General features: G+C 68.1%; 50 protein-coding genes and 2 pseudogenes (2 of these 52 only partly in view). 16 read left to right on the top strand and 36 right to left on the bottom strand.

Translation table 11 applies throughout. From position 1 onward, the window contains the following. The 4 genes from F1D05_RS02335 to F1D05_RS02350 form a co-directional block, all read right to left on the bottom strand. Window positions 1-1,719, bottom strand: the 5' portion of a protein-coding gene (locus F1D05_RS02335) for a UvrD-helicase domain-containing protein (RefSeq protein ID WP_185445785.1). It extends 1,578 nt beyond the left edge of the window; only the first 1,719 of its 3,297 coding nucleotides appear in the window; its start codon is at window positions 1,717-1,719; the stop codon falls past the left edge of the window. Then, window positions 1,719-5,033 carry an exodeoxyribonuclease V subunit gamma gene (recC, locus tag F1D05_RS02340; RefSeq protein ID WP_185445786.1) on the bottom strand — a complete coding sequence of 1,105 codons (3,315 nt, stop codon included), beginning with the start codon at window positions 5,031-5,033 and terminating at the stop codon, window positions 1,719-1,721. The genes F1D05_RS02335 and recC overlap by 1 nt, the downstream gene beginning before the upstream one ends. 63 nt (window positions 5,034-5,096) lie before the next feature. Then, entirely contained in the window at window positions 5,097-6,176 is a 1,080-nt protein-coding gene (locus tag F1D05_RS02345; RefSeq protein WP_195826156.1) for an RNA polymerase sigma factor, read from the bottom strand. 55 nt (window positions 6,177-6,231) lie between these two features. Further along, on the bottom strand, window positions 6,232-6,627 hold the full coding sequence (locus tag F1D05_RS02350; protein ID WP_185445787.1) for a winged helix-turn-helix transcriptional regulator: 396 nt from the start codon (window positions 6,625-6,627) through the stop codon (window positions 6,232-6,234). Between the two features lie 57 nt (window positions 6,628-6,684). Between F1D05_RS02350 and F1D05_RS02355 the strand changes: the two genes are divergently transcribed. Next, window positions 6,685-7,449, top strand: coding sequence for an alpha/beta fold hydrolase (locus F1D05_RS02355; RefSeq protein ID WP_185445788.1), 765 nt, complete (start codon window positions 6,685-6,687; stop codon window positions 7,447-7,449). A gap of 177 nt (window positions 7,450-7,626) precedes the next feature. On the opposite strand, the gene F1D05_RS02360 is transcribed toward F1D05_RS02355, so the two are convergent. Together F1D05_RS02360 and F1D05_RS02365 are read right to left on the bottom strand one after the other, a co-directional pair. Next, window positions 7,627-8,466 carry a hypothetical protein gene (locus tag F1D05_RS02360; protein ID WP_185445789.1) on the bottom strand — a complete coding sequence of 280 codons (840 nt, stop codon included), beginning with the start codon at window positions 8,464-8,466 and terminating at the stop codon, window positions 7,627-7,629. After that, a complete protein-coding gene (locus F1D05_RS02365) occupies window positions 8,463-8,957 on the bottom strand; it encodes a SigE family RNA polymerase sigma factor (protein ID WP_185445790.1) in 495 nt (164 codons plus the stop codon). The genes F1D05_RS02360 and F1D05_RS02365 overlap by 4 nt, the downstream gene beginning before the upstream one ends. A gap of 160 nt (window positions 8,958-9,117) precedes the next feature. Between F1D05_RS02365 and F1D05_RS02370 the strand changes: the two genes are divergently transcribed. Further along, window positions 9,118-9,996, top strand: a complete 879-nt coding sequence (locus F1D05_RS02370) for a universal stress protein (protein WP_185445791.1) — start codon at window positions 9,118-9,120, stop codon at window positions 9,994-9,996. Between the two features lie 161 nt (window positions 9,997-10,157). Beyond that, entirely contained in the window at window positions 10,158-11,207 is a 1,050-nt protein-coding gene (locus F1D05_RS02375; RefSeq protein ID WP_185445792.1) for a zinc-dependent alcohol dehydrogenase family protein, read from the top strand. 142 nt (window positions 11,208-11,349) lie between these two features. Here the strand turns inward: F1D05_RS02375 and F1D05_RS02380 are convergent, their stop codons facing one another. Beyond that, on the bottom strand, window positions 11,350-13,734 hold the full coding sequence (locus tag F1D05_RS02380; RefSeq protein WP_185445793.1) for a phosphoketolase family protein: 2,385 nt from the start codon (window positions 13,732-13,734) through the stop codon (window positions 11,350-11,352). A gap of 223 nt (window positions 13,735-13,957) precedes the next feature. On the opposite strand from F1D05_RS02380, the gene F1D05_RS02385 reads away from it, so the two are divergent. The 3 genes from F1D05_RS02385 (at window position 13,958) to F1D05_RS02395 (ending at window position 18,212) form a co-directional block, all read left to right on the top strand. Then, complete coding sequence (locus tag F1D05_RS02385) at window positions 13,958-14,521, top strand: hypothetical protein (RefSeq protein WP_185445794.1); 564 nt, start codon at window positions 13,958-13,960, stop codon at window positions 14,519-14,521. 66 nt (window positions 14,522-14,587) lie between these two features. Further along, window positions 14,588-15,487, top strand: coding sequence for a universal stress protein (locus F1D05_RS02390; RefSeq protein ID WP_185445795.1), 900 nt, complete (start codon window positions 14,588-14,590; stop codon window positions 15,485-15,487). Window positions 15,488-15,494: 7 nt separating this feature from the next. Next, window positions 15,495-18,212, top strand: a complete 2,718-nt coding sequence (locus F1D05_RS02395; RefSeq protein ID WP_185445796.1) for a bifunctional GNAT family N-acetyltransferase/acetate--CoA ligase family protein — start codon at window positions 15,495-15,497, stop codon at window positions 18,210-18,212. A 39-nt stretch (window positions 18,213-18,251) separates the two neighbouring features. On the opposite strand, the gene F1D05_RS02400 is transcribed toward F1D05_RS02395, so the two are convergent. The 3 genes from F1D05_RS02400 to F1D05_RS02410 form a co-directional block, all read right to left on the bottom strand. Beyond that, the gene (locus F1D05_RS02400; protein WP_185445797.1) at window positions 18,252-19,085 is read right to left on the bottom strand and encodes a universal stress protein; all 834 of its coding nucleotides are present in this window, start codon (window positions 19,083-19,085) and stop codon (window positions 18,252-18,254) included. Between the two features lie 24 nt (window positions 19,086-19,109). After that, complete coding sequence (locus F1D05_RS02405) at window positions 19,110-19,463, bottom strand: nitroreductase family protein (RefSeq protein ID WP_185445798.1); 354 nt, start codon at window positions 19,461-19,463, stop codon at window positions 19,110-19,112. A 105-nt stretch (window positions 19,464-19,568) separates the two neighbouring features. Then, complete coding sequence (locus F1D05_RS02410; protein ID WP_185445799.1) at window positions 19,569-21,317, bottom strand: sensor histidine kinase; 1,749 nt, start codon at window positions 21,315-21,317, stop codon at window positions 19,569-19,571. A 167-nt stretch (window positions 21,318-21,484) separates the two neighbouring features. Here F1D05_RS02410 and gap point away from each other — a divergent pair, with 167 nt between their 5' ends. From gap to F1D05_RS02425, 3 genes are all read left to right on the top strand, one after another. Further along, window positions 21,485-22,516: a type I glyceraldehyde-3-phosphate dehydrogenase gene (gene gap / locus F1D05_RS02415; RefSeq protein WP_185445800.1), complete on the top strand. Its 1,032-nt coding sequence runs from the start codon at window positions 21,485-21,487 to the stop codon at window positions 22,514-22,516. Next, window positions 22,516-23,037, top strand: a complete 522-nt coding sequence (locus F1D05_RS02420) for a PEP/pyruvate-binding domain-containing protein (RefSeq protein WP_185445801.1) — start codon at window positions 22,516-22,518, stop codon at window positions 23,035-23,037. The genes gap and F1D05_RS02420 overlap by 1 nt, the downstream gene beginning before the upstream one ends. Window positions 23,038-23,210: 173 nt before the next feature. After that, on the top strand, window positions 23,211-23,732 hold the full coding sequence (locus tag F1D05_RS02425) for a hypothetical protein (protein ID WP_185445802.1): 522 nt from the start codon (window positions 23,211-23,213) through the stop codon (window positions 23,730-23,732). 50 nt (window positions 23,733-23,782) lie between these two features. Here F1D05_RS02425 and cydC read toward each other — a convergent pair whose 3' ends face one another. The 11 genes and pseudogenes from cydC to F1D05_RS02475 form a co-directional block, all read right to left on the bottom strand. Beyond that, window positions 23,783-25,453, bottom strand: a complete 1,671-nt coding sequence (gene cydC, locus F1D05_RS02430; protein WP_185445803.1) for a thiol reductant ABC exporter subunit CydC — start codon at window positions 25,451-25,453, stop codon at window positions 23,783-23,785. Continuing rightward, window positions 25,450-27,075, bottom strand: coding sequence for a thiol reductant ABC exporter subunit CydD (gene cydD, locus F1D05_RS02435; RefSeq protein ID WP_185445804.1), 1,626 nt, complete (start codon window positions 27,073-27,075; stop codon window positions 25,450-25,452). Before cydD ends, cydC begins: the two co-directional genes overlap by 4 nt. Further along, window positions 27,075-28,091, bottom strand: coding sequence for a cytochrome d ubiquinol oxidase subunit II (cydB, locus tag F1D05_RS02440; RefSeq protein WP_185445805.1), 1,017 nt, complete (start codon window positions 28,089-28,091; stop codon window positions 27,075-27,077). Before cydB ends, cydD begins: the two co-directional genes overlap by 1 nt. An 11-nt stretch (window positions 28,092-28,102) precedes the next feature. Then, window positions 28,103-29,491: a cytochrome ubiquinol oxidase subunit I gene (locus F1D05_RS02445; protein WP_185445806.1), complete on the bottom strand. Its 1,389-nt coding sequence runs from the start codon at window positions 29,489-29,491 to the stop codon at window positions 28,103-28,105. 55 nt (window positions 29,492-29,546) lie between these two features. Beyond that, entirely contained in the window at window positions 29,547-30,023 is a 477-nt protein-coding gene (locus F1D05_RS02450) for a GyrI-like domain-containing protein (RefSeq protein WP_185445807.1), read from the bottom strand. A 25-nt stretch (window positions 30,024-30,048) separates the two neighbouring features. Further along, a complete protein-coding gene (locus F1D05_RS02455) occupies window positions 30,049-30,924 on the bottom strand; it encodes a universal stress protein (RefSeq protein ID WP_185445808.1) in 876 nt (291 codons plus the stop codon). 78 nt (window positions 30,925-31,002) lie between these two features. Then, window positions 31,003-32,013, bottom strand: coding sequence for an Acg family FMN-binding oxidoreductase (locus F1D05_RS02460; RefSeq protein WP_185445809.1), 1,011 nt, complete (start codon window positions 32,011-32,013; stop codon window positions 31,003-31,005). Next, complete coding sequence (locus F1D05_RS02465) at window positions 32,010-32,501, bottom strand: hypothetical protein (RefSeq protein ID WP_185445810.1); 492 nt, start codon at window positions 32,499-32,501, stop codon at window positions 32,010-32,012. The genes F1D05_RS02460 and F1D05_RS02465 overlap by 4 nt, the downstream gene beginning before the upstream one ends. Beyond that, window positions 32,501-33,481 carry an Acg family FMN-binding oxidoreductase gene (locus F1D05_RS38585; RefSeq protein ID WP_206686049.1) on the bottom strand — a complete coding sequence of 327 codons (981 nt, stop codon included), beginning with the start codon at window positions 33,479-33,481 and terminating at the stop codon, window positions 32,501-32,503. Before F1D05_RS38585 ends, F1D05_RS02465 begins: the two co-directional genes overlap by 1 nt. A gap of 193 nt (window positions 33,482-33,674) precedes the next feature. Continuing rightward, window positions 33,675-34,019, bottom strand: a pseudogene (locus tag F1D05_RS42745) (DUF1003 domain-containing protein); the annotation flags it as partial. Next, window positions 34,016-34,477 (bottom strand): pyridoxamine 5'-phosphate oxidase family protein, encoded by a 462-nt coding sequence (locus F1D05_RS02475; protein WP_206686050.1) that lies wholly within the window; start codon window positions 34,475-34,477, stop codon window positions 34,016-34,018. The pseudogene F1D05_RS42745 and the gene F1D05_RS02475, both read right to left, overlap by 4 nt. A gap of 74 nt (window positions 34,478-34,551) precedes the next feature. Between F1D05_RS02475 and F1D05_RS02480 the strand changes: the two genes are divergently transcribed. Then, entirely contained in the window at window positions 34,552-35,202 is a 651-nt protein-coding gene (locus F1D05_RS02480; protein ID WP_185445812.1) for a response regulator, read from the top strand. Window positions 35,203-35,473: 271 nt separating this feature from the next. Here the strand turns inward: F1D05_RS02480 and narI are convergent, their stop codons facing one another. From narI to F1D05_RS02515, 7 genes and pseudogenes are all read right to left on the bottom strand, one after another. Next, window positions 35,474-36,202: a respiratory nitrate reductase subunit gamma gene (gene narI / locus F1D05_RS02485; RefSeq protein ID WP_185445813.1), complete on the bottom strand. Its 729-nt coding sequence runs from the start codon at window positions 36,200-36,202 to the stop codon at window positions 35,474-35,476. After that, window positions 36,199-36,897 (bottom strand): nitrate reductase molybdenum cofactor assembly chaperone, encoded by a 699-nt coding sequence (gene narJ, locus F1D05_RS02490; RefSeq protein ID WP_185445814.1) that lies wholly within the window; start codon window positions 36,895-36,897, stop codon window positions 36,199-36,201. The genes narI and narJ overlap by 4 nt, the downstream gene beginning before the upstream one ends. Continuing rightward, a pseudogene (narH, locus tag F1D05_RS02495) lies at window positions 36,894-38,544 on the bottom strand (nitrate reductase subunit beta). Before narH ends, narJ begins: the two are co-directional and overlap by 4 nt. Beyond that, window positions 38,544-42,260 (bottom strand): nitrate reductase subunit alpha, encoded by a 3,717-nt coding sequence (locus F1D05_RS02500; protein WP_185448956.1) that lies wholly within the window; start codon window positions 42,258-42,260, stop codon window positions 38,544-38,546. The pseudogene narH and the gene F1D05_RS02500 overlap by 1 nt, the downstream one beginning before the upstream one ends. Window positions 42,261-42,295: 35 nt before the next feature. Continuing rightward, window positions 42,296-43,462 (bottom strand): MFS transporter, encoded by a 1,167-nt coding sequence (locus tag F1D05_RS02505; RefSeq protein WP_246486376.1) that lies wholly within the window; start codon window positions 43,460-43,462, stop codon window positions 42,296-42,298. A gap of 161 nt (window positions 43,463-43,623) precedes the next feature. Next, window positions 43,624-44,166, bottom strand: coding sequence for a flavodoxin domain-containing protein (locus F1D05_RS02510; RefSeq protein ID WP_185445816.1), 543 nt, complete (start codon window positions 44,164-44,166; stop codon window positions 43,624-43,626). A 124-nt stretch (window positions 44,167-44,290) separates the two neighbouring features. Next, on the bottom strand, window positions 44,291-44,515 hold the full coding sequence (locus F1D05_RS02515; RefSeq protein WP_185445817.1) for a hypothetical protein: 225 nt from the start codon (window positions 44,513-44,515) through the stop codon (window positions 44,291-44,293). Window positions 44,516-44,619: 104 nt separating this feature from the next. Between F1D05_RS02515 and F1D05_RS02520 the strand changes: the two genes are divergently transcribed. From F1D05_RS02520 to F1D05_RS02535, 4 genes are all read left to right on the top strand, one after another. Then, the gene (locus F1D05_RS02520) at window positions 44,620-46,290 is read left to right on the top strand and encodes a SulP family inorganic anion transporter (protein WP_185445818.1); all 1,671 of its coding nucleotides are present in this window, start codon (window positions 44,620-44,622) and stop codon (window positions 46,288-46,290) included. Window positions 46,291-46,396: 106 nt separating this feature from the next. Beyond that, window positions 46,397-48,484 carry a phosphate acetyltransferase gene (pta, locus tag F1D05_RS02525; protein WP_185445819.1) on the top strand — a complete coding sequence of 696 codons (2,088 nt, stop codon included), beginning with the start codon at window positions 46,397-46,399 and terminating at the stop codon, window positions 48,482-48,484. Continuing rightward, the gene (locus F1D05_RS02530; protein ID WP_185445820.1) at window positions 48,484-49,686 is read left to right on the top strand and encodes an acetate/propionate family kinase; all 1,203 of its coding nucleotides are present in this window, start codon (window positions 48,484-48,486) and stop codon (window positions 49,684-49,686) included. The genes pta and F1D05_RS02530 overlap by 1 nt, the downstream gene beginning before the upstream one ends. A gap of 142 nt (window positions 49,687-49,828) precedes the next feature. Then, window positions 49,829-50,140 carry an SHOCT domain-containing protein gene (locus tag F1D05_RS02535; RefSeq protein ID WP_185445821.1) on the top strand — a complete coding sequence of 104 codons (312 nt, stop codon included), beginning with the start codon at window positions 49,829-49,831 and terminating at the stop codon, window positions 50,138-50,140. On the opposite strand, the gene F1D05_RS02540 is transcribed toward F1D05_RS02535, so the two are convergent. The 7 genes from F1D05_RS02540 to F1D05_RS02570 form a co-directional block, all read right to left on the bottom strand. Then, window positions 50,130-50,552, bottom strand: a complete 423-nt coding sequence (locus F1D05_RS02540) for a DUF1049 domain-containing protein (protein WP_185445822.1) — start codon at window positions 50,550-50,552, stop codon at window positions 50,130-50,132. The two genes, F1D05_RS02535 and F1D05_RS02540, sit on opposite strands and share 11 nt — an antisense overlap. A 193-nt stretch (window positions 50,553-50,745) precedes the next feature. Continuing rightward, entirely contained in the window at window positions 50,746-51,120 is a 375-nt protein-coding gene (locus F1D05_RS02545) for a VOC family protein (protein ID WP_185445823.1), read from the bottom strand. 99 nt (window positions 51,121-51,219) lie between these two features. Next, complete coding sequence (locus F1D05_RS02550; protein ID WP_185445824.1) at window positions 51,220-51,561, bottom strand: TraR/DksA family transcriptional regulator; 342 nt, start codon at window positions 51,559-51,561, stop codon at window positions 51,220-51,222. Between the two features lie 127 nt (window positions 51,562-51,688). Further along, window positions 51,689-52,300, bottom strand: a complete 612-nt coding sequence (locus F1D05_RS02555) for a hypothetical protein (RefSeq protein ID WP_185445825.1) — start codon at window positions 52,298-52,300, stop codon at window positions 51,689-51,691. Between the two features lie 75 nt (window positions 52,301-52,375). Further along, on the bottom strand, window positions 52,376-53,134 hold the full coding sequence (locus F1D05_RS02560; protein WP_185445826.1) for an ABC transporter permease subunit: 759 nt from the start codon (window positions 53,132-53,134) through the stop codon (window positions 52,376-52,378). Continuing rightward, entirely contained in the window at window positions 53,134-53,859 is a 726-nt protein-coding gene (locus F1D05_RS02565) for an ABC transporter ATP-binding protein (protein ID WP_185445827.1), read from the bottom strand. Before F1D05_RS02565 ends, F1D05_RS02560 begins: the two co-directional genes overlap by 1 nt. A 446-nt stretch (window positions 53,860-54,305) precedes the next feature. Then, window positions 54,306-54,563, bottom strand: coding sequence for a hypothetical protein (locus F1D05_RS02570; RefSeq protein ID WP_185449866.1), 258 nt, complete (start codon window positions 54,561-54,563; stop codon window positions 54,306-54,308). A gap of 136 nt (window positions 54,564-54,699) precedes the next feature. Here F1D05_RS02570 and F1D05_RS39605 point away from each other — a divergent pair, with 136 nt between their 5' ends. Both F1D05_RS39605 and F1D05_RS02580 read left to right on the top strand, forming a co-directional pair. After that, window positions 54,700-55,134 carry a sensor histidine kinase gene (locus tag F1D05_RS39605; RefSeq protein WP_246486377.1) on the top strand — a complete coding sequence of 145 codons (435 nt, stop codon included), beginning with the start codon at window positions 54,700-54,702 and terminating at the stop codon, window positions 55,132-55,134. Further along, a complete protein-coding gene (locus F1D05_RS02580; protein ID WP_185445829.1) occupies window positions 55,131-55,787 on the top strand; it encodes a response regulator in 657 nt (218 codons plus the stop codon). Before F1D05_RS39605 ends, F1D05_RS02580 begins: the two co-directional genes overlap by 4 nt. A gap of 1 nt (window position 55,788) precedes the next feature. On the opposite strand, the gene F1D05_RS02585 is transcribed toward F1D05_RS02580, so the two are convergent. Further along, a protein-coding gene (locus tag F1D05_RS02585) for a hypothetical protein (RefSeq protein ID WP_185445830.1) crosses the window boundary here: on the bottom strand, window positions 55,789-56,468 show its 3' portion. Its footprint extends 478 nt past the window's final position; 680 of the gene's 1,158 nt are visible here — the last part of the coding sequence; its start codon lies off the right edge, out of view; its stop codon occupies window positions 55,789-55,791.

The raw sequence follows: 56,468 nt of genomic DNA on the forward strand, positions 1-56,468 counted from the left end.
AGGCAGCCCGAACCCTTCCCGATGCGCGGTCTCGTGCAGCAGCTCTGCCAGATGCGCGAGGTCGGTCATGTCCCGCTCGCCGTTGCGCCAAGCCAGTACGCGCTCGGTCATGCCATTGACCTGCGCTGCCTCGAAGACCGCCGCCACTCCACTGGTTCGCAGGCGGTCTGCCCAGGCCCGCAAGGTCTGCCCAGTCCGGTCGGTGAGCTCCTCGCCGCCGGCGTACAAGCTCGTCGCGGTCTCGCCGAAGAACATCGTGGTGGCCGCGGCCCGGACCAGGCCGGATCGATGCGGTTGCTCGAATGCCTCGAGCAGGCGAAGCCAGTCCTGGGCGGCCTGCGACGCGAAGATGTCGAGGTCACCGGAGTAGACGGCCGGGATGCCCGCCCGGGCGAGTTCCTCCCGGCACACCCGCGCGTCCTTGTGCGTCTCGACGATCACCGCGATGTCACCGGCGCGGAACGGTTGACCGGCGTACGTCGCGTCGGCGGCCAGTAGACGGCTGATGTCGCCGGCCAGATCGCGAGCGATGTGGTCGCGAAGATCATCCATCGGGATGCTCTTGCGCCTGCTCGAGCCGAACTGCTCCCGTCGCGCGACCCGGAGCCGGAAAGGCGCGTCCGACGGCGCTCCGGTGAGCCGGCTGCCCTGGTGGTGGGCGGCGACCGGGTGAACGACGATGTCCTGATGGCCAAGTCGGGCGCCGCCCAGCACGACCTGCAGGCAGTCGACCAGCGGCTGGTCGCTGCGCCAGTTGGTACCGAGGGTGCGCCTTTGGCCCGCGGTCGCGGCGGCCGCGAGGTACGTCGCGATGTCACCACCGCGGAAGGCATAGATGGCCTGTTTGGGGTCGCCGATCAGCACCAGGGTGCTGTGACCGTTGAACGCGGCGTCGATCACCTTCCACTGCACCGGATCGGTGTCCTGGAACTCGTCGACCATCACCACCGACCAGCGACGCTGCATCCGCAGTCGGGCCGGGGCGTCGGGTTCTTCCAGGGCAGCGGCGAGACGGGTGAGCAGGTCGTCGTAGCCGAGAATGCCGAGACGGCGTTTGCGCCGCTCCAGCTCGGCCCGGACGGCTTGCGCGAACTCGACGCGGACGCCCTCGGGTGAGGCCTCGGCGTACTTCTCGGGTACCAGCCGGGTGTGCGGGTTGGCGACCGCTTTGAGGGCGATCTCGAGAGCGGTGCCGCGCGTGATGGGCGGCTTGTCCGCCGAACCCCCGAAGAGATTGAGATACAGGTCGTCGACCACCTCGGTGACGAGCGCCCTCAGGTCGTCGACCAGGGTGACCCCTGCGTCGGTGTCACCTGCGACGCCGAGCGAGCGCAGTACGAGCTGGCAGAACTGGTGCGTCGTGGCGATGGTGGCCGCATCGAAGTTGGCCAAGGCGTCGCGAAGGCGCAAGTGCCGTACGGCGATGTCGTCGGCGCTGCCCTGGACGAGGTGGCCGAGTAGACCCTGGTCGTCACGCCAACGGTCGGGATCGGCCAGTGCGAGCTCGGCTTGCAACAGTTGTGAGCGCACGCGTTCGCGGAGTTCCTGGCTGGCCGCGCGGCCGAAGGTGATCAGCAGCATCTCGTCGAGCCTGGCCCGGCCCTCCGCCACGAAGCGGGTGACCAGCCCGGCCAGGGCATAGGTCTTGCCCGTGCCGGCACTCGCCTCCAGCACGATGGTTCCCGTCGGCAGTTCACCGAGCAGGTCGAAGGCCTCCATCACGTCGCTCCCTGCTCGAAGCGAAGCATCGGTTCCCAGAGCCGGGCCGCGTACGCGCCGAGTCGCGTCGGCTCGCCGGGGCGTTCTTCACCGGGACGTGTCGGGGCCGTCAGGACGTCCAGCCGGGCATGCGGGCCCCAGATACGGACGTGGGCGGGGTCGGCGTTCTCGCCGTCGAACTTGGTCGGGCGCCAGCGACGCTCGGCAGCCGTCATCGGGTCGTCGTCGGTACGGCGTGCCTGGCACCAGGCGAACGAGGTCTTGAGCGGAAGCGGAAGCGGTTCCCGACGGCCGGCGTCGTAGATCGCTGTGAGGTCGGCAAGCAACGCCCGGGCTTGCGGCCCGACCGGACCGAACAGCCGGCTCGCCGGGCTGCTGGGGTTGCGTCCCCGGCCGATCGCCAGAGCTGTCCAGTTGTGGTCCTCGTCGTGGGCGGACAGGGCGAGCAGCAGGATCCAGGAGGACAACAACTGTTTGGCGTCGAGGCGGGAGAAGCCGACCGAGACCAGCCGATAGGCGTACACGCTCGGCACGGTGCCGGTCAGTCTTCGGCCACCGCCGAGATCGACGTCCAGATCGAAGGCCCTGGCGCCCACCTGCCGATGAGGATGCGCACTGATCGCGATCTGTCTGGCTTCATCGCGGACCTCGGTCGCGGTCCGCCAACCGAGTCTCCCCGGTGGCAGGGTGCCTCGCCGCCACTCTGCTTGGAGGGCGTCGTTCGGATTGACGCCGGCCAGCATGTCGCGCAGCATCCGGTCTCCGACCGACCACTTCTCCAGGTTGTCGATCTCCACCGGCATCACGTCCGACACGCCGTCGACCTCCCAGGGCAGGGTCAGGTCGAGCGCCCGGAAGTACCCCTTCACCGGATGCCGGAAGAACGCCAGCAGATCGGCCAACGCGATGTCCTCCGTCCTGGCCGACGGCAGCTGCCCGGCCTGGAACTCGGGCCTTGACGGCCGGGATCCAGCGGCGGCTCGTGCCGCTACCAGGACGGTCGGGTCGAACGTGAACGGTCCCGGGGTGCCGAGCCGGCCGGCTTCGAGGTTCTTGCGGTCGAAGGGCTGGAGCGGGTGCTTGATCAGGACGGCCTCCCGGACCGCTGTCATGGTGGTGCGGTCAAGAACGTCAAGGAGCTCGCCGAGCGGTACTGCGGGCGGCCGCGGCTGACCCGAGTATTCGTTGGCGCCGGTATAGGTGATCACCAGGGACTCGGTCGCGGCGAGCAGCGCGTCGAGCAGCAGTTGGCGATCCTCACTGCGTACGTCGCGCTCGCCCGTCATCGGAGTCCTGGCCAGTACGTCATCGCCGTCGGCCAGGCCGAACCGCGGGAACACACCGTCGTCGAGGCCCAGCAGACACACGACGCGGTGGGGGACCGAGCGCATCGGCACCATCGTGCAGACGGTCAGCGTGCCGGTACGGAAGTTGGCGCGGGTCGGCCGCCCGGCCAGGTGGCTGGACAAGAGCGCACGGACATCGGGCAGCCGCAGCGAGGTCTCGGCCAGTGGGCCGGCATCGGCGGCGACCTCGGCGAACTCGCGGTGCACCTGGCCGACCTGCCAGCTGTCGTCGGGGACCACCCGGGTCAGCTGATCGATCCCTTCGCGCAGCGCATCGAGCCACGCCGCGAGCGGACGCGTGCCGTCGAGCCGATCGGTTGCCGTCCGCAACCGATCGACGAACTCCGCGAACCGGCCGGTCAGCTCGATCCGGGTACTGCCCACGTCGTCGAGTGGCAGCGTCGTGTTGATCCAGGCGTGCGAGTCGGCGGACATCGTCACGCCGGCCAGGATCCGGTCCAGGCCGAACCGCCAGGTGTTCTGCTGATAGCCGGCCAGGCCGAACGGTTCGCGGTGGTGCTGGTCGAACGCCCAGCGGACTCCCGACTCGCGGACCCAGGCCGTGATCGTGTCCAGGTCGTCGTCGGTGAACCGGAAGCGACGGCGTACCGGGTCTGTCTGGGCGAGGTCGAGGATCTGGCTGGCGGTGGCTCTGCTGCCCGCGATCCCGAGCAGCTGGGATGCGACCCCGAGCAGGGGATTGGTCTGGGTGAGTGATCGGTCGGCCAGTTGCACCCGCAACCGATGTGCCGGGTGGCCGTGATCGTGAAGGTCTCCGAGGCCGAAGCGAGCGCTGATCAACGGCGCGTACGTCTCGATGTCGGGGCACATGACGAGGATGTCGCGAGGCTCCAATGTCGGGTCGGCCTGGAGCATCCCGAGCAGTACTTCCCGCAGTACGTCGACCTGCCGCGCGACGCCGTGACAGGCGTGCACCTGCACGCTGCGGTCGTCCGCAGCCAGGTGGCGACCTTCGGAAGCGATGAGGTTGCCGCGCAGGTCGTGCTGCAGCCAGCCGAGAAGTGTGTCGGGTGCTGTTGGAGAAGGAATGTGTCGATCAGTTGCCGGCGCAGTGGCGAGAGCTAGCTGCAGCTCACGACTGTCCCGCCCGAGCGTGGCCAGGAGCGGGTGGTCGGCCTGCTGATAGCTCGTGTCGGCGGCCCGGTCGCCTGCGGCAGTACCGACGGAGCTCAGACGTTCCCAGAGCGCGTTGCTGGGATGGGGGAGCCAGAGGTGTACGTCGCGGTGCTCGGCCACGGCGGTGAGCAACTCGATCTCGGTGGCCGGGAGCCGGGTGTGTCCGAACAGCGAGAGTCGCGTCGGGAGCTCGAGGGACTCAGGCTGATCGCGAAGCCGGGCGAGAGTGTCGGTGTGGCGAGTGTTCGGCGGCGGAGCGTCTGTTCGGCCGACCAATCGGCGCCAGAGCTCGGGTTGCCAGGCCAGGTCGTTGTCGAGTGCATCGCCACGGCCGTCGGTGTCGCGACCTGCGCTCCAGTCCGCGAGGAGGGTAGGCCGCTGGACGGCGTACGAGGCGAAGAGGCGTGCCAGCCGCGCCGCCACGGCGTACCGGCGGCCTTGCCGTAGTTCGGCCTCGGCGCCGGTGTCGAAGTGCCCGAGATGCCTGGCCACTGGCTCGCACCAGGCGTCGTCGAGAGAGCTGTCGAGCACGGCCAGCAGCGGCCAAGCCATCGCGTCAGCGGCCCACGGGTCGTCATCGGCGAGGCCCAGTACCGCGGATACGAGCGAGCGCGGTGTCGTGAACCGGACCCCTGCGCACACCCCGTCGCCTTGGCCTGGAGCGGCGCCCAAGCGATGGGCGAGTCGCTGCGAGAGCCAGCGCTCAACGCCTTTGGCCGGCACCACCACGAGTTCCTCGGCGAACGGATCGGCAAGAGGTACGGCGAGCAGATCACCCAGCCCGTCGGCAAGCACATCCGTGCGCTCGGCGCGGTGCAGGAACAGAGTCACTGAGGCAGCATGCCACGTACCGCCGCACCCTCACGCCAGACTCGACACCTCGCAGCAGAGCAGTCAGCTCAGTGCGGCGGCCTTGCGTAGCAGGACTGAGCGTTCGCGGTGGTTCGCGCACAGCCGGGCCGCCAGTTCCAGCTCGGCACGCGCTTCCGGTCGCCGGCCGAGCCGGGCCAGCAGTTCACCGCGTACGGTCGGAACCAGATGCGAACCGGGGAGCCGGTCCAGGGCGATCAGCTCGTCCACGATGGCCAGGGCTTGCGCCGGGCCCGAGGCCATCGCCACGGCGACGGCCCGGTTGAGCTCGACCACCGGCGAGGGCGCGACCCGGCCGAGCGCCTCGTAGAGCACCACGATCTGGTCCCAGTCGGTCGCCTCGACGGAGGGCGCCGACGCGTGGACGGCGGCGATCGCGGCCTGCAGTCCGTACGGGCCGAGGCCGCGGGGCGATGCCTTGGCCAGCGCGGCCAGCCCACGCTGGATCGCCGAGAAGTCCCACCGCTGCCGGTCCTGGTCCTGGAGCAGGACCGGCGCACCGTCCTGGCCTGTCCGGGCCGGGAACCGGGCGACAGTCAGCTCGCACAACGCGAGCAGGCCGTGCACCTCGGGTTCGTCGGGTTGCAGCGCGGCCAGCGTGCGGGCCGGCCGGATCGCCTCGTACGCGACGTCGGGGCGCAGCAGCCGGTCGCCAGACGTGGCCGTCGACCCTTCGGTGAAGATCACGTAGAGGACGCTGAGTACGCCGCCCAGTCGCTCCCGGCGCTCGCCGGCCGGCGGTAGCTCGAACGGCACGCCGGCTGCCGCGATCGTCTTCTTGGCCCGGGTGATGCGGGCCTGCACGGTCGGCACGGGGACGAGGAACGCACGGGCGATCTCCTCGCTGGACAGGCCGGCGACCACGCGCAGGGTCAGCGGTTTGCGGATCACGCCCTGCATCACGGCCGCGGAGACGGCGAGCGCAGTACCGACCAGCCAGCACGGCAGCACGCGTGGCAGTTGGAAGTCGAGCACGATCTGCGCGGCCTGCTCACCGGTCTGCCCGTCAGGAGTGCCGGCCCGGCCGCGGCCACCCAGGTGACCCGCTGCCGGCTGGTCAGTGCGCCGCTCCTGCCCGCCCCGTAGGTGTCCGAGGAGGGACACGCACCTGCATGATCACCGTGCTCGCCGAGCTCGGCGAACTCCTCGTCAAGCTCAGCTAGCCCGTCCTCGAGAGGCCGTCGATTTCGGGCATGTGGGTCTCGGCCCATTCGCGGAGGGCGGCCAGCGGTTCGTCGAGGCTGTGGCCTAGTGGGGTGAGTGAGTAGTGGACGGCCGGAGGAACGCTTGGTTCGACGCGGCGGGCGACGAGGTGGTCGTCTTCGAGACCGCGCAAGGTCTGGGTGAGCATTTTCGCCGAGACGCCCGGCGTACGGCGCTTGAGATCGGCGTACCGAAGCTCGCCCGTTTCGGCGAGTGTCTTGACGATCATCGCGACCCATTTGGTGCCGATCCGGTCGAGCAGCCGGCGGGTGGGGCATTCCGGGCTGAAAAGATCGCCGCGCGGAGCGGTCACCTGGGAGTGACCAGGTGTCGAAGAAGTGCGGTCTTCCATCCTGCCTCCTCGCTTTCTACCGTTGACCAGGTAACCAAAGGTAACCGAGGAGGCCTGATGATTGACACCGGTACCGGTCCTGCGGTCGTGTTGCTGCACGGGTTCCCGCACACGTTTCGGCTCTGGGATCTGGTCGTCCCACGGCTCGCTGCGACTCACCGGGTCATCGCGCCCGACCTGGTCTTGGGCGGGTCGGCACTGGAGTTGGCAGGCCGGCTGGCGGAGTTGCTCGACTGGTTGGGCGTTGAGCGCGCGACGATGGTCGGAATCGACGCAGGTGTCCAGGCGGCGGTGGGATTCGCGCTCGGATATCCCGATCGCATCGAGCGACTTGCGGTCATGGAGGCCGTCCTGCCGGGTGTCGAAGGGGCGGAGGCATTCGCGCACGGCGGCCTGCCATGGTGGTTCGGCTTCCATCAGGTTCCGGGTCTGGCGGAGAGAGTGCTGGTTGGTCACGAGCGGGAGTACATCGAGTGGTTCCTCCGGGCCGGCACCGCCGATGGTGAAGGGGTCGGCCACGAGCTCACGGACGCATTCGCCTCTGCCTACCGGGGAAGCGAAGCTCTGGCCGGCGCATTCGAGCACTATCGGGCTATGTCGCGTACGGCGGGGGAACTGGCGCCGCTACTGGCCGAGCAAGAGCTGAAGGTACCCGTGCTGGCAATCGGCGCTCGCCCGGTCGGTCCTGCGCTGGCTGCCCAGCTCGCGCCGTTTGCTGCCGACCTCACCACGACCCAGCTCGACAACTGCGGACATCTGATTCCTCTGGACGCACCGGATCAGCTGCTGGAAGTGCTCATTCCGTGGCTGAGCCCAGGCTGACAGTCCTCATCAAGACGCGCCCTGCTCCTGACCTTCCGCGCAGCGAGCCAGCGTTACTGGCGGCCAACCATCACCGCAAACACCGGCTGGGCCGCCGCCCGAGCTTCGCCGCCCGCATCGGCTACCGCACGGGGTGGGAAGGGTCATGCGGGGGTCATGACCCTTCTCGCCCGGGCGTCACTCGCTGATCTTGAACTTCGCCGAGGTGACCAGTTCGGCCAGTTGGCGGCTGGTGAAGACCGGTTGAGTCAACGGCGGCCGCTGCTGGTCTTCGAACCTCCTGGCCTGTGCGAGGATCACGACGGTGCCGTCCTCGTGGCGGTAGGTGGCCCACTGGTCGTAGTCGGAGTGGCCTTTGGTGGTCACCACGCCGACCTTCTTGCCGTCGACGTCCACGACGCTGCAGGTGCCGGTACCGCCCCGGAACCTCTTCGCCAGCTTGCACGGCTCCGTGGCCGATTTGCCGTCGGGCGTGGTGGAGTTCATCAGCAGCCTGCCCACCCTGCCGCCCCGCTCGACCGGGATGGTGGCCGCGTACTCCCAGTAGTCCTGCTCCCCGTCGTTGGACGCGTACTGCGCCTGCGGGTACCTCAGCGGGTGACCGTCCGCGCCCTTCAGGTCGGGCGTGCTGAACCCCGGCGGGACCGACGAGCTCAGGTCGTCCATCAGCTTCACCACTCGGACCACGCGAGGACCGGCGCTCGCCGTACGGTCCGTCTGGCCCTCCGGCCACGGGTCGCCGCTCTTCCGGGTGGCGGTCGGCACCGGCTTCGGCGTGGTGCTGCCGGTTGCCACCAGGTCGCCCGCCGGGCCGCCGCCGCTGAGGCTCGCGACCAGTGCGGGACCGGCGCCGATGCCGGCCACCAGCGGCACGACGGCGATGCCGGACCATGCCAACCGGCGCCGCCGCCGGGCGGTGCGGCCCCGCACGAGTGCGTGCGAAGGGTCCATCGACGGCGGTGGGGTGCTGCGCTCCATCAGGTCACGCAGTCCTTGATTGAGATCCTCTTCGTTCATCGAACCCTCTCCTCTTGCAGCAGACCGCGTAGCGTCTGTAGCCCGCGCGCGGCCTGGCTCTTGACGTTTCCTTCCGAGCAATCGAGCAGCGCAGCCGCCTGCTCGACGGAGGCGTCCTCCCAATACCGCAGAACGAGTACGGCGCGCTGCCTCGGCGGGACCTTCATGAGTGCGGCCAGCAACACCATCCGTTCGTCGGCCAGCCCGGACCCCGGTGCCGGCCGATCGGCCGCCTCAGCCCCGACCGACTCGAACCGGAACCACCCCCGCCGTCGCTCGGACAGGAACGTCCGCACAAGGGCCTGCCTGGTGTAGTTGTCCATCGCCTCCCGCCGGTCGATCCGGTGCCACGCCAGGTAGATCTTCGTGAACGTCTGCTGAACCAGGTCCTCCGCTCGATGCCAATCGCCGCACAGCAGATACGCCGTCCCGCGCATGGCGCCGGAACGCGCCGCGAAGTACGCCTCGAACGCGGCGTCCCGTTCGCTCATATGTCCTCCCCGATCCTTGGTACCGAGTTAGACACGCCTACGCCCAGTTGGTTGGTTGCATGGCAGCTGTCCAGGGATTGGGGACTTTGGGCCCTGCTGTGCGGCTGGTGGTGGGCCTAGCGTCGGCAATAGGAACGTCCGATTTGCTGGAGGAGTTGCCATGAGTATCAGTGCCACTATTGCGGTGGGTGTCGACAGTTCGTGGGCCGCGGCCGGTGCTGTCGACTGGGCTTTGGAAGAGGGGCGGATCGGCTCACGGCCGGTCAAGGCGATCCATGTCGTCGACGCCAAGCCGGCGGCAGGACCGTACTTCGCCGCGCCGGGCGTTGGAGACGGTGCGAAGCGGCTGGCCGCGGAGGTCACGGATTACCTGGCCGGCCACGGTGGTCAGGCGGGGCACGGTGCGGACGTACTGACCGGCGCGCCGGCTCGGACGCTGGCACATGCGGCCGAGGGTTTCCGGATGCTTGTCGTCGGGCGACATGGTCACGGGATGCTGGAGCGGCTCCTGATCGGGTCCACTGCGGAGGCCGTCGCATACGAAGCCAAAGGCCCTGTGGTGGTCGTCCCGGCGGGGTGGCTGCCGGGCGACCGTACGGCCCCGATCGTGGTTGGAGTCGACGAGTCCGAGCTGTGTCAGGCCGCCATCGAGTTCGCGGTCGGTCTGGCAGCCGAACGGCACGCACCGGTTCGGCTGGTGCATGTGTGGGATGTCGTCAGCGTCTATACCTGGGACGTCGCTCCGGCCTCGGGGACGATCGCCGAGTGGCGCGACAACTTTCTCGAGCGGCTGGAACGTACCGCGCAGTTATGGCGGGACAAGTACCCGGAGGTGAAGTTCGAGACCGATGTCAGGCGGGGGCACCCGGTCTACGACCTGGCCGACGCGGCTGACGACATGGAGGCTCAGCTTCTGGTGCTGGGCGGGCGCAATCACAACCGCCTGGCCGCCATGCTCCTCGGGTCGACAGCCCGCGGCATCCTGCACCAGGCAACCTGTCCGATCGCCATCGTCCACGAGCCCCGCGTCACCCTCTGAGTGGCCGCCGTCTTTCAACGCGAGCACGGCAGGGTCTCCAGACCCTGTCCAGCCCGCCGAAGGGCCTGCGCCGGTGGTGTGTTTCGGCTCTGCCGGGCGCGGGGCCGGGGGAGGAGGGTCGACTTGATGGAACATCCCTGAATCATGGAGGTCGACCGACCATGAAGGCACTTGTTTACAACGGTCCTGGGCAGCGGAGCTGGCGCGAAGTACCGGATCCGGTGATCCAGGATCCCGAGGACGCGATCGTGCGGGTGGACGCGGTCACGATCTGCGGGACGGATCTGCACATCCTGAAGGGCGACGTACCGACCGTCGATCACGGCCGCATCCTCGGCCATGAAGCAGTCGGCACGATCACCGACGTCGGCGCGAGCGTCCGCGGAGTCACCCCGGGCGATCGGGTGCTGGTCTCCTGCATCAGCTCTTGCGGAAGGTGCGAGTACTGCCGGCAGGGCAGCTACGGGCAGTGCCTGGGCGGGGGCGGCTGGATCCTCGGTCACCTGATCGACGGAACCCAGGCCGAGCAGATACGCATCCCCTTCGCCGACCGGTCGCTGTACAAGCTGCCGGCCAACGTCAGCACGGAGGACGCGCTGTTGCTGGCAGATATCCTGCCGACCGCGTACGAGGTGGGCACGCTCAACGGGCAGGTCTCGCCTGGCGACACAGTCGTGATCGTCGGCGCTGGTCCGATCGGCCTCTCGGCAATCACCACCAGCAAGCTGTTCAGCCCGGCCAACGTCATCGTCGTCGACGCGGCACCGGCCCGGCAGAAGGCGGCGCTGGAGCATGGCGCGGACCTTGCGTTCGGTCCTGAGGACGACGTCGTGGCGCTGGTCCTGGGACTGACCGGAGGACTCGGAGCCGACGTCGCGATCGAGGCAGTCGGCGTACCGGCCACGTTCGAGTTGTGTACCCGGGTGGTCCGGCCGGGTGGCCACGTGGCCAACGTCGGCGTCCACGGCGCGTCCGTCACGCTGCACCTGGAAGACCTGTGGATCAAGAACGTCACCATCACCACCGGCCTGGTCGACACCTCGAGCACACCACGGCTGCTGTCGATGCTGGCTGCCGGACGGCTCGCGATGCCGGGTCTGATCACCCATCGGTTCGGCCTCGACGAGATGCAGGACGCGTACGACGTGTTCTCACGAGCGGCCGAGACCGGGGCACTGAAGGTCGCGCTGTTCGGCGATACCGAGCACTGACCGATGCCGGCGGCAATGGAGTCGGCGGGAATCGACCTGTACTGGCTCCCGTTGGCCGATTCCTGCAGGTTGTTGACGTGCCGGGAACCACTGACGGGCTGCTGCGGGAACAGCAGCCCGTCAGTGGTCGTCCTGAGGTGGATCAGGTGAGGTTCACGGCGGTGGACCAGTCCCAGTCGCGGATGTCGGGGAGGTCTTCGCCGTACTCGAGGATGTAGGCGTGGTGCCGGACGCGCTGGTCGGTGAGCCACTGGCGGAAGCCGGCTGCCTGCTGGCCCAGGCCCGGGACACGGTCGATCACGTCGATGGCCAGGTGGAAGCGGTCGAGGTCGTTGCGGACCACCATGTCGAACGGCGTGGTGGTGGTGCCTTCTTCCTTGTAACCACGGACGTGGAGGTTGGCGTGGTTGTGCCGGCGGTAGGTCAACCGGTGGATCAGCGAGGGAGAGCCGTGGTACGCGAAGATCACCGGCTTGTCGGAGGTGAACAGCGCGTCGAACTCGGCGTCCGGCAACCCGTGCGGGTGCTCGGTCGCGGGCTCGAGCCGCATCAGGTCGACCACGTTGACGACTCTGACCTTCAGCTTCGGCAAGTGCTCGCGCAGCAGGGCTGCTGCTGCCAGTGTCTCCAGGGTCGGTACGTCGCCGGCGCACGCCAGTACGACGTCGGGATCGCCGGCCTCGTTGCCGGCCCAGCTCCAGATGCCGAGCCCCCGGGCCGTGTGCAGGACGGCCTCGTCCAGGTCGAGCCAGGAGGGACCAGGTTGCTTGCCTGCGACAACGACATTGATGTAGCCGCGACTGCGCAGACAATGGTCGGCCGTCGCCAGCAACGTGTTGGTGTCCGGCGGCAGGTAGACGCGGATGACTTCGGCCTTCTTGTTCACGACGTGGTCGATGAACCCCGGATCCTGGTGCGAGAAGCCGTTGTTGTCCTGTCGCCAGACGTGCGAGGTCAGCAGGTAGTTGAGCGACGGGATCGCGCGTCGCCACGGCAGCGCCCGGGTGACCTTGAGCCACTTCGCGTGCTGGTTCACCATCGAGTCCACGAGGTGCACGAATGCCTCGTAGCAGGAGAAGAAGCCGTGCCGGCCGGTCAGCAGATACCCCTCCAGCCAGCCCTGGCAGGTGTGCTCGCTGAGGATCTCCATCACCCGGCCGTCGACGGCGAGATGCTCGTCGGTCGCCAGCGTCTCGGCATTCCACGCCTTCGAGGTCGCCTCGTACACGGCGTCGAGCCGGTTCGAAGCCGTCTCGTCGGGACCGAACACGCGGAAGTTGCGATGCTCGTCGTTGGCCCGCAGCACGTCCCGCAGGAACGCGCCGAGCACCCGGGTGGGCTCATCAGGTCCACTGCCAGGGAACGGCACGCCGACCGCGTACTCCGCCAGCGAGGGCAGCTCGAGGTCGCGGGTCAGCAGCCCGCCGTTGGCGTGCGGGTTGGATCCCATCCGGCGCACGCCCTCAGGGACCTGGGCAAGCAGCAGCGGAACCGGCCGGCCTTCCGCGTCGAACAGTTCGCCCGGACGGTAGCTGCGCAGCCACTCCTCCAGCATCGCCAGGTGTTCAGGCGAGGTCCGTACGCCGGACAGCGGCACCTGGTGCGATCGCCAGGTCCCCTCCACCGGAACCCCGTCGACCTCGCGCGGTCCGGTCCAGCCTTTCGGCGTACGGACAACGATCATCGGCCACGGGCGCCGCGGCGTACCGGGCTCGGCCCGTGCCTCGGACTGGATCGCGGCGATCTCGTCGAGAACCACGTCGAGCGTGGCGGCGAGGGTCTGATGCACCGGGTCGGGGTCGGAGCCCTCGACGAGGTAAGGCTTGTAGCCGTAGCCCTCGAGCAGACTGGTCAGCTCGTCGTCACCGATCCGGGCCAGGATCGCCGGGTTCGCGATCTTGTAGCCGTTCAGGTGCAGGATCGGCAGTACCGCGCCGTCGGTGCGCGGATCCAGGAACTTGTTGGAGTGCCACGATGCCGCGAGCGGTCCGGTCTCCGCCTCTCCGTCGCCGATCACGCAGGCGACGATCAGGTCCGGGTTGTCCAGTACCGCGCCGAAGGCGTGGCTGAGCGAGTAGCCCAGCTCTCCACCCTCATGGATCGACCCGGGGAGCTCCGGCGCGACGTGACTGGGAATCCCACCAGGAAAGGAGAATTGGCGGAACAAATGGTCCATTCCGGCCGCATCGCGGGTGACGTCGGGATAGGTGTCGGTATAGCTGCCCTCGAGCCAGGTGTTCGCGGCGATCGCGGGTCCGCCGTGGCCAGGGCCGATCACGTACATCATGTTCAGCTCGTGCTGCCGGATCACCCGGTTGAGGTGGGCGTAGAGCAGGTTCAGTCCGGGCGTCGTACCCCAATGACCGAGCAGTCGTGGCTTGATATGTGCCGGCTGCAACGGTTCGGTCAGCAAGGCGTTGTGCATCAGGTAGATCTGCCCGACCGACAGGTAGTTGGCAGCTCGCCAATAGGCGTTCACTGCCTCCATCTCATCGGCTGACAGCGGCTTGTCCAGTACTTGCTGCATCGTCCCTCCAGGGGCCTGTTGTGCGCAGACTGCCACGGCCCCGCCGACACTTGACACCCCTCCCCGAACCTTCGGTCCCTTTGCCGCCGAAGAGGGGCCCTTGGTCCTTGCTGTCCCGGGCGGACGGGCCGTTCGGCACCTCGGTAGGGGTCCAGGGGCCCTGCCGCTGGGGACGCGACGGCGACAGGCTCAGGGTGTCCGAAACGAATCGAGAGGACCCATCATGACCACCACTCCGCACCGGCCGCAGACCGCGACCCACTCGGCGCCCACAACTACCCGTGAGCAGGCGAGGACCGTCGGTGTCGCGGCCGGTCGTGCGTTCGCCGTACTACGGATCGCCTTCGGACTCACGTTCCTCTGGGCCTTCGTCGACAAGGTCTTCGGCCTTGGCTACGCGACTCCGGCCGGCAAGGGATGGCTGGACGGTGGCGACCCGACCGCCGGGTTCCTCGGCAAGGGAGCCAAGGGACCGTTCGAGAGCTTCTACCACTCGCTGGTCGGTGACTTCTGGGTCACTCCGCTGTTCATGATCGGCCTCGCGGGTATCGGCCTGGCGCTGACGCTCGGCATCGGGATGCGCATCGCCGCCGTCGCCGGCACGCTGCTCTACCTGATGATGTGGGCCGCCGCCCTGCCGCCGACGACCAACCCGGTGATCGACGACCACATCCTCGGCGCCATCACCCTGATCACCCTCGCACTCGTTGCTGCCGGCAACGTCTGGGGCCTCGGCCGAGGCTGGAACAAGGTCGAGCTCGTGCAGCGCTACCCCTGGCTCCGTTGATCGCGACTGAGTAATTGACCGAGGAGAGAGGCGAGTCAGATGGGAACCAGGGCAAGGACCGGACCGGTGGTTGTCGAGGTCGAAGGCACAGTCGAAGGCCTGCGCGTTGTCGACTACGCCTGCGAGGAAGCGATGCGGGCCGGCGTCAGCCTGGTGCTCGCCCGCCCGTACTCCGCGCAGGCGCCCTTCTCGCCGATGATGCCGCTCTACGCCCCGAGCTCGCCGGCTGACCTGGCCGATGCGGAGCTCCGGGTGGCGGTGGCCCACGTGCGACAGCGGGTCGGAGAGTCGTTGCCGGTCACCGCGGTCTCCAGTGCAGGATCGCGGACGGCCGTGCTGTCCCGGCTCGCCCGCAACGCCCGGCTGCTGGTGGTCGGCCGGGTCGAGGTCCGGGTGCCGTTCCGCTTCTTCACCACGCCGACCGCGGTCGGTCTGGCTGTCCGCGCAGGCTGCCCGGTCGTCGTCGTACCGAAGACCTGGAAGCCGTCGATGACCGATCGCACCATCGCGGTCGGTGTGGACGGTACCGCGCTGTCCTGGGAGGCCGTCGGTTTCGCCTTCCGTACTGCGGCCGAGCGCGAGGCGAGGCTGATCACGCTGCACGCCGAGCAGGTCCTGCTTCGCTGGACACTCACCGATGACGATGGCGGCGACACCTGGGTAGCCCGGGCCGATCTGACCCTCGCCGAGACCCTCGCGGGGTGGGCCGAGCAATACCCCGAGGTCACCGTGACACGGATGGTGACCGCCGATCCTGTCGTCACCGCTCTGGCCCGGGAAGGCCGGGCAGTCGGACTGCTCGTGCTGGGAGTGCATGGCGCCGCCTCGTCGGGAACCGATCGCGTGGCGCAGCGGGTGGTCGCGACGGCCGACTGTCCGGTCGCGTTGGTCCCACACGAGGTCAGCGATGCCGAGTACGCGGCCCACCAGACCGACGACGAGACTCTCGTCTTCTCTAGCCAGTGAGGTGCACATGTCCGGCAAGTTGAAGGCGCTGACCGGAATCCACCCGGAGACCGCGGTGGCCGGGTGGGACGCGCTTGCTTCCGACGGGTCCGTCGTTCACCTGCGGCCTATCCGACCTGACGACGAGTCGACGTTGAAGGAGCTGAACCACCGCTTGTCGGACCGCTCGATCTACCTGCGGTTCTTCGCGATGGATCGGGTCTCGGCCGATCAGCAGGCGCATCACCTGGCCGAGGCTGACCCGCTGCAAGGGACGGTGGCCCTGGTGGCCGAGCTCAAGGGCGCGGTGGTTGGGGTCGCCAGCTACGAACCGATGCGCGCCGACGAGGCCGAGATGGCCTTTCTGGTCGACGACGCGGTTCACGGCCGGGGGATCGGCACGCTCCTGCTGGAGCAGCTCGCGGCCGTCGCCCGTGAGCGCGGCGTACGGCGATTGCATGCCGACACGCTGGCTGACAACGGGCCGATGCTGCGGGTCTTCCTGCAGTCCGGATTCCAGCAGGTGCGCACGTTCGACAGCGGAGTGGTGGAACTGTCGATGGACACCGCCTACGCCACGCACACGCTGGACAAGATGACGGAGCGGGAACGCGGGGCCGAGGATCGATCGCTGAAACCGCTGCTCGCACCGGGCAGTGTGGCCGTGATCGGCGCCGGGCGGTCGCCGGGTGGCGTCGGCCACGAGGTGCTGACGAATCTCACCCGCGGGGACTTCGCCGGACTGCTGTTCGCGGTGAACCCGAAGGCCGACCGGATCGGGGAGGTCGCTTGCTACCCGTCGATCGCGGCGGTTCCGGGGCCGGTGGACCTGGCCGTGATCGCGGTTCCGGCCGGCCAGGTGCTGGCCGTGGTCGAGGAGTGCGGGCTGGCCGGTGTGGGCGGTGCCGTGATCCTCAGTTCCGGATTCTCCGAGCTCGGTGCCGACGGCCGGACCGTACAGGAAGAGCTTCTGCGCGTGGCGCGCCGGCACAGTTTGCGGCTGATCGGGCCGAACTGCCTGGGTGTCGTCAACACGGCACCCGGCGTACGGCTGAATGCGACGTTCGCCGAGATCCCGCCGCTGTCGGGATCGCTCGCGCTGGCCGCCCAGTCGGGCGCCGTCGGCATCGCCGTGCTGGATCATGCGAGCAAGGCCGGTCTGGGTATCTCCGAGTTCGTTTCCCTGGGCAACAAGGTAGATGTCAGCGGCAACGATCTGCTCCTGCACTGGCTGGATGATCCGCGCACGGACGTGATCGGTCTTTACCTCGAGTCGTTCGGCAACCCCCGGAAGTTCGGCCGGCTCGCGCGGCTGGTCGGACGGACGAAGCCTGTCCTGGTGGTGAAGGGTGGTAGGTCGGCGGGCGGCCGCCGCGCAGGTGCGTCGCACACCGCCGCCGCAGCGACCCCGGACACCGCGGTCGATGCGCTGTTCGCGCAGTGCGGCGTACTGCGGATGGAAACACTGGAGGAACTCGTCGATACCGCGCGGGTTCTGTCCGGGCGTCCGTTGCCGCGCGGCAGGCGGCTGGCGATCGTCGGGAATGCCGGCGGTGCCGGAGTACTGGCCGCTGACGCCGCCGGCGCGCTGAACATCGACGTACCGGAGTTCGGCCCGGCGACCTCGGAGGAGCTGCGAGAGCTGACCGGTGCGGTGGGTGCGGCCAATCCGGTTGATCTGGGCGCGGCCGCGACGGCGCTGACGCTGGAGTCCGCGCTTCGCGTCATCATCGCCGGCGGCGAGGCCGACGCGGTGCTCGTCAACTATGCGGTCACCCGCGCCGGCGATGTCGACGAGGCGTACGCCGCGATTGCGCGCGCCACCGCCGGAGCGACCGTTCCGGTGCTGGTGAACTGCCTCGGTGCCGCGGATGCCGCCCCACAGGTGGTTCTTCCCGACGGGTCCAAGCTGCCCGTGTTCCCGTTTCCCGAAGCGGCCGTGCGGGCGCTCGCGCAAGCGATGCGGTACGCCGAATGGCTGTCCCGCCCGTTGGGGATCGAACCTGTTGTCGGCGGAGTCGATCTGGGCGATGCCCGACGAGTTGTGCAGCACTATCTTGCCTCGAACCCCGAAGGTGGCTGGCTCGATCCACAGCGAGCCGAGCATCTGATGCTCTGCGCTGGGATCCCCGTCGTCCCGGCGCTGGCCGTGTCAGGTCTCGAGGCAGCCGTCGACGCGGCGGCGCGGGTGGGTTATCCCGTCGTACTGAAGACCGGGGCACCAGACGTCGTACACAAGACGGACGTGGGTGGCGTCCGGCTGGGCATCGCAGACGCCGTCGAACTCGAGCAAGCGTATCGCGAGCAGACCGCAGCACTCGGCGATCCACGAGTGGTCGTCCAGGCAATGGCTGCCAAGGGGATCGAGTTGGTCGCCGGGCTGGTGCGGGATCCGCTGTTCGGTCCGGTGCTGATGGCCGGGAGCGGCGGCGTACTGACGGATCTTCTCGCCGACCGTCGGTGGGCGGGTCTGCCGCTGACGGACCTGGATGCGGCGGAGCTGCTGCGTTCATTGCGCTGCGCACCTTTGCTGGCCGGCTACCGCGGCGCGACCGCCGCCGACGAGCCCGCGGTACTGGATGTACTGCACCGGATCGCCTGGTTGGCAAAGGCCTTGCCGGAGATCGCGGAACTCGACATCAACCCGCTGATCGCCACCCCGTCCGGAGCCTTCGCCGTCGACGTGAAGCTGCGGCTGACCCCAGCGGCAGTCGAGCCCAACTGGCAATCCCGCAACCTGCGCTGAAATGGGCCCGGCCCGCCGAGGAGGCAGGGCCGGGGTCTTTCACGGCTCCTGGTGGACGATCGCCAGCGGACAACGCGTGTGGTGCAGCAGGCCGCGAGACACCGAGCCCAGCCGCAAGGGCGTGAAGTGCGATCGCTCAACGCCGCCCACGACCATCAGGTCGGCGTATTCGGAATGCTGTGCGAGCACCTCCACCGGATGCCCGGGGCGGAAGTTGCTCCGGAACACGACCTCCGGGTATTTCTCGGGCCAGCCGGCCAGCGCCTCACGCAGGACCCGTTGCGCGTCCTGGTGCCACGGTGCGCGCTCCGGATTCGCCCGCAGCCCGAGCGGCAACTGTGGGCCGGGGTCGGAGGGAACATGGACGAGCACCAGTTCGGCGTCCCGCTCGGCGGCGGCCTCGAAGGCGAATCCCAGCGCGCTCTGGCCGGAAGGCGAGCCGTCCACTCCGACGACGATCAGTCCCTCCTCGCTGCGATCCGGCTGCCAGCTGTCCGGTACGACGACCAGCGAGGTACGAGCGAGCGCAGTACAGATCTGTGAGGTGGACCAGGCCGTGAGCTCGGCGAAACCACCGCCGTCGCGCCGGCCGATCACGAGCAGTCGCGCCTCGCGAGACTCCTCGAGAAGAATTTCCGCGGGACGCCCTGACCGGCTCTCCAGCTGACCGTCGGTGCAGCCCAACCGGGCCAGCTCGGCGGTGGCCTCGTCGTGCATCAGCGTGTCGTCGGAGCCGGGCTGCTCGATCACGTGGATTGCCTTGAGCAACCAGTTGCGCCGCGCGGCCTGATCGGCGGCCCAGTCGAGCGCCAGCAGGCCGGCCCGGGATCCGTCGACACCGGCAACCAGGAACGGGCGGGATTGTGTGGGCACGACAGGCACCTCCTCGAATCAGTACTAGCGGACGAAGGTCTCGACGGGGCGCCGGGGAGTTGTCGCCTTCACGGTGCTGTAGCCGAAGCGGGTCACCATCTGGGCGAAGCCGGGGATCCCGGTGGCGCGCTGAACCGCGCATCGCAGGTCGTCGAATTCGAGCGGCTGGTTGAGGAAGGACGCCTTGAAACCTTCGCGGGTCGCGGTGAGCAGGACGTGTTGCAGGGCGAGGCCCGCGGTCAACTGATCGGCCGCGCGATCCATCGCGCGGCCGTTCACCTCGAGGCGCAAGGGCTGCGTGTTGTGCATGCTCGGCGCCGCCACGGCCGCACTGAGTAGTACGTCGATCTGCTTCATCGACAGCTGGTCGTCATGCATCAGGCCCTCCTCGGACTGCCCGGACGGCCACTCGCTGCCCGTGTTCCCAGCCTGTCGCGCCGAGCGGCCGGGCACAGCAGGCATCAGTCCTGAAGGAGGGGGACCTTAGTCAGCGACGTACGGGGCGCGCAGTTCCAGGACGGTGCCGTGTGGGTGGTTGGATCCGAGCTGGATGGCGCCGCCCAGTGCCGCCGCGCGTTCCTCGAGATTGCGTAGACCGCTGCGGTGCTCGGTGGAGCTGATCCCGATGCCGTCGTCGGAGATCCGGGCAGTCACATCCGCGCCGGTGGCGATGAGCTCGACGGTGACCGCGGTTGCCTGGGCGTGCCGCACCACGTTCGACAGCGACTCGCGTACGGCGGCGAGGATCTGGGGCCGCACCACCGCCGGCACAACACTGTCGATCGGTCCGGAACAGACAAGGTGCGGCCGGAACCCGAGCGGGCCGGCGTACTCGTCCACCAGGGCCTGTACGTCGGAGCGCAGTGACTTGCGCCCGGGCTCCTGGTGCAGCTCGAAGATCGCGGCGCGCAGATTGCGGATGGTGGCATCGATGTCCTCGACCGCCCGGCCGATCCGCTGCTGGACCTCGGGCGTGACGATTCGGTGCATCCCCTGCAGTTGCAGCCCCGTCGCGAACAGCCGCTGGATGACCAGGTCGTGCAGGTCGCGCGCGATCCGGTCCCGATCCTCGAGAACCGCCAGCATCGACTGGTTCCGCTGGGCCTGGGCGCGGTCCAGCGCCAGCGTCGCCTGGTTGGCGAACATCTGCAGCAGATCGGTCCCCGCGGTGACGCCGAGCACCGCACCGCGCTCCGCTGAGACCATCAGGATTCCGCCGGTACTGCTGGAGCCGGTCGGCAGCGGTGCCAGGATCGTTCGGCCGAGGTTCTCGAACTCGGGGAATTCGGGCAGCGCCCCGGTCTCCTTCGCGAGCCGGCCGATGTCCTCGATGACCACCTGTTTGTTGCCTGCCAGCACCTCGGCAAGCAGCGGGCGGTCGGCAGCCAGCCGTTGACCGAGATACTGGGCGAACTCGGGCGGTCCGTCGATGGCCTCGATCACCAGCTCGCCGTGTTCCTGCAACAGGACCGCTCCCAAGGTCGAGTCAGAGACTTCGCGGGCGCGGGTCGCGATCAGGTGCAGTGCCTGCTGCGGTTCGAAGTCGGCCAGCATCAGCTGGGTGATCTCGGTGGTCACCTCGTGCCAGCGGCGGCGGCGTTCGGTGTCGGCGTACAGCCGGGCGTTGTCGATCACCACCCCTGCCGCCGCGGCGAGCGCGGTCACAGCGCGCTCGTCATCGCCGGTGAAGTCGGCACCGTCGGTCTTCTCGGTCAGGTAGAGGTTGCCGAAGGCATGATCACGGGTCCGGATCGGTACGCCGAGGAAGCTGCGCATCGGCGGATGGTTCGCCGGGAACCCGAACGATCGCGGATGGTCGGCCAGGTCGGTGAGCCGCAGCGGTTCCTGGTGGTCGATCAGCAGACCGAGGATGCCGTGGCCCTCGGGATAGGGGCCGATCGCCGCGATCTGCTCCTTGGTCACGCCGCGGGTGATGAAGCGGACCAGCCGTTTGCCGTCATGGCCGACCACGCCGAGGGCGCCGTACTGGGCTCCTGCCAGCTCACAAGCGGCACTGACGATCCGGTCCAGCGTGCTGGTCAGGTCGAGGTCGGTACCGATCCCGACGACAGCGTCGAGCAGCGCCCGGAGCCGCTCCTGAGAGTCCATGATCTCGTCGACGCGACCCAGGAGCTCCTGCAAGAGGGCGTCGAGACGGACCCGGGACAGGCCGGTGAACTCCAGCGTGCCTTCGTCCCAGGAACTTCGCTGGTCGTCCGGACCCGCACCCATAGGCCTCACCGTACGGAACATCCCCCTGGTTGGGAACGGTTCCGCTGAGTAACCGGAACTGAGCCCTCTCAGGTCCAATACCTCGGGCTGAGGGACCTTCGGCTCTGATCAGCGGTCGCGGACGGCGATGGAATGGGTGCAGGACCATCGCAGCAAGGAGACCAGAGATGACTGTCAGAGTGGGGATCAACGGCTTCGGGCGGATCGGGCGAGACTTCCTGCGGTGTGTCCTGGCGCAGGAGACCAGCCAGGTCGAGGTGGTCGCGATCAACGACATCACCGACACGGCCACGCTGGCGAACCTGCTGCAGTACGACTCGACATACGGGCCCTTGCGGGAGCGGGTCGGGCACACCGCCGGCACCATCAGCATCGGCGCGAAGACGCTGCGGGTGACCGCCGAGCGCGAGCCCGCCGCACTCGACTGGAAGAGCGTCGGCGTCGACATCGTGATCGAGTCGACCGGCCGGTTCCGTACTCGCGAGGCCGCCGCGGCTCACCTGGATGCCGGTGCCCGCAAAGTCATCCTGTCGTCCCCGGGCAAGGGCGTCGACGCGACGCTGGTCCTCGGCGTCAACGAGGAGACCTACGACCCGGCCAGGCACCACATCATCTCCAACGCGTCCTGTACGACGAACTGCGTCGCGCCGATGGTGTCCGTGCTGCACGGTGCCTTCGGGATCGAGCACGCCCTGATGACCACGATCCACAGCTACACCAACGACCAGGTGATCCTGGACTCGCCGCACAAGGATCTTCGCCGTGGCCGGTCCGGTGCGGTGAACCTGATCCCGACGAGTACCGGTGCCGCGAAGGCGGTCGGCCAGGTCATTCCCGCGATGGCAGGCAAGATCGACGGCGTCGCCGTCCGCGTGCCCGTGGTGGACGGTTCGCTGACCGACCTGGTGGTCGAGTTGTCCGAGCCGGCCACGGCCGAGCAGGTCAACCGGGCCTTCGCCGACGCCGCTTCGGGCTACCTCAAGGGTCTGCTGCGCTACAACGAGGACCCGATCGTGTCGCGGGACATCATCGGCGACCCTTCGTCCTGCATCTTCGACGCGCCGCTCACCCAGGCGAACGGCAACATCGTGAAGGTCTTCGGCTGGTACGACAACGAGTGGGGCTACACCAGCCGGCTGCTCGACCTGACCGAACTGGTCGCCGAGGCACTCAACTCACCGGATGGAGGCGCGTCGTGATGTCCGATTCACCGTACGTCGAATGGCAGACCGCAGGAGGTCGCTTCATCATCACGGACGCCGCGTACCGCGAGTTCGTCCGGGCGGCCCGGCTGCGTCCGCTGATCGCCACCCAGCTCCGGCGGCTTCGCGAAGGCGCGGACCTCGTCGCGGTCGGTGCGTTCATCCGTACCGCGTTCTTCGATGCTCAGCTCCCGTCCGGACTCTCCGAGGCGATCGCGTACGGCTACGGCGAATTCGGCGGCTCCGAGCCCGAGCTGGCGGTGAGTTGCGTGCCGGCCGGCGAACCGCTCGACGAATTCCTCACCGGTCCGCAGGAGATCTTCCTCAACGTCAAGGGCGACCACACCCTGCTGTCGGCCTGCAAACGGTGCTGGGCCTGCGCTTTCAACGATCGGGCGATCATCTACCGCGAGGTCCGGGGGATCGATCACCTGGCGGTCACCTCGCTGGTCGGTGTCGAGTTGATGACGGTCCCCGCCCAGACCACCGAGCCCGTCCTGGTCAGTGCCGAGAGGTGAGGTCCGCTGATCTGCGGTCATCCTGCGAGGATCGCAGCTGACGTCGTCCCGGGGAGGAACCCACCGAACGTGGGACCAAAGGCCCTGGTGCGCGATCGCCGGCCAGGACCAGACTCGGCAGCCTGTGCAAGCGATGACGTAGCAGCGTCAGAGGGTGGTCGACCATGATTGGTATGTCAGAACTGGAGCGAACCCGGCTGGAGGACCTGCTCGGTGAGCCTTTGATCGCTCCCGATCCACTGATCGACGTCAAGCAGGCGGCGGCTGTCCTCGGCCTCACTCCCTCGGCCGTCAGGAGCCTGCTGCGGTCGGGTGTGCTGCCCCATGAGGAGCCGGCCGACGGTCGGCGGCCCACCCGGACGATGCGGCTGGCGCAAGTGCTCGCCTGGGCGAAGGAGCCATCACGGATCACCGTCGCGGTGGCAGCCGGCATCCTCGGCGAGTCGGCAACGGCCGTCCATCGGTTGACGGCCGTCCGGTTGCTCAACTGGTACGGCGGGCTGCTGCCGCTGGACCGCGGTGAGGTGGAGAAGCTGGTGACGCGACGACGCGACTGGCTCACCTTGGCCGAGGCGGCCAGCGCGCTCCGGGTGTCCCCGGAGGAGGTCCACGACCTGCTGAGATCGGGCGCGCTGACCCACACCAGCGACGTCAGCCGGCCGGTCGACCAGGAACAGCTACCACGATCGGTATGACCGACGACCTCGACGAGTTCGAGGCCGGCCCAACCGGGACCGTTCCGCCGTCAGCCGACGACGGCGATCGGCCCGCGGCGGAGTACTTTGCCGTCGGCGAGGACGATGACTTCGTCGAGCTCGTCCAGGTCTGTCCGGCGGTGGGTGACGAGCAGGGTGGCGCGGCCGCGGGTCGCGGCGAGGATGTCGCGGGTGAGTTCGGCGGCGGTGGGCTCGTCGAGGTGGGCGGTGGGTTCGTCCAGGAGCAGGACCGCCGGGTCGGCGAGCAGGGCTCGGGCCAGAGCCAGCCGTTGGCGTTCGCCGCCGGAGAGTTGGCCGGCCCGTTCGCCGACGGTGGTCTCGAGGCCGTGGGGCTGACGGTCGACCCAGGCTCCGAGGCGGGCCTGGTGGAGTGCGTCCATCAGCTCGACGTCGGTGGCGTCGGGTTTGCCGACGAGCAGGTTGTTGCGGATGGTGCTGTCGAAGAGGTGATCGTCTTGTGCGCAGACGACGACCTGGCGGCGGAAGGCGTTCTCGTCGAGTTCGTCCAGCGGAATCCCGCCGTACGTGACCGCGCCGCGTTCGGTGGCCAGGAAGCCCGCCAGGGCGGCGATCAGGGTGCTCTTGCCTGCGCCGCTCTCGCCGACCACCGCGATCCGGCGGCCGGGTTGGAGGCACAGGCTGATGTCCTGCACGGTCGGCCGTGGAGCTCCTGGCCAGCGGGCATCCGCGCCGAGGATCTTCAAGGTATGGCCGATGACGTCTTTGTTGCCCCAAGCAACTGAAGGAGCAGGCAGCCGCTCCAGAGCACGGAGCCGGTCGACCGCGCGCAGGCCCCGGACGAGATGCCGAACGGCGGTGGGCAACGCAGTGGTCAGCTCGAAGGCCGCCAATGGGGTCAGCGCCAGGACAGCAAGCTGTACGCCGGCCAACTGTCCGGCGCGGAGAGCCTGGATCCCGACGAGCAGCTCGCCGACCACCGTCAACGCCAACGCGATGCCGCCGACTGCTGAGCCGGCTCCGGCGCCAATGGCGGACCGGCGGGCCAGGGAGGTCAATCTGCGATCATGAACCGCGATTCGCCCGAGCACCGCCTCGGCCGCGCCGTAGGCGATCAAGTCGGGCGCACCGGTCAGCAGTTCGTGGACCGGGTTCGCGAGGGCCGCCCGTGCGGGTGCGAGCCTGCGTTCGGCCCGGCCCGCAACGGACAGGGTGACCACGGGCGCGGCTACGCCCGCTATGAGCAAGCCGATGAGCAGGACGGCACCGGCGGCCGGGAGCAGTGCCCCGAGCAACACCACGGTCGCAGTACCGGTGATCAGGGCGACAGCGATCGGCAGGATGGCGCGGACCAGGAGATCCTGGACCGCTTCGACATCGCCGACCAGATTCGCCAGCACATCGCCGGAGCGGAGCTTGCCGAGTCCGGCGGGCGCGGCCCGGTCGAGGTCGAGCCAGGCTTGCACGCGGGTCCGGGCGAGGACCCGGAAGGCGGCATCGTGGCCGACCAGGCGCTCGGCGTACCGGAGGGCGCCGCGGCCGATGCCGAACGCGCGAACGGCGACGATGGCGACGGTGAGGTAGAGCACGGGCGGTTGCCCGGCGGCTCGTGAGATCAGCCAGCCCGAGGTCGCCATCAGGCCGATGGAGCAGCCGAGGGCCAACGATCCCAGTACTGCGGCGGCGACCAGCCGCCACATTTCAGGCCGCGCGATCCGTAGCAGCCAACGGGCGGAGGTCACGCCGGCACCTCGGCCGGGGCCAGCTCGATCACGTGGTCGCACAGACCCAGTAGCGCCGCGCGGTGCGTGACCAGTACTACGGTGCGTCCGGCGAAGGCCGCCGGCAGCGTGCTGAGCAGCTCGTGTTCGATCTCCGGGTCGACACCCTCGGTCGGCTCGTCGAGCAGCAACAGCGGAGCGTCGAGCAACAACGCCCGGGCCAGGGCGATCCGTCGGTGTTGGCCGGCCGAGACGCCGTTGCCTCGCTCACCGATCAGCTTCTCCAGCGGTACGTCGACCCGCGCGGCACAGGCGGCACGTCGTACCGCGGAGTCGTCGGCGTCCGGGCGTCCGAGCCGGATGTTCTCGAAGACGGTGCCGGCGAACAGCACCGGCTCCTGCCTCAGCCAGGCGATCTGGGACCGCCAGTGGTCCGGATCGGCGGTCGCAAGGTCGATGCCATCGACCAGGATCCTGCCGTTGGCTGGACGGGTGAAACCCAGCAGTACGGCGAGCAGAGTGGATTTGCCGCAGCCGCTAGGTCCGACGATGCCGGTCACCCGACCGGCGGGAACAGTCAGCGAGAGACTGTCGATGGCAGGCTGATCACGGTCCGCGCCGGCGACCGTCACCTGGTCGAGTTCGATCGTCCGATCCGCTGCGAGCCGCGCGGAACCTTCGGCGGGGACAACCTGGTCGAGAACCGAGAAGACCTGTTCGGCGGCCGCAAGGCCCTCCGTGCTGGCGTGATAGTGCGCACCGAGCATCCGGAGCGGCAAATAGGCCTCGGGCGCCAGGATCAGCACCAATAGCGCCGTCTGGAGATCGAGCCGGCCGTCGACGAGACGCAGGCCTACTGAGACTGCGACGAGCGCTACCGACAGGGTCGCGAGCAGCTCGAGTACGAGTGACGACAGGAACGCGATCCGCAGTGAGGCCAACGTGGCCCTGCGCTGCCTGTCGGCCAGTTTCTCGATGGTGGCGACCTGCGCCCGTGAGCGGCCGAAGGCCTTCAAGGTGCCCAGCCCGGCCAGTACGTCCAGGAAGTGGTGCGTTAGGAGCTGCAGCGCGGCCCATTGCCGGGACATCAGCTGCCTGGTGGTCAGACCGACCAGAATCATGAAGATCGGGATCAGCGGCAGGGTGACGAGGACGATGGAGGCGCTCAGCCAATCGGCGGCGAACATTCGGGCCGCGACCACCAGCGGAACAAAGCACACCAGCACGAGTTGCGGCAGGTAGCGGGAGAAGTAGTCGTCCAGAGCATCGATCCCTCGGGTTGCCAGAGTGGTCAGCTCACTGCTGCGTTCGCCGGTCAGCCAGCGCGGACCGAGCCGCACCACCTGACGAAGCAACCGCATCCGCAGTTCGGACTTCACCGCCGCGGACGAGTGGTGGGCTGTCACTTCGGCGAGCCACCCAAGCACTGCACGGCCGGCCAGTGCCGTCGCGAGCAGGATCAGCCGGTGGCCCAGCTCGGGCAACCCGGCATCGTGCAGGAAGGCGTCGGTGATGATGCTCGCCAGCAGCCAGGCCTGGGTGAGGATCACCACCGCCTGGCCGATGCCGATCAGGACGGACAGCGTCAGAAATACCCTGGTGGCCCTCGTGTAGCGCAGCAGACGCGGGTCGATGGCGGGCATCAGGCGGTGACCTTCTGGACCGGCTGCTGGACGTCGGCGCGGCCGAGGCGCTGACGGAAGACCCAGTAGGTGTAGCCCTGGTAGAGCAGGACCACCGGGGTGAAGATGACCGCGACCCAGGTCATGATCTTCAGCGTGTAAGGCGTCGAGGCCGCGTTCAGCGTCGTCAGGCTGAACGCCGGATCGGTGGTTGACGGCAATACGTTCGGGTAGAGCGTGGTGAACAGGGTCGCGCTGGCCAAGGCGATGGTGGCCGCGGTACCGAGGAAGGCCCAGCCCTCCCGGCCGGACCACGAGGCGGCCAGCCCGCCGATCAGGCAGAGCGCGGCGGCCAGTGCGAGCGTCCAGGTGATCCACGAGCCGTCGAAGGCCTGCGTCCAGCCGAGGAACCCGGCGGCCGCGACCACGGTTGCGATCCCGACCGGCGGCACCAGCCTGAGCGCCCGATCGTGGACCTCGCCGTGCGTCTTCAGTGCCAGGAAGATCGCGCCGTGCAACGCGAACAGCAGCAGTGTGGTGACTCCGCCCAGTAGCGCGTAGGGATTGAGCAGGGTGAAGAACGACCCGGCGTACTCGTGATCGGCGCCCATCGGGACACCGCGCACGATGTTGGCCAGCGCTATGCCCCAGAGCAGAGCCGGTACTGCGCTGCCGCCGACGATCACCAGGTCCCAGCGGCGATGCCAGCTGGCGTCGTCGAGCTTGCCGCGGTACTCCAGTGCGATGCCGCGGAGGATGAGCGCGACCAGGATGATCAGCAGCGCGAGGTAGAAGCCGGAGAACAGCGTCGCGTACCAGAACGGGAAGGCCGCGAAGGTCGCGCCGCCCGCGACGAGTAGCCAGACCTCGTTGCCGTCCCAGACCGGGCCGATGGTCCGCAGCGTCACCTTGCGGTCGACGGCGTCCCGGCCGACGATCGGGAGCAGCATCCCGACGCCGAAGTCGAAGCCTTCGAGAACGAGATAGCCGGTCCAGAGGACAGCGATGAGCAGGAACCAGATGTCGGTGAGTGCCATCGGAATGCTCCTCAGTAGAGGAAGGCCGGTTCAGCGGCCTCCGGGTCGGACGGCTCGGTCTCCGCGGGAACCTCCCGCGCGAAGCGGAGCAGGAGGAACACCTCGACCACCGCGAGTACGCCGTACAGGAGGGTGAGGACGATCAGGGAGGTCAGCACGCTGCCGGCGCCGACGCTGGGGGAGACGCCGTCGCGGGTCTGCATCAGCCCGAAGACGATCCACGGCTGGCGGCCCAGCTCGGTGAAGATCCAGCCGAGACTGTTGCCGAGCAGGGGCAGCAGCGGCACGACCAGAGCTGCCCGGATGAGCCACTTGGTGGCCTTGCGCCGCCTGCGCAGTTGCCACAGCGCGAGCAACGCGATCGCCGCCGCCAGGACCCCGGAGAGGATCATGAAACGGAAGGTCCAGTAGGTCAGCGGCACGTTGGGCTTGTAGGACCCCGGGCCGAACCGTTGCTCGTACGCCGCCTGGAGGTCGTTGATCCCCTCGACCTTGCCGTTCAAGGTGCTGGTCGCCAGGAAGGACAAGCCGTGCGGGACCTTGAGCGACCAGACCTCCTTGCTGCCGTCGAGCGAGCCGATCGTCAGCAGGGAGAAGGAGGCGGGCGCGGAGGTGTCGTAGAGCGCCTCGGCCGCGGCCATCTTCATCGGCTGGGTGTCGGTCATGATCTTGGCCTGGATGTCACCGGTGATGACCAGCGCGACGGCTGCGACGAGCGTCGTGATCGCACCCAGCTTGACGGCCGGCCGGAACAGGCTGCCGTGCTCGCCGGGGTGGCGGAGGATGTGCCACATGGCGATGCCCAGCATGAACGCGCCGGCGGTCAGGAAGCTGGCGGCGATCGTGTGCGGGAAGGTCGCCAGCGCGACCTTGTTGGTGAGTACCGCGCCGAAGTCGTGCAGCTCGGCGCGGCCGGTGGCCTGGTTGTAGGTGTACCCGAGGGGCCACTGCATCCAGGAGTTCGCGGCCAGGATGAAGTACGCCGACAGCTGGGTGCCGATGGCAACGAGCCAGATCGATGCCAGATGCACCTTCTTCGGCAGCCGGTCCCAGCCGAAGATCCAGAGGCCGAGGAAGGTCGACTCGAGGAAGAACGCGAGCAGTCCCTCGATCGCCAGCGGCGCCCCGAAGATGTCGCCGACGAACTTCGAGTAGTCGCTCCAGTTCATCCCGAACTGGAACTCCTGGACGATCCCGGTCACCACGCCGATGGCGAAGTTGATCAGGAACAGTTTTCCCCAGAACTGCGTCATCCGCCGGTACTTCTGCTTCTGGGTCCGGTACCACGCAGTGTGCAGGCCCGCCACCAGAGCGGACAGCCCGATCGTGATCGGCACGAAGAGGAAGTGGTAGACGGTGACGATCCCGAACTGCCACCGGGCAAGGTCTATGGCATCCATGGCACTGACGTTCGCAGCCGGAGCGGTCCGGCTCCCAGAGCCAAAGGTCCCTTTGTCAGGGGACTCTCAGCTCAGACGAGCAGGGCTGGACGATCTCGACGCGCCAGTTGGCGGGCGGCCCGATCGGTGGGTCGTGATAGATCTCCCACGCCTCGCCGGACGGGCGGACACCACGCAGGCGGAGCCAGTCGCCGAGCTGGTCGTAGGCGCGATCGATCTCATCGTACGGACCGGCGTAGGCGATCACCGCGACCGGACCGGCCGGCAGCTCGGAGCACTGCACCGTTCCGTCGGTCCGCACCGGAACCCCGACCGGGAATCCTGCCTCGATCTCGATCCGGCCGTCAGGGAGCGGGCGGCGGCGGGTGAACGGGAAGCCGTTGGCCACGATCCGGTACCCGCGCAGGCTCTCGGCGATCTCGTTGAACGCGGCCAGCAGCCAATCACTGACGTCCGCGGGAGACAAGACCGCTCGCCGGACAGCCGTCGTCTGCGCTGCGACCGTACGATCCTCGACCACTGCGGTACGCATGCCCCCTCCTTCCCGGCTCAGTCCGTCAGCGCACGATCGCGACGGGGCAGGTGGCGTGGTGGAGGACGTGCTGGCTGGTGGATCCGAGCAGTAGACCGGTGAAACCGCCGCGGCCACGGGAACCGACGACGACCAGGTCGGCCGACTCGGCGGCGTGCAGGATCGCGCGGGCAGGCTGTGCGGGGATCAGCTGGACATCGACCTCGGCGCCGGGGTGGTCCGCGCGCAGGCCGGCCAACGCCTCGGCCACCAGTACCTCGGTGGCCCGGTGGACCTCGGCGTTGTCGAAGACGAGCTCGCCCCGGCCGTTCTCGTACGTCGAGAACGGGGTGTTCCAGGCGCTGACGACGACGAGCCGGCCGCCGAGCAACTCGACCTGCTCGAAGGCGAATTCGGTGGCCTGCATCGACTCCTTGGACCCGTCCAGCCCGACCACGATCGTCGGCCTGTGCGGCGGCAGCGGCAACGTACGCGAGGGCACGACGACGACGGGGCATTGTGCGTGCGTACTGACCTGGACGGCGACCGAACCGAGCAGCATGCCGGCGAAGCCACCGAGTCCACGAGTACCGAGAACGAGCATCCTGGCGCCGGCGGTCTCCTCGACCAGCGCGGCAGCCGGTGCGCCCTCAAGCAGCACGCTGCTGACATCGAGCTTCGGGTGCTGCAGGCGGATGGACTCGACCAGGGCCTGCAGCCCTCGCTCGCGGACGGTGCGCAGAGCTGCCAGCGGGACGACCTTGCCGGGCGAGGGACGGCTCATCACGAGGAGCTCGAACGCCTCCCCGATGCGTAGCGGTGCCTCCTCCCGGACGGCTTGACCGGTAGCCCAGGCGAGCGCAGCGGTGCTTGCTGGTGAGCCGTCGTAGCCGACGACGATCGGGGCTGTCTGGGACGACATGGTTCCTCCTCGGAGCGGATGGTCTCCTTCGACCGTCGCCCCGGACCAGGGTGTTCCGGCAGGGCTGTTGGTCCCGACCTACCGGGCCCTTGGGGCCTCAAGTGGTCGGCCTTGGATCACGGTTCGGTCCCAGGAGCGGCGTGGAGTGCCGGCGCTCGCGCGGGCGGGATAGCCGACTCGGAGGATCACCTGTGGCCGGGCGCCCTGGCCGACCAGTTCTTGTACCCGGGATCGCAGGTGGATGTATTCGACTGCCTGGTTGAGGAACGAGACGGCCAGGTCGTACGAGGTGGCAGCGAGCAGCGCGTGTTGTAGCGCCATCCCGGCTCGCAGCCACTCGGACGGCCGATCGCCTGGTGTTGTCAGGATGCCGATCAGTGGCTGCTGCTCGAAAGCGGCGACTCCGCGGCCGGGGCGCTCGAAGCCCGCCGACAGGTCGCGTACGGTCGCGGGTCCGATGGGTAGCGGGCCGAGAGCGTCCGCCGGAACCCCCTCCACGTCACGCTCGCCGCCGACCCATTGCTGCCGTTCGGTCAGCCTGTCCTCGTCGTGTAGATCCAGGTCGTCAGCCACGCGCAGGATGCCGCCCAGTTGCCGGCGGCCGGCGGCGTCGAGCCAGCGCAGGTCTCCTCCCTCGGAGCGTGCTGCGGCGGCCATCCGGTCGCGCACCCGGAGCGGGACATCGAGGTCCATCATCGGTCCGCGATAGGTGTGCCTGCGCCGGAGTTCGCCGTACAGGGCCGCCAGCGAGGGAGTCGGTGACCGTCGGCTGCCGAGGAACACCCGGGTGACGATGTCCGGGCGGTCAGGATCGGGTTCGGTCGCGAAAGTGGTTTCGTAGCCGAGCGAGGCCGCGGCCACCCGGAGGTTGAAGGTGGCGGCGCCGAGCCCGATCAGGATCAACCGGCCGGACCGGTCCGCGGCCGGCAGGCCCCTGGCTTCGTCGAGGATCACGTCGACCACCGGCCCGTTGATCTCGAAGCGCCACGGCTGCGTGTTGTGCATCGACGGCGCGGTGCCCGCCGAGCTGATCAGGAGGCCGATCTCGTCCTGGCTGAGCAACGGCCCGCCGGCACTCTTCGTCGTCATCGGAGCTTCTTCTCGAAGGTGTGGACTGCCGCGGTCAGTTGTTCGGACTGGTCGGGAGTGAGTTGGGCGGTCAGCCTCGGTGCCTCGAACTCGCGGCCGAAGCGCAGGACGACTCTGCCGAGGGCTCGCAGCGCGCCCAGCGTCTCTACGGCCCGCAGTTGGAGCTGGTCCGTCCGGCCGAACCGGATCAGATCGAGCCGGAGCTCGTCCAGCCGATCGACCAGTTGTGCCAGTTCGCCGGTGACGACCGCGCTGTAGGTGCTCAGAGCGGCGGGAGCCTCATTGTCGGGGATGGCGGGCAGCATCAGAGCGCTGTCGGCCACGAGCCGGGGGAGTACGCGATGCCGGTACGTACCGGCCGTTCGTTGCAGGGTGATCAGCAGCTTCTCCGGTGCGGTCCAGCCCTCGCTCGTGCACTCGTCCTCGAGTATCGCAAGATCCGTTTCCCAGCGAGTGATCTCGGTCTGCAGTGTTGCCATGCCGACCATCAGGACTCCTCGGTGCCACTGTGGACGAAGGTGGAGACCGGGCGTCGCGGAGTGGTGCCCTTGACGCTGCTGTGGCCGAAGCGGATCACCATGTGGGTGTAGCCGGGCTTGCCGGTGACGCGTTGTACTACTCGGCGGAGGTCGTCGAACTCCAGTGGCTGGTTCAGGAACGACGCCTTCAGCCCGGCCCGGGTCGCGGTGAGCAGGATCCGCTCGAGTGCCAGGCCCGCCGCCAATTGATCCGCCGCGCTGTCGGCTTCCGTCGACAGCACCGCCAGCGCCGGCTCGGCCTCGAAGAAGGTCCGGGGCCTGGTCTGGTCGGCGGGCCGGGTGCCCAGGTCGCGGACCGGCGATGGATAGACCGCGGATCGTGGACCGAGAACAGAGCTCGGTACGCCGTCGGCGGTCCGCGCCCCGCCGACCCAGTGAGCCCGTTCGGCCCGTCGGTGCCAGTCGCCGATCTCGCGCAGATCCGTGTCGACCAGTAGGCCGAGCACCTCCTGGACCTTCGGCGCCGGCAGCCAGGTCAGGTCGGCCCCCTCGGCCAGCGCGGCCTGGATCAGTGCCATCCGGTCAGCCGTCGACAGTTCCACCGGCCGGACCGCCTCCCGGCTGGTGTGGCGGCGGGGAATCTGCTCGAAGAGGCCCTTCAGTACCGGGTCGGGTTCGGCGGCCGGTTCAATCACGATGCGGGCGACCAGGTCCGGATCGGCGGCGTCGGGTACGAGACCGAACCCGGTGCCGTAGTCCATCGACGCGGCCGCGCAGCGCAGGTTGAAGGTCGCGGCGCCGGCGGCGATCCGCATCGCGCGGCCGGTCGGGTCCTCGGCCGGCAGTGAGCGGGAGCCGTCCAGGAACACGTCGATCACGTGACCGTTCACCTCGAACCGCCAGGGCTGGGTGTTGTGCATGCTCGGCGCGGCGACGGCGGCGCTGAGCAGTACGTCGATCTGTTCGCTGGACAGCTGCTGCTCGGACATGGGGTCCTCCTCGACGTGCTCGGCGCGGCAACTGCTGCCGCTCCTTCAGCCTCGTGCAGTCGTGGTCCTGCCCGCAGCAGGCATGGGTCCTGACCACAGGGGCCTTTCGACACCTCCGGGCCGTGACCACAGAGCGGTGGATCTCTGCGGTCAGCCGGTGGATCTCGCGGGTGAGTTCGGTGTTCGTCCTGAGCTCCTGCTCCTGCGCGACGAAGTCGTGGTCGGCCTTCGCCTGCTGGAACGCGGACTGCCGGTTCTGCCCGATCATCACAAAGGCCGACAGGAAGATCGCCTCGAGCGAGACGATCAGGGTGAGTTTCGGCCACGGATCCGCCTCGAACACCAGCATCCAGAGCGCGAACAGGCCGCCGTGCAGGTAGACGAAGGTCATCGATCCGGCGAACGCCGTGATCGCGTCGGCGACCCGCAACTGCAGATCCGCCGCCCGGGCACGCTGGTGGGCGACGACCACCGGATGATGCCCGCCGCTGCCGATCAGGTCCGGGCGCCGACGTGGCGGTGAGGTCGAGGCGGTCATCCGTGCTGTCCTCGGAGTGCGGCCGGTCGGCTGCCCCAGGCGACCAGGCGGCGGCCCTCCAGTGATTCGATGCCGAGCCGGATCAGGTGGTGATCGTGGTTGGGAGCCCAAGGGTGCAAAGGCAGGGCACGCCGCAGCAGCTCGGCCTCGTCGGTGTCGATGGCGGACAGGTGACCTGCCGCGGTCACGGTCCAGCCGAGATGCCGGTCGGCGTCGATCTCGTCGGCCTCGAAGGCCACTACGTCACCGCGCTCGGCGGCCCGGTACTTGTCGCCGTCGGTGGTCGCGAAGATCACTGCGTCGCCGTCGACCAGGAAGTTCACCAATCGGATGGCTGGGAGGCCTCCCTTGGTGAAGACCAGGCGGCCGATCGGCACGGTGGACAGCAGCCGCAGGCACTCGGCATCTGCCAGGATCTCCATCCCGGTGTGGTCGAAGCGGCGCGGCACCGTGTTCATGACTGGTCTGCCCGGTGCCGGCACAGGTCTACTGTGAGGTTCAGGACGAACCGGGAGTCGGGGAGTGGCGCGAGATGGCGATCAAGGTGTTCCTGCTCGACGACCACGAGGTGGTCCGGCTCGGTCTGCGGCAATTGCTGGAGGCCGAGGACGATATCGAGGTGATCGGCGATGCGGGCACGGCGGCCCAGGCGCTGGTCCGGGTCCCGGCGCTGCAGCCCGACGTCGCCGTACTGGATGTGCGGCTTCCCGATGGCGACGGGATCTCGGTGTGCCGGGAGATCCGTTCGGTGATGGACGTGCCGCCCGCCTGCTTGATGCTGACGTCGTACTCCGACGACGAGGCGTTGTTCACGGCGATCATGGCCGGTGCCGCGGGATACCTGCTCAAACAGGTCAGCGGGACCGATCTGGTCGGAGCGGTCCGCCGGCTGGCGGCGGGGGAGTCGTTGCTGGACCCGGCGATGACGACCGCCGTACTGGAGCGGTTGCGGCATCCCGCGGAGGAGGACGACGATCCGCGGTACAAGTCGCTGACCGAGCAGGAGCGCAAGATCCTCGATCTGATTGCCGAGGGCAAGACCAACCGGCAGATCGCCCAGGCGATGTTCCTGGCCGAGAAGACCGTCAAGAACTACGTCTCCGGCCTGCTGCGCAAACTGGAGATGGAACGCCGCACCGAGGCGGCCGTCTACGCGGTCGAACGCAATAGGCGCCGGCCGTAACCGTGAGTGCGTGCGGATTTTCGGGTACATGACGACTACCAGGGTGGCTTGCTGACCGGTGGCGGGACCAGGGTCGAAAGTCCCCAACTCCCGCGATGCACCACCAGGCACGGATCCGGCGTTCACTGACTGCTCCAGTTCGATCACGGCGTAGACCTCGCGGTCACCGCCTGCGCGCAGTCCGGTACCGCTTGCGTTCAGCAGCCGGCGTACCTCGTCGGACCGAGTCCGACAACCCGACTCCAACGGGCCTTTGGACCATTGGAGCGAATCAGTTGGCGCGGTCCCAGCCTCGGCGGGGGCGGTGGCTGCCGAGGTGGGCGTTGTCGCGGCTGCGGTAGACGATGTAAGGACGGGTCAGGTAGCCGACTGGTGCGCTGAAGACGTGGACGAGCCGGGTGAAGGGCCAGAGGGCGAAGAGGCCGAAGGCAACCAGCGCGTGGAGCTGGAATCCCAGCGGTGCGTTCGCCAGCAGGGACGCGTCGGGGTGGAAGGCCAGGAAGGAGCGGTACCAGACCGAGACTCCTTCACGGTAGTTGTACTCCCCGCCGATCGTCAGGATCGATCCGGCGATGGTGTTCCACATGCCCAGGACGATCACGACCGTCAGGAAGGCGTACATCACCTTGTCCATCGCGGTCGTGGCGGAGAAGACGGGGCCGACGGTACGCCGGCGGTAAACCAGGATCGCCAGGCCGGCCACCGTCATCACGCCGGCCAGCAGGCCGCCGGTGACGGCCACCAGGTGATAGGTGTGCGGGCTGACGCCGACGGCGTCCGTCCACGACTGTGGCACGAGCAGGCCGACGATGTGGCCGCCGACGACGCCGAGCATGCCGAAGTGGAAGAGCGGGCTGCCGATGCGCAGGAGCCTGTTCTCGTAGAGCTGCGACGAACGGGTGGTCCAGCCGAACTTGTCGTAGCGGTAGCGCCAGAGATGACCGACGACGAACGTCGCAAGGCAGAGATACGGAATGACGACGAAGAGGAACTCACTCATCTGCGCGCCCCCGGGAACGTCGGCATCGGCAGCAGAGTGGACCCCGTTGCGGCACCCGGGCTGAACTGCGGACCGGCGAACGGGGCGAGGCCGACCTCTTCCTCGGGAGGTCCTTCGGCAGCGAGGCGGCGTACGGCGTCGCGCTCGTCGCCGCGCAGCGTCGGCAGGGTGGCCGTGACCGCGTCGATCAGGTGCGCCCACGGTGAGCCGAGGTCGCGCAGCGACAGCCGGAGCAGCTCGAGTCCGGCCCGGTGGTCCAGCATCAGATCACGACCGAGCCGGTGATCGATGGTGGCAGCGAATTCGAGGACGACGCAGAGATGGTCGGGCAACTCCGCATCGTCGAGTTCGAACCCGGCTCGCTGGTAGGTCTGCTTGAAGCGCAACAGCGCCATGCCACGCTTGCGAGTGTCGCCGTGGGCGAAATAGGTCAGGAACAGGTTGCAGCGGCGGCGGTTGTCGAAGGTCTCCACGTAGTCGGCCTGAAGCTCGTGCAGCGGTGTGGCCTCGAGGTGGTCGAGGAAGAGCCGGATGGAATCGCCGATGGCTGGTGGCAGGCCGCGAGAAGCCGACCTGAGCAGGTCGGTGCGGGCGAGCAGGTCCGGGTCGGGGTAGTCGAGAAGCAGGGAGACCGACTGCCAGCCGATGGTCAGCTGGTCCGGAGGCAGCGTCAGTCTGGGTCGTCGGCTGCTCACGAGCCGGAACCCTTCGGCGGGAACATCCCCGGAGGTGAGCCTTTGCCGTCCCAGTTGAGCAGGTTCACGCGGCCGCTCAGGTCCTGGTCACCCGCCAGCGTGTCCGAGGTCTGCCGCTTCTGAAGCATCTGGAAGTTCTCGACCGCGATCGGTGTCGGCGTTCCGGAGCCCTCGCCGAACAGGTCGTGCTGACCACCGCCGTACTCCGAGACCGAGCACTCGGTGGACAGTTCCTCCAGGGAATGAGCCTGCTCGGTGTGCGCAGGAGGAATCACATAGCGCTCTTCGTACTTCGCGATCGCGAGCAGGCGGTACATGTCGTACATCTGCTCCTCACTCATTCCGACCGCGGCCGGGATCGAGGCGTCCGGATCGCGACCCAGGTTGATGTCGCGCATATAGCAGCGCATCGCCGCGAGCTTCTTGAGCACACCGTCGACCGGTACGACGTCGCCGGCCGTGAACAGTTCGGCGAGATATTCGACGGGGATCCGCAGCGCGTCGATCGCCGCGAAGAGGTTGCCCTTATCCTCGGCGTCCTCTCCGGTCTCCGCGACCACCTCGACGACGGGGGACAGCGGCGGGATGTACCAGACCATGGGCATGGTGCGGTACTCCGGATGCAGCGGTAACGCGACCTTGAAGGTGTTGATCAGGGCGTAGACCGGGGAGCGTTGGGCCGCGTCGATCCAGTCGCGGGCGATGCCGGCCCTTCTCCGCCTCGCGGATCACCTCGGGATCGAACGGATCGAGGAACACGTCGCGCTGCGCCTCGTACAGGCCCTGGTCGTCGGTGGTGGTGGCGGCTGCCAGGACCTGGTCGGCGTCGTACAGCATCAGGCCGATGTAGCGCAGCCGCCCCACGCACGTTTCAGCGCAGACGGTCGGCAGCCCGACCTCGACCCGCGGGAAGCAGAACGTGCACTTCTCCGCCTTGCCGGTCCGGTGGTTGAAGTAGACCTTCTTGTAGGGGCAGCCCGAGACACACTTGCGCCAGCCGCGGCACTTGTCCTGGTCGACCAGGACGATGCCGTCCTCTTCCCGCTTGTAGATCGCGCCGCTGGGGCATGATGCCGCGCAGGACGGATTGAGGCAGTGCTCGCAGATCCGCGGCAGATAGAACATGAAGGTTTGCTCGAACTCGAACTTGACCTTGTCGGCGATCTTCTTCAACATCGGGTCGCGGTGTGCGGTGGCGGTGGAGCCGCCGAGGTCGTCGTCCCAGTTGGCCGACCACTCGATCTTCATGTTCTTGCCGCTGATCAGCGACTTGGGCCGTGCGACCGGCGTGTGTTCCTGGGCGGGAGCGTCGGTGAGGGTGGAGTAGTCGTACGTCCACGGCTCGTAGTACTCGTTGATCGAGGGCAGCTTGGGGTTGGAGAAGATCGTCAGCAGATTCTTCAGCCGCCCGCCACCCTTGAGCTTCAGCCGGCCGCGGCTGCCGAGTTCCCAGCCGCCCTGCCATTTCTCCTGGTCCTCGTAGGTGCGGGGGTAGCCGAGCCCGGGCCTGGTCTCGACGTTGTTGAACCAGACGTACTCCGTCCCCGATCGGTTGGTCCACGCCTGCTTGCAGGTGACCGAGCAGGTGTGGCAGCCGATGCACTTGTCGAGGTTCATCACCATCGCCATCTGCGCCATGACCTTCATCAGTACGTCACGTCCTGGCCGCGTCTGCGGATGATGGTGACCTCGTCACGTTGGTTGCCGGTGGGACCCAGGTAGTTGAACGCGAAGGTCAGCTGGCCGTACCCCCCGATCAGATGGGACGGCTTCACGAGCAGCCGGGTCAGCGAGTTGCGGATGCCGCCACGCTTGCCGGAGGTCTCCGCGATCGGTACGTCGATCAGCCGGTCCTGCGCGTGGTACATATACACGGTCCCCTCCGGCATCCGGTGCGAGACGATCGCCCGGGCGACCACGACGCCGTTGCGATTGACGGCCTCGATCCAGTCGTTGTCCTTGATGCCGACCTTGACCGCGTCCCGGTCACTCATCCAGATGTTCTGGCCGCCTCGCGACAGCGAGAGCATGAAGAGGTTGTCCTGGTACTCCGAGTGGATCGACCACTTGTTGTGCGGGGTCAGGTAGCGCACTGTCAGCCCTTCGACCTGCCCGGCCGATCCGTCGGACACCGTGCCAAGTGCCGGCTCCGCGAACAGCGCGGCCATGTTCAGCGGTGGCCGGTAGACAGGCAGGCCTTCGCCGAGTTCGCTGATCCAGTCATGGTCGAGGTAGAAGTGCATCCGGCCGGTCAGGGTGTGCCAGGGCTTCTTGCGCTCCACATTGATGGTGAACGGGGAATAGCGCCGTCCGCCGGTCTCCGAACCCGACCACTCCGGTGAGGTGATCACCGGAACCGGGGGCCCCTGGGTGTCGGCGAAGGTGATCTGCTTGCCTTCGTGCTCTTCGGCCAGGTCGGCCAACCGGACACCGGTGCGTTTCTCGAGGGTCTTGAATCCCTGGGTCGCCAGGTGTCCGTTGGTGGTCCCGGACATCGCCAGGATCGCTTCGCAAACGTTGACGTCCTTCGTCAGCGACGGTCGGCCGTCGGCCACGCCACCGCGGACGGCGCCGTTCTTGGCCCGGAGGTACTCGACCTGCTTGCTCAGTTCGAAGGTGACGCCCTTGGTGGTCGCGCCGAGGGTGTCCACGAGCGGGCCGAGTGCGTTCATCTTGTCGGCGACGGCGCCGTAGTCCCGTTCGACTTCGACGAGTTTGGGCATGGTGACGCCGGGGATCGGCTCGCATTCCCCCTTCTTCCAGTCCCGTACGACGCCGTGCGGGTTCGCCATCGCGTCCGGGGTGTCGTGAGTGAGCGGTACGGCGACGACGTCAGTACGGACACCGAGGTGGGTCGCGGCGAGCTCGCTGAACTTGGCCGCGATCGTCTGCCAGGCATCCCAGTCGGTGCGGGTCTGCCACGGCGGCGCGATGGCGGGATTGAACGAGTGCACGAAGGGATGCATGTCGGTGGTGTTGAGGTCGTGCTTCTCGTACCAGGTCGCGGCCGGCAGGACGACGTCGGAGAAGATCGTGGTGCTGGTCTGCCGGAAGTCGATGGTCATCAGCAGGTCGAGCTTGCCCTCGGGGGCCTGGTCGCGCCACTTCACGTCGACAGGGCGCCGGTCCTGCGGTGTCTCGGTCGCTCGCACCGAGGAGTCGGTGCCGAGCAGGTGTTTGAGGAAGTATTCGTTGCCCTTGCCGGACGAGCCGAGCAGGTTCGCCCGCCAGACCGACAGGATCCGCGGATAGTTGCCGGGGGCATCGGGGTCTTCGCCGGCGAAGTCGAGGTCGCCGGACTTGAGCTGTCCGACGACATAGTCGCCGACCGGCATGCCCGCGGCGGCCGCGTCGTCGCTGAGGTCGAGTGGATTGCGGTCGAAGGTGGGATACGACGGCATCCAGCCCATCCGGGCGCTCTGGGCGATGACGTCGGCCGTGGACATGCCCGCGAGCCGGCCCTTGCCAGTGGTGGCGGAGAGCGTGTCGGCACCGAACTGGTCGTAGCGGAACTGATTGGTGTGCAGGTACCAGTAGGCGGTCTGGATCATGTTGCGCGGCGGCCTGTTCCAGTCGAGCGCGTTGGCGATCTGGGTGTACCCGGTGATCGGGCGGACCTTCTCCTGGCCGACATAGTGGGCCCAGCCGCCGCCGTTGACCCCCTGGCACCCGGTGAGGTTGGTGAGGGTGAGGAAGGCGCGGTAGATCGTGTCGGAGTGGAACCAGTGGTTGGTGCCGGCGCCCATGACGATCATGGATCGGCCCTTCGACTCCTCGGCGTTGCGGGCGAACTCCCGCCCGATCCTGGCAGCGGTTGCGGCCGGTACGCCGGTGATCGTCTCCTGCCAGGCAGGCGTGTACGGCGATTCCGCGTCGTCGTAGCCCTTGTTGTCCCCGGTCGGCCAGGCCCCGGGTAGCGTCCGGCCGTGATCCGAACGACCGACGCCGTACTGGGCGAGGAGAAGGTCGAAGACGGTGGTCACCAAGTGGCCGGCCACCCGGCGTACGGGCACGCCTCGGGGCAGGTCGGCGGCGGCGCCGTCGGTGGTGTCGAAGCGTGGCATCCGGACCACGACCGACTCGGAAGCGGTGTCGAGCAGCGAGAGGACCGGATCGATTTCGCCGAGGTCGAGGTTCCACTTGCCGATGCCTGCCTCGCCGTATCGGTGCCCCAGCGACCCGTTCGGGACAACCGCGGAACCGGTGCGGGAGTCGATGAGCACAGTCTTGAAGGCGGCGTTCTCGTCGCCGGAGTGATCGGCCAGATCGGCGGCGGTGAGGAACTTGCCGGCGGTGTATTCGCCGTCGGCGGTCTCGTCGAGGCGGACCAGGTGGGGTAGGTCGGTGTAGGTCTTCACGTACTCGGTGAAGTAGGGCGTCTGCCGGTCGACGAAGAACTCCTTGAGTACGACGTGGCCCATCGCCATCGCGAGGGCGGCGTCGGTGCCGGGCTTGGCGGGCAGCCACTCGTCGGCGAACTTGACGTTGTCGGCGTAGTCGGGTGCGACGGCGATGACCTTCTGCCCGCGGTACCGGGCTTCGGTCATCCAGTGCGCGTCGGGGGTGCGGGTGACCGGGAGATTGGAGCCCCACATGATCAGGTAGCCGGCGTTCCACCAGTCACCGGATTCCGGCACGTCGGTCTGGTCGCCGAAGACCTGCGGTGAGGCGACCGGCAGGTCGGCGTACCAGTCGTAGAAGCTCAGCATCGAGCCGCCGATGAGGTTCACGAACCGGGCACCGGAGGCGTGCGAGACCATCGACATCGCGGGGATGGGGGAGAAGCCGGCGACCCGGTCCGGACCGTACCTCTTGATCGTGTGGACGTGCGCCGCGGCGACGATCTCGCCGGCCTCGTCCCAACTGGCGCGGACCAGACCGCCCTTGCCGCGGGCAGCCTTGTAGGCCTTGGCCCGCAGCGGGTTCTCGACGATGTGCTCCCATGCCTTCACCGGATCGCCGTCGTGCTGAGCCTTGGCCTCGCGGAACATCTGGAGCAAGACGCCGCGCACGTAGGGATAGCGCACGCGGGTCGGTGAGTAGGTGTACCAGGAGAAGGCCGCGCCGCGGGGGCAGCCGCGGGGCTCGTACTCCGGGGAGTCCGGCCCGGCGGACGGGTAGTCGGTCTGCTGGGTCTCCCAGGTGATGATCCCGTCCTTGACGTAGACCTTCCACGAGCAGGAGCCTGTGCAGTTCACGCCGTGGGTGGACCGCACGACCTTGTCGTGGCTCCAGCGATCGCGGTAGAAGTCGTCGGCTTCGCGGCCGCCGACCCGGGAGATGGTTCGGAGGTCCTGCGAGACGGTGCCCCGGGTGAAGAACCTCCTGCTGCGGACGAGGGCCTCTGTGAGGGAGCCGTCCATCCCGGGGGTGGACGTGGACTTCTTCCGCGAGTTGGTCAACGAGATTCCTGTCCCTGGACGGCGGTTCGGCGGACGACGGTGACAGTGAGGAGCAGCGCGAGGACGGCGGTACTGGACAGCATCCACAGCCCGATGGCGTACGAGTCGGTGCGGCCGTAGACGTAGCCCATGATCAGTGGCGGGATGAATCCGCCCAGCCCACCGGCCGCGCCGACCAGTCCGGTCACGCCGCCGACCCTCGAGGGATCGGTGACTTTGGCGATCAGGGCGAAGGTGGCGCCGCTGCCGGATCCGAGTGCGGCGGCCATGGCGAGGAACGCGAGGGTTCCGACGCCGTGCAGCGGCGGTGTGCCTGCCGAGATGCCGGCGCAGATGACGACGACACCGAAGCCGGCGGCCAGGACCGGTATCGCGCCGACTTTGTCGGCGAGCCATCCTCCGGCCGGGCGCATGATGACGGCGATGAGCACGAAGCCGGCCATCCGGTTCGCCGCGTCGGCCGGGGTGAGGTGGTGCGCGGTCTTCAGGTACGCCGGGAGGTACACCGAGAACGCGACGTACCCGCCGAAGGCCACCGCGTAGAGCAGGCTGGCCTGCCAGGTGATCGGGAGCCGGGCGTTGGCCGAGATCCGCGCTGCCAGGGATGTGGTGGGGACGATCCTGCCGGGTGCGTCGCGCAGGATCAGCCAGGCCGCGAGTGCGTAGCAGGCCAGTACCGCGGCGGTGATGAGGAAGGGCGACTTCGCGCCCAGGTGAGCGGTGAGCTTGACGGTGCTGAGGGCGCTGATCGCGGTGCCGCCCATACCGGCTCCGAAGATGCCGATCGCGAGGCCGCGCTGCTCGGGCGGGAACCAGGCGTTGACGAACGGGACGCCGACGGCGAATGCGGTACCGGCGATGCCGAGGAAGAATCCGCCGACCAGCAGCAGCGCGTAGGAGTCGAGAGCGAAGAAGGCGAGGAAGAGGATCGGGAGGATGGTGATGCCCGAGATGACCGGGAACATCAACCGGCCGCCGTACCGGTCTGTCAGCCCACCCACGACGATGCGGCCGAGTGAGCCCACGACCACCGGTACGGCGACGAGCAGTGCGACGTCGGACTCGGTAAGGGTGCCGATGCTCCCGGTGGACCGGAAGAGCGGGCCGAGCGGACTGATCAGCGCCCAGGCCCAGAAGTTCACCGCGAACCCGACGGTGGCCATGGCAAGCATCAGCCAGGGTGACCGCGTGACTACGCGGGTCTGAGGCTCCGAGGCCGACAGAGCCGTCATCGCTTCACTGGGTTCACACGGCTCACCATGACCCTCTGTGGCCCCATTGGCAATGGAGGTGCTCATCTCGTCAGTCCTTTCGGAGGAAGGGTCTAGCCGTGTCGGCGGTAGTCCATACCGCGCTGCCAGGGAGCGGATTCGATGGCGTGGATGGCGGCCCCGATGTCACTGGACCAGGCTCGGATCAACTCCCAGTCACGCGCGTCGCCGGACAGTTCGCTGCGGGCGAGCCGCTTGGCGATGAAGCCCTTGGCTGTCGCTGGATCCAGCCGCCCGGCGAAGGTCATGGCAGGCGTGGCCCCGATGCGGTGCGCCAGTCGCTTCACATTGCCCGGCATCTCCTGGAGCTGGTCCTTGTCCGGCCCGACCGGGCCGCTGTGGAACAGCCAGACCTGCCGGGACCGCAGTTCTTCGCGGTACTTGCGCAGGAACCGGACCGCCTCCGGACGCCAGCGTTTGACGTAGATCGCACTGCCGAGAACGACCGCTTCGTACTCCTCGATCGACCCGACCTGATCGACCTCACAGACGTCGACCTGATGGCCACCTCGCTCCAGTTCCTCGCCGATCGCAGCGGCGATACCAGCTGTCGCACCCATCTTGGTGGCGTAGGCCACGAGTACCTTCCTGGACATCTCTTCCTCCCGATCTGCCGGCCGTTCGATCCGCGTCGTGGTCGCCCGGACGGTCGTCGGCCACCAGCACACGCCTGTCCCCGGCCTGCCAGCAGAGGCGAAGGTCCTCAGTTGGCCGGGACGGCTATTTCCGGCGCAGCTCCGCGGCGTGGTCGGGGACCTGGGTCTGCATCACCCGTGGCGTCCGTTGATCTCCCTTGGACGGGGGGGCGCGGGGGGAGTGCGAGCGGCGGGCGCTGGACTCCTGCAGCTTGACCAACTCGGCCTGAAGCCGCAGCAACTCACGCTCGTACGGCTTCTTCGGCATCCGGCCGACGGTCCGGTTCGCCTTACCTTGCTTCGGAGTCATCTGCTGCCTCCCGGCTTCGGACCCGAGCTTCTCTCAGATCCACGATCGACCGGAAAGGTGCCGTCGGCATCGATGGCCCGCCGCAGTACCGACATACTGGGCAAATGACGGTCGGGGCAGGCCTCAGAGGACTCCGGGGTGGGCTACGTGCCGACCTGATCGCCGGAGTGACTGTGGCCGCGTACCTGGTTCCGCAGGCGATGGCTTACGGTCAGCTGGCTGGGTTGCCGGCGGTAGCGGGCTTGTGGGCGGTGCTCGGTCCACTGGCCGTGTACGCCGTGCTGGGTACGTCGCGGCTGCTGTCAGTTGGTCCCGAGTCGACGACGGCGCTCATGACGGCGACGACGGTAGGGGCGATCGCAGTCGGTGATCCTTCCCGCTACATGATTCTGGCTGCCACGCTGGCCTTGATGGTCGGAGCGATCTGCCTGGTCGCGTGGCTGCTCCGGCTGGGATTTCTTGCCGACCTGCTGTCGAAGCCGGTGCTCGTCGGCTACCTGGCAGGCATAGCGGTGCTGATGATCGTCGGCCAACTCGGACGGATAACGGGTGTCGCTGTCACGGGCGACAGTCCGGCGGCCGAGGTCGTTTCCGCCGTCCAGCAGTTGGGGACCTGGCATCCGGCCACCTTGGGCTTGTCGGTCGCCGTACTCGGTCTGTTGCTCGCGTCCGCGCGGTGGACGCCGCGTCTGCCGGCGCCGTTGCTGGTGATGGCTCTCGCTGCCGCGGTCGCTGCTGTGGCCGGCCTGGGCGATCATGGCGTGGCCCTGATCGGATCGGTTCCGTCCGGGCTGCCGATGCCGTCCTGGCCGGCGATCAGTGCCGACGATCTGAAGTTGCTGATCCTGCCCGCGTGCGGGGTCGCGCTCGTCGGCTACACCGACACGGTACTCACCGGGCGGGCGTTCGCCGGCGAACGGCAGGAGCGTGTCGACGCGGATGCGGAGTTGCTGGCACTCGGTGTGGCGAACCTGACCGCCGGAGGCCTGCACGGATTCCCGGTCAGCAGTAGCGGCAGCCGTACTGCGATCGCGGCCGCCGCCGGCGCGAGGAGTCAGGTGTATTCGCTGGTAGCTCTTGGTGCCGTCGTGATCACCTTGCTGGTTGCGGGCCCGCTGCTGGCGACGTTCCCAGCGGCTGCTCTCGGTGCGCTCGTCGTCTATGCGGCTTTGCGGCTGGTCGACCTGGGTGAATTCCGGCGGTTCGCCCGGTTCAGGCGCAGTGAGTTCGTGCTGGCGGTCGTGACCTGCCTCGGTGTCGTCGTCCTGGACGTTCTGTACGGCGTACTGGTCGCGGTGGCGTTGTCCGTGCTGGACCTGTTCCGCCGGGTGGCCAGACCTCATGACGGCATCCTCGGCATCGCGCCAGGTATCCCGGGAATGCACGACGTCGACGACTATCCCACTGCCCGGCCGGTGCCCGGATTGGTGGTGTATCGCTACGACTCGCCGCTGTTCTTCGCCAACGCCGAGAACTTCCGGCGGCGCGCGCTCGCCGCGATCGGGGCATCGCCGGAGCCGGTCCGCTGGCTGCTGCTCAACGCCGAGGCCAACGTGGAGATCGACATCACCGCGATCGACGCCCTCGATGCTCTGCGGGAGGAGCTCGGCCGGCGAGGGATCTCGCTGGCACTGGCCCGGGTCAAGCAGGACCTCCGCGACGACCTGGCGGCCGCCGGTTTCCTGGACCGCCTCGGCCCTGACCGCATCTTCTTCACCCTGCCCACCGCGATCGAAGCCTTCCGCGCCGACCCCGGGCCGGCACCGACCACCTGAGATCGAAGCACTCGCGCCCCGGACAGGATCTCCATGCCGGAGCAGTACCGGAGGCTGAAATCACCGGGGGAATTGCCCGTCGGTTCATGGTGGCTAGGGTTCAATCATGGGAAGCAGCGTGTACGTCGCATCGGTCGAGGGGTACACCGGCAAGTCCACGGTGGCCCTGGGGGTCCTGCAGGAGTTGTCCAAGCGGGTGGAGCGGGTGGCAGTGTTCCGGCCCATCGTGCGGCCGGACACCGCCCTGTACGGCGGGCGCGACTACGTGCTGGATCTGCTCACCTCACATGACGCGGTCTCGTCGCCGTACGAGGAGGGCGTGGGAGTCACGTACGACGAGGTGCACGCCGATCCCGATGCCGCGCTGGATCGGATCGTGCAGCGGTATCGCAAGGTCGCCGAGCGGGGTGACCCGGTGCTCATCGTCGGGAGTGACTACACCGATGTGGGTACGCCGACGGAGTTCTCGTACAACGCCAGGATCGCCGCCAATCTAGGTGCGCCGGTGCTGCTGGTGCTCAACGGCGCCGGTCGTGCGCCGGAGGATCTGCGCACGCTGACGGACATGGCCGGCGCCGAACTGAAGGCCAATCACGGCTCGCTGTTCGCGGTGATCGCCAATCGGGTGGACAAGACCCGGCTCGCGGAAACCGTTGCCGCGTTGACCAGTGCGGCGGTTCCGGCGTTCGCCATCCCGGAAGAGACGCTGCTGAGCGCGCCCTCGGTGGCTGATCTGATGGGCGCTGTGGACGGAGGGTTGCTCAGCGGGGACTCTCGGCTGCTTTCCCGGGAGGTCAGTGGGTTGGTGGTGGCCGGCATGACGATGCCCAACGTGCTCGACCGCCTGTTCGACGGCGCTGCGGTGATCACCGCAGCGGATCGTCCCGAGGTGGTGGTTGGCGTACTGATGGCGAACGCCTCGCAGAACTTCCCGCAGATCTCGGCGATCTTCCTCAATGGCGGGTTCGCGTTGCCGCCGCAGATCGGGCGGCTGATCGACGGCGTCGGCAGCACGATGCCGATCATCGAGACCGGCCTCGGGACGCACGCGACATCGACCGCGCTGACCGCAGTACGGGGCCGGCTGACGAAGGACTCGCCGCGCAAAGTGGACCTGGCGCTCACGCTGTTCGACCAGTACGTCGATGGTCCGGCGTTGCTGGACCGTCTCGCGGTGGCACGGAGCAGCGCGGTGACGCCGCTCATGTTCGAGTACCAGCTGATCGACGAAGCAGTTGCCGACCGCAAGCACATCGTCCTGCCGGAGGGTGAGGAGGAGCGGATCCTCCGGGCGGCCGACGTACTGCTGCGGCGGGGAGTCGTGGAGCTGACCCTGCTGGGTGATCCGGTCGTGATCAGTGCGAAGGCGGCCGGTCTCGGGGTGGACATCTCGGCGGCGCGGATCATCGACCCCGACGACGTTGTGCTGGGGGAGAGGTTCGCGGCGGAGTACCACCGGCTGCGTCAGCACCGTGGCGTCGACCTCGACCGGGCCCGCGACCTCATCAGAGATGTCTCCTACTTCGGGACGATGATGGTGCAGCTCGGTCTGGCCGACGGAATGGTGTCGGGTGCGGTGCACACCACCGCGCACACGATCCGGCCGGCGCTCGAGGTGGTGAAGACGCTGCCCGAGGTGTCGGTCGTCTCCTCGGTCTTCTTCATGTGCCTGGAGAACCAGGTCCTCGTGTACGGCGATTGTGCGGTCAACCCGGATCCGACCGCCGAGCAGCTGGCCGACATCGCGATCTCCTCTGCCGCGACGGCGGCGGCTTTCGGGATCGAGCCGCGGGTCGGGATGCTGTCGTACTCGACCGGAACGTCCGGCACCGGATCCGATGTGGAGAAGGTGTCGAAGGCAACGATGATCATCAGGGAGCGGGCGCCGGAGTTGCTGGTGGAGGGGCCGATCCAGTACGACGCGGCGATCGACAGCGCGGTGGCGAAGACGAAGCTGCCGGAGTCCTCGGTGGCCGGCCGCGCGACGGTGTTCATCTTTCCCGACCTCAATACCGGGAACAACACCTACAAGGCGGTGCAGCGCTCGGCGAACGCGGTGGCGGTAGGCCCGGTGCTGCAGGGGCTGAAGAAGCCGGTGAACGACTTGTCTCGTGGCGCCACTGTCCGGGACATCGTCAACACCGTGGCGATCACCGCCATCCAGGCGCAGCTGGCCGAGCGGAGCAAGGGCTGATGAGCTCCTACGTCCTTGTGATCAACGCGGGTTCGTCGTCGCTGAAGTACAGCCTGGTCGACGCCGAATCCGGTGATGCTGCCGCGGCCGGTGTCGTCGAGCGCATCGGTGAAGCGGAAGGTTCGCACCGGCATCGCGGCCCACGCGGCGAGACCCGCTCGACCTTGGTGATCGCCTCTCACGAGGAAGCGTTGCAGGCGGCGATCGAGGCCTTCGCCGTCCAGGGACCAGCGCTCGACGAGATCGAGCTGGTTGCCGTAGGCCACCGTGTCGTGCATGGTGGTTCCGCCTTCGCCGAGCCCACGTTGGTGGATGACGAACTGCTCGCGAAGGTCGCCGAGCTGGTACCGCTGGCGCCGCTGCACAACCCGGCCAACTTGACCGGCATGCGTGTCGCCCGGCGGCTGTTCCCGCAACTGCCGCAGGTTGCCGTGTTCGACACGGCCTTCCATCAGACGCTGCCCCCGCAGGCGTACACGTACGCAGTACCGCGGGAATGGGCCACCGAGCATGGGATCCGGCGCTACGGCTTCCACGGCACGTCGCACGCCTTTGTCTCCGGAGAGGCTGCGCGGATGCTGGGCCGGTCTGAAGTGAACCTCGTTGTACTCCATCTCGGCAACGGATGCTCCGCGACGGCCGTTCGGGGCGGGCGGTCCGTGGACACCTCGATGGGGATGACCCCGCTCGAGGGACTGGTGATGGGCACCCGCTCCGGTGACCTCGATCCTGCGATCCACGCGCACCTGTCCCGCGAGCTGGGCTGGCCGCTGGACAAGATCGATCACGCGCTGAACTTCGACTCCGGACTGAAGGGTCTGGCCGGCTACAACGACTTCCGCGAGCTGTCGCGCAGCCGGGCCGCGGGCGACGAACGGGCCCAGTTGGCCTTCGACGTCTTCTGCTACCGGATCAAGAAGTACGTCGGCGCGTACTACGCCGCGCTGGGCACCGTCGACGCGATCGTCTTCACCGCCGGCGTCGGCGAGAACGACCCAGCCGCCCGCGCCGCGTCACTGGCCGGCCTGGAGCGGCTGGGAATCCGCGTGGACCCGGCACTCAATGCCGCCTCCTCGGACCGGCCTCGCGCGATCTCCACCGACGCGAGCCCCGTCGCGGTCCTGGTCATCCCCACCAACGAGGAATGGCAGATCGCGCGCGAAACCGTCAGCGCGATCCGGTCGCGCCCGCCACGGGTCTGAACGACCGGGTCGCCCGGACGATGTTCTGCCTGTTACGGGACCTTCGTCCCATGAGAGGGGTCATTGGGCGGTGGGAGCAAGCCAGGAAGACGGCGAGGATGAGGAGTGCCCGGGAAGGCCCGGGATTTGGAGAGGATGACGGATGACGCTCTGGCACGACGGATCCATGAGCGGTTGGGGATACGTCCTCGTGATCACTGGGCTGGTCGTTTTCGTCAGCGCGGTGGTCTTCGGCGCGATCGCCTGGGCGCGGTTCACTGTGGTGGCCGGCACCTCGCCCGTCGCCGAGCCGGCCCCCGAGTTGCTGCTGGCCCTGCGACTGGCGGACGGCACGATCGAGGTCGATGACTACGAGCGGCGTCTGGACGCCTTGCACGACCACTACCCGGCCGCGCCGACCCGGCCCCACAGCCGATCCGATGAGCCCTATTCAGGCGTGCGGATCATGCCTTAGTGGATTCGCCGGACGCGCGGCGCTTGGCTACCTGACGCAACTGGGTGATCCGCGCCGTTCCCAAGGTCAAGGTCAGCAATGTCGCCGCGACGGCGGCGATCAGCAGCATGATGGCCAGCGGCGCCGACCCGTCCAGCCACAGGAACGACACCTCAGTACGCCGGGTGTTCTGCAGCAAGAACACGATCAGAGCGACGAACAGCACCGCCGCCGCGCACAGCCCGACCCACAAAGCCCCCACCCGCGTGGACGGAACACCTACCGCGGCCGGGACCTCGGCGGGGGCTTCGCCTCGATCGGACTGATCCTTGGGCACGGGTTCGACCTGACCCGAGTCGGCCGTGGAGGTCGGCAGCGCATCACCGGGGCGGTGAGGCAAAGCAGCGCTGGTCTTGCGGTTCCGGATCGCCATCTGTGGCTCCTCGCGGTCCCCGGACTGGCTGGCGTCCCAACAGACGCGTCACGACCCGGATACACCCCAGACTACGCCTGACGACACCCAGGTAGGAGACCCTGCCAAGCCTGGGAACGGCTCCTGGCCGATCGAGCTGGATTCCGCCGCCGCCGTGCCCGGCCCGAACTCGCCCGCGTGATGTAGGTCGTCCTTAGGCGGTGGCGTGCTGGCCGATGATGAGGATGTTGCCGTCGGGGTCCTGGACGCGTGCCTCGCGTTCGCCCCAGGGCTGATCGACGGGCTCCTGAGTGATCGTCCCGCCGGCCTTGCGGATCTCGTCGACCGCGGCCGCGCAGTCATCGACGTACAGCCACAGCGAGATCGCCGGAGTACCCGGAGCCTGTCTGTACGCCGGATCATGGCCGAGGCCGAGGGCTGCCTGGCCGAACCGAAGGCTCACGTACGCCGGTGTGCCCTCTGGAGGGAACTGGTAGACCTGCTCTCCGCCGAGGACCTCTGTGTAGAACTGCAGTAGTCGCGGCAGATCGCTACTGACCACAATCGGGAAAACGGTGTCGACGATCATCGCAGTTCTCCTCGCTCGAGTAGATGGTTTCACCCACGTTGACGAACGAGCCCGTCACAAATCGACAGTCGATCCGTTCGGACCCACGTGGCAGGCACCTCATCCGGCTGATGCACAAGCGGTGCAGGTGCGAGCTACCGGACGCGCTCGGAGCCGGTCGTCCCAGATGGGTCGGCCGCAGCGCTCGCACGTTTCGTAAGTACCAGCAGCAAGGCGTTCCTCCGCGGCATCGATCTCCGTGAGGTGCCTGCGAGCCTGCTCGGCCAGCGCACCGAGTTGGGACCGTTCGAACGCGATCGTCGACCCCTCAGGATCGTGCTCGTCATCGGCGTTGCTGTCACGCGAGGCAGCCACGATCGCGTCGAAGTCGCCAGTCAGGCTCGCCAGGCGCTCAAGAGTCTTCTGCCGCTCACGCTCAAGCCGAGTACGCCGATCGTCCATCCCTCCATTCTGAACCAGCTCGCCACGGCGTGATCGCTGCCCACGGACCCGAACTCGGCTGGTGCGTCAAGAGCGCGTCTCGGATGAGTGCCACCGGCCACCGACAATTCGCCCGGCGACGCGATTTCTAGGGCGTTACGTCGAGGGCCGGGTCGGGTTTGCTGACGGTCGAGTCGCGGGCGTGGACGGCAGCATGGTCGACGTCACTGTGGGTCATGGCCAGGTAGGCAACCAACGCCGCGAAGAGGAGCAGCCCGATCCCGGTGACGGGGCCGGTGCCCCAGCCGACACCGCCGTCGTGGGTGCCCTTGCCGAGCCAGTCGGCGACCGAAGCGCCGAGCGGTCGGGTCAGCACGTACGACGCCCAGAAGGCCACTGTGACGTTGAGGCCGAGCTTCCGTAGGCCGAGCGGCACCACGATGAGCACGGCGAAGAGCAGGATCGACCAGGTGAAGCCGAGGCCGAAGTCGATGGCGGTGGCGTCGCCGACCGCGGTGCCGAACAGGGCGACGCTGAGGACGGTGGCCCAGTAGCGCACCGGGTGGTAAGTCTCGGCCCTCAGCTGTACCTGAAGAGCGGCGAAGAAGGCACCGATCCCGATGATGGCGGCCAGTGGGATGCTGACGGTGCCGAGGAAGTCCGAGCCCGTCTCGCCGATCCCGGTGGTCAGCAGCTTGACTACCCAGAACCTGAGGAAGACCGCGGGGACCTTCGGGGCCGAGAACACTCGCGTACGCATGGGTCCCGAAGCCTAGATTCCCCAACCTGATAACCACCTGAGTCTCGGGAGCGCCCGTACGGCGCGACGACGGCCTCAGGCGTCTCTGCGGCCGACAAGGAAGAGGGCAAGGGCCAGTGGGACGAGTACGTAGACGGCACAGATGAGTAGACCCAGTGCCGGTGAAGGTGCTCCATCGACAGGTGGGCGGGTGGAGATGAGCGCGTTGCCGGCGGCCCAGAGGTTCCACTTGGACGGCCAGCTGATCCAGCCTGACAGGTTTGTAGCCACGAGTGGGACCACGAAGACCAGTCCGAACACGGCGCTGACCGCTCCGGCTGTGTGCCGGATGATGGCGCCGAGGCCGAGTCCAAGGAGAGTCAGGGCAACCAGATAGATGCCTGCGCCGGCTACCGCGCGTAGGGCAGCGCCATCGCTCAGCGGGACGTCCAGATGGACACTGCGGAGTCCGAGCTGAGCGACCAAGAAGCTGACGAGGGAGAGGATCTCGCCTACCACCAGTGTCATCGCTCCGAGTACGACGGCTTTGTCGATCAGCACGAGCCGGCGCCGGGGAGTCACCGCGAAGGTGGTCCGGATCTGCCCGGTCGTGTATTCCGAGCTGATCGCCAGCACCCCGATCACGCCGAACGCCAACTGGGCGAACGCGAGCCCGTCGAAGCTCAGATTGACAGGATCGAAGGCGGCCTTGTCGACGGTCGACCAGGTCGGGTAATCCTTGGCGCGGCCGGTCGCGGAGAACAGGCCACCTAGTACTGCGACCGCGAACGCGGCGGCGAGGCTCAGCGGCGTCGAGCGGACGGATCGCAGTTTGGTCCATTCGGAGAGCAGCATCAGTTCGTCCTTCCGGTGCGGTACTGCGCGGCGTCGTCGGCCAGATCCAGATAGGCGTCCTCCAGCGATCGCCCGTCTGCGGTGAAGTCGGACAGCGGGGTGTCGGCGAGCAGCCGGCCGCGGCCGATCACGATGAGGTGGTCGGCGCCCTGTTGCATCTCGCTCATCAAATGGCTGGAGACGAAGACGGTCCGGCCTTCGTCGGCCAGGCCACGAAGGAGCCCTCTGATCCAGCGCACACCTTCGGGATCGAGACCGTTGACCGGCTCGTCGAGGAGCAGGACGTCGGGCTCGCCGAGGAGAGCGGCCGCGATTCCGAGGCGCTGTCGCATGCCCAGTGAGTAGGTGCCCACTCGACGGGTGGCAGCTTCGCTGAGGCCGGTCAGCTCAAGTACCTCAGTCACTCGGCTTCCGCCGATCCTTGCCGCCTGAGCGATGCAGAGAAGATGGTTGCGAGCAGAGCGACCTGGATGGGCCGAGTTTGCGTCCAGTAACGCGCCAACCCGCTGTATTGGCTTCGCGAGTGCGTAGTACGGCTTGCTGTTGATCAGTGCCCGTCCGCTGTCGGGCCGGTCGAGGCCGAGCAGCATTCGGAAGGTGGTCGACTTGCCGGCGCCGTTCGGGCCGAGAAAGGCCGTGACGCGACCGGGCTGGGCGGTGAAGGTGAGGTCGTCGACGGCCTGTGTCGATCGATAACACTTGCTGAGTTGGTGTACTTCGATCATCGGATGCTCCAGTGGATTCGGCTTGCGTGTTGCCACGATGTCGGTGCGGCCTGGTGCTGGGCATTGCACTACGGGGAGAGATCCGCGTCCGCCCGCGGGTTGAGATCTGCCGTCAGACGTATGCCTGGAGGGTGATGACCGGGCGATTTCAACGCCCCTACTGTCATAGCTATGGACAATCGGGTGCCTTTGGTTGCGCGGCTACGGCCGGGTCAGGTGCTGGCCGTGGAAAGCGCACTAGCGGGTGCATATGGAATTGCAGCCTGGGTCTTGTTCACTCACAAAGGCCAGGAGCCTCTGCTGGCGCTGCTGGGTACAGCGCTCGCAGCCGGGGCAATCGTGCTCACCAGACGCCGTCCGGTCTGGGCCTTCGTGACTGGGTGGATTCCGCTCGCGCTGATGCCGATCGACAACTCCCTGGGCTTCATTGCGGTAGTTCCGCTCTGCTACGCGCTGTTTCGGATAGCTGGACTCCGCAGCCGGCATACCGGGCTGGCAGCGCTCGCGGCGGCCGAAGCAGGTGCGGTGGCGACGGCCCTGCCCGGCTTCGATCGGGCGGGTGCGGTCGTGCCGTTCGGGATGATGTTGCCGGTGCCTGGGTGTGTGGGTACGTCGTCGCCCAGCAGCGACTGCACAGCAGGGAGTTCGTGCTCCAGCAGGAGCGGATGCGAATTGCGCGGGAGCTGCACGACATCGTTGCCCACAGCATGAGTGTGATCACTGTGCAGGCGGCCTACGGTCACCTGATCATCGACGAGCGGCCGGCAGAAGCGCGCATCCCTCGCGGCGATCGAGGCCGCCGGACGGCATACCCTCGCCGAGCTGCGGCAACTGCTCGGCGTGCTTCGATCGGAGCAGAACGATCCGGTGGCGCTCGGTCCGGCGCCGGGGCTGGGCCAGTTGGATCAGTTGATCGAGCACACCGGCTCCGCAGGGGTCGAGGTGCGGCTGACCGTGACAGGTCGGCCTGTCGACGTACCGGCGGGGATCGACCTGTCGGCGTACCGGATCGTTCAGGAAGCACTGACGAATGTCGTCAAGCACGCGGCGATCGGAACGGCCGAGGCGCTCATCGACTACCGCCCGAGCGAGCTGGCGATCAAGGTCACTGACCACGGCGCCGGCTGCCCGAACGGCAACGTGGGGACCGGGCACGGTCTGATCGGCATCAGCGAACGCGTCACCCTGTACGGCGGGTCGCTGGAGGCTGGGCCGCTGCCGGACCACGGGTTCGAAGTGTCAGCTCGGCTACCGCTGATGGAGCGTCCGCTATGACAGTGCGTGTACTGATCGCCGAGGATCAGGCTCTTGTACGCGCCGGGCTCACGGGGATCGTCAGTACTGCGGACGACCTGCTCGTCGTCGGCGAAGCGGCCACCGGCTCGGCCGCGGTCGAGCTGGTGGCCGGCTGCCAGCCAGATGTGGTTCTGATGGATATCCGGATGCCCGGAATGGACGGACTGCAGGCGACCCGGCTCGTCACACAGTCATCGGCGGCGAAGGTACTGGTGCTGACCACCTTCGACCTGGACGAGTACGTGTACGCCGCGCTGCGCGGCGGGGCGAGCGGGTTCCTGCTGAAGGACACCCCGCCGGCGGAGTTGCTCGCCGCGATCCGGGTCGTCGCGGCAGGCGACGCGTTGCTCGGACCATCGATCACCCGACGCCTGATCGACGAGTTCGCGACCCGGCCGAAACGCCACGAGATACGCCCCAGGATTCAGCTGCCCGCGATCACCGATCGCGAGCGGGAGGTCCTGCTGCTGGTAGCGGAGGGACTCTCGAACGCCGAGATCGGCCAGCGGCTGCACATCGAACCGGGAACAGCCAAGACCCACGTAGCGCATCTCCTGACGAAACTCGACGCCCGAGACCGAGTGCAACTGGTGATCCTCGCCTTCCAGGCCGGCCTGGTCAGCGCAGTCTGAGTCAGCCGACGAGGCGGTTGCGGATGGCGGTGAGGACGGCCTTGTCTCCGGCGATTTCGCCGGCATCGCCGGTCGCGCGGTCGATCTGGAGTTGGTGACGCCACCAGGCGATCCTGGCGTGATCAGTGGCGCGCACCGATCGGTACTGCGCTTGCAGGTCGACTGCGGCGAGACCGACTTTCACCGCGGCTTGACGGATGGTGACTGCCTTGCGGCTCGCGACGGCCTTCCTCAAGGCCTGAAGGGTTTCTGAGAACTGTGCGCTGAGCTTGGTTGGAACGCGGACCTCGTGCCGGTGGGCGATCCAGGTCTGGTTGAGGGTGCGTACGAGCTGGTCGGTCAGCCGCCAGTCGTGGCGTCCCGCGGCGACGAGGACTCGGGCGGCTGTCGTATCGAGCGCGATGAGCCTGCGCGGTCGGCGGCAGTGGATGCTGTCGGCCGGGATCGCGAGGGCAGCCTCGTAGGACTCGCCGGTGGCGGCTACCGACGCCTGGAACTCGCCGTACGCCGGGGCGAAGATCTTCTGCTCGATGCTGCCGTCAAGCTCCAGATTCCGGACTCGGATGGCGCCGGGTACCGGGCCGCGTGGGCCCGCGACGGTCAGTCCGGTCGCGGTGACGGTTGCCACCTCCAGTACGAGGCCGGGGATGTTCTCGGGGCGGAACACGTCCCCGACCCGCG

It is taken from the genome of Kribbella qitaiheensis, from assembly GCF_014217565.1.
Lineage (GTDB): Bacteria > Actinomycetota > Actinomycetes > Propionibacteriales > Kribbellaceae > Kribbella > Kribbella qitaiheensis_A.

Excerpts from the sequence above, each read along its gene's own strand:
- F1D05_RS02350 (WP_185445787.1), bottom strand. The coding sequence starts at position 6,627 with ATGGAAGACCGCACTTCTTCGACACCTGGTCACTCCCAGGTGACCGCT.
- F1D05_RS02355 (WP_185445788.1), top strand. The coding sequence starts at position 6,685 with ATGATTGACACCGGTACCGGTCCTGCGGTCGTGTTGCTGCACGGGTTC.
- F1D05_RS02360 (WP_185445789.1), bottom strand. The coding sequence starts at position 8,466 with ATGAACGAAGAGGATCTCAATCAAGGACTGCGTGACCTGATGGAGCGC.
- F1D05_RS02365 (WP_185445790.1), bottom strand. The coding sequence starts at position 8,957 with ATGAGCGAACGGGACGCCGCGTTCGAGGCGTACTTCGCGGCGCGTTCC.
- F1D05_RS02370 (WP_185445791.1), top strand. The coding sequence starts at position 9,118 with ATGAGTATCAGTGCCACTATTGCGGTGGGTGTCGACAGTTCGTGGGCC.
- F1D05_RS02375 (WP_185445792.1), top strand. The coding sequence starts at position 10,158 with ATGAAGGCACTTGTTTACAACGGTCCTGGGCAGCGGAGCTGGCGCGAA.
- F1D05_RS02380 (WP_185445793.1), bottom strand. The coding sequence starts at position 13,734 with ATGCAGCAAGTACTGGACAAGCCGCTGTCAGCCGATGAGATGGAGGCA.
- F1D05_RS02385 (WP_185445794.1), top strand. The coding sequence starts at position 13,958 with ATGACCACCACTCCGCACCGGCCGCAGACCGCGACCCACTCGGCGCCC.
- F1D05_RS02395 (WP_185445796.1), top strand. The coding sequence starts at position 15,495 with ATGTCCGGCAAGTTGAAGGCGCTGACCGGAATCCACCCGGAGACCGCG.
- F1D05_RS02405 (WP_185445798.1), bottom strand. The coding sequence starts at position 19,463 with ATGCATGACGACCAGCTGTCGATGAAGCAGATCGACGTACTACTCAGT.
- F1D05_RS02410 (WP_185445799.1), bottom strand. The coding sequence starts at position 21,317 with ATGGGTGCGGGTCCGGACGACCAGCGAAGTTCCTGGGACGAAGGCACG.
- gap (WP_185445800.1), top strand. The coding sequence starts at position 21,485 with ATGACTGTCAGAGTGGGGATCAACGGCTTCGGGCGGATCGGGCGAGAC.
- F1D05_RS02420 (WP_185445801.1), top strand. The coding sequence starts at position 22,516 with ATGTCCGATTCACCGTACGTCGAATGGCAGACCGCAGGAGGTCGCTTC.
- F1D05_RS02425 (WP_185445802.1), top strand. The coding sequence starts at position 23,211 with ATGTCAGAACTGGAGCGAACCCGGCTGGAGGACCTGCTCGGTGAGCCT.
- cydD (WP_185445804.1), bottom strand. The coding sequence starts at position 27,075 with ATGCCCGCCATCGACCCGCGTCTGCTGCGCTACACGAGGGCCACCAGG.
- cydB (WP_185445805.1), bottom strand. The coding sequence starts at position 28,091 with ATGGCACTCACCGACATCTGGTTCCTGCTCATCGCTGTCCTCTGGACC.
- F1D05_RS02445 (WP_185445806.1), bottom strand. The coding sequence starts at position 29,491 with ATGGATGCCATAGACCTTGCCCGGTGGCAGTTCGGGATCGTCACCGTC.
- F1D05_RS02450 (WP_185445807.1), bottom strand. The coding sequence starts at position 30,023 with ATGCGTACCGCAGTGGTCGAGGATCGTACGGTCGCAGCGCAGACGACG.
- F1D05_RS02455 (WP_185445808.1), bottom strand. The coding sequence starts at position 30,924 with ATGTCGTCCCAGACAGCCCCGATCGTCGTCGGCTACGACGGCTCACCA.
- F1D05_RS02460 (WP_185445809.1), bottom strand. The coding sequence starts at position 32,013 with ATGACGACGAAGAGTGCCGGCGGGCCGTTGCTCAGCCAGGACGAGATC.
- F1D05_RS02465 (WP_185445810.1), bottom strand. The coding sequence starts at position 32,501 with ATGGTCGGCATGGCAACACTGCAGACCGAGATCACTCGCTGGGAAACG.
- F1D05_RS38585 (WP_206686049.1), bottom strand. The coding sequence starts at position 33,481 with ATGTCCGAGCAGCAGCTGTCCAGCGAACAGATCGACGTACTGCTCAGC.
- F1D05_RS02475 (WP_206686050.1), bottom strand. The coding sequence starts at position 34,477 with ATGAACACGGTGCCGCGCCGCTTCGACCACACCGGGATGGAGATCCTG.
- F1D05_RS02480 (WP_185445812.1), top strand. The coding sequence starts at position 34,552 with ATGGCGATCAAGGTGTTCCTGCTCGACGACCACGAGGTGGTCCGGCTC.
- narI (WP_185445813.1), bottom strand. The coding sequence starts at position 36,202 with ATGAGTGAGTTCCTCTTCGTCGTCATTCCGTATCTCTGCCTTGCGACG.
- F1D05_RS02500 (WP_185448956.1), bottom strand. The coding sequence starts at position 42,260 with ATGGACGGCTCCCTCACAGAGGCCCTCGTCCGCAGCAGGAGGTTCTTC.
- F1D05_RS02505 (WP_246486376.1), bottom strand. The coding sequence starts at position 43,462 with ATGGCCACCGTCGGGTTCGCGGTGAACTTCTGGGCCTGGGCGCTGATC.
- F1D05_RS02510 (WP_185445816.1), bottom strand. The coding sequence starts at position 44,166 with ATGTCCAGGAAGGTACTCGTGGCCTACGCCACCAAGATGGGTGCGACA.
- F1D05_RS02515 (WP_185445817.1), bottom strand. The coding sequence starts at position 44,515 with ATGACTCCGAAGCAAGGTAAGGCGAACCGGACCGTCGGCCGGATGCCG.
- F1D05_RS02520 (WP_185445818.1), top strand. The coding sequence starts at position 44,620 with ATGACGGTCGGGGCAGGCCTCAGAGGACTCCGGGGTGGGCTACGTGCC.
- pta (WP_185445819.1), top strand. The coding sequence starts at position 46,397 with ATGGGAAGCAGCGTGTACGTCGCATCGGTCGAGGGGTACACCGGCAAG.
- F1D05_RS02530 (WP_185445820.1), top strand. The coding sequence starts at position 48,484 with ATGAGCTCCTACGTCCTTGTGATCAACGCGGGTTCGTCGTCGCTGAAG.
- F1D05_RS02535 (WP_185445821.1), top strand. The coding sequence starts at position 49,829 with ATGACGCTCTGGCACGACGGATCCATGAGCGGTTGGGGATACGTCCTC.
- F1D05_RS02540 (WP_185445822.1), bottom strand. The coding sequence starts at position 50,552 with ATGGCGATCCGGAACCGCAAGACCAGCGCTGCTTTGCCTCACCGCCCC.
- F1D05_RS02545 (WP_185445823.1), bottom strand. The coding sequence starts at position 51,120 with ATGATCGTCGACACCGTTTTCCCGATTGTGGTCAGTAGCGATCTGCCG.
- F1D05_RS02550 (WP_185445824.1), bottom strand. The coding sequence starts at position 51,561 with ATGGACGATCGGCGTACTCGGCTTGAGCGTGAGCGGCAGAAGACTCTT.
- F1D05_RS02555 (WP_185445825.1), bottom strand. The coding sequence starts at position 52,300 with ATGCGTACGCGAGTGTTCTCGGCCCCGAAGGTCCCCGCGGTCTTCCTC.
- F1D05_RS02560 (WP_185445826.1), bottom strand. The coding sequence starts at position 53,134 with ATGCTGCTCTCCGAATGGACCAAACTGCGATCCGTCCGCTCGACGCCG.
- F1D05_RS02565 (WP_185445827.1), bottom strand. The coding sequence starts at position 53,859 with ATGATCGAAGTACACCAACTCAGCAAGTGTTATCGATCGACACAGGCC.
- F1D05_RS02580 (WP_185445829.1), top strand. The coding sequence starts at position 55,131 with ATGACAGTGCGTGTACTGATCGCCGAGGATCAGGCTCTTGTACGCGCC.